A 40,470-nucleotide genomic window follows, 5' to 3' on the forward strand; every position below is an offset into this window, starting at 1 on the left:
GTGCGCTGCGTATGGCTTTGCAAACACGCGAGCAACACATCAAGCGCGACAAGGCCACATCCAATATTTGCACAGCGCAAGTATTATTAGCTGTAATGGCTGGAATGTATGCTGTCTATCACGGTCCTAAAGGTCTCGAGTTTATTGCTAATAAAGTGACTAATTCTGCAGCTACACTAGCTGAGGCCCTAGAAAGTTTAGGTATCCCACAAATAAATACCCATTACTTTGATACCCTTCAATTAAAGGCAAATGCCGCAAATGTGCGCTCAGTTGCAGAAGCCCACAAGATAAATTTTTACTATCCAGATGCTGAGACAGTAACTATTTCCTTAAATGAGACTACTTCCATTTCAGATTTAAATGATATCATCTCCATTTTTGAAGAGGTTACAGGAAAAACAACCGATAAAATCACATCGCTTTTAAATGAGAACACCATTCCTGGAGCTTTAAAACGCCAAACAGACTTCTTAACGTTTGATGTTTTTAATTCCTACCATTCCGAAACGGAATTAATGCGATATATCAAGCGACTAGAGCGAAAAGATTTAGCCCTGAATCATTCAATGATTTCCTTAGGCTCATGTACAATGAAATTAAATGCCGCTTCTGAAATGTTGCCACTAAGCTGGAATAGCTGGGGCAATATGCATCCATTTGTACCCATTGCGCAAGCAAAAGGTTATACAACCATGCTAAAGGCATTAGAAAAACAGTTAACGGAAATTACAGGATTTGCTGGTACTTCGCTGCAGCCTAACTCTGGCGCACAAGGCGAATTTGCCGGATTGATGGTTATTAGAGCCTATCATCATTCTAGAGGTGATGACCATAGAAATATTTGTTTGATCCCCTCCTCTGCACATGGCACTAACCCAGCAAGTGCGGTAATGGCTGGTATGAAAGTCGTAGTTACTAAAGCCTCAGAAGACGGCAATATTGATGTTGACGATTTGCGAGCTAAAGCAGAATTGCACAAGGACAACTTAGCTGCTTTAATGATTACTTATCCGTCTACACATGGCGTTTATGAATCAGCAATTAAAGAGATTACGCAAATCATCCATGACAATGGCGGACAAGTTTACATGGATGGTGCAAATATGAACGCACAAGTAGGTTTAACAAACCCAGGAAATATTGGTGCAGACGTTTGCCATCTTAATTTACATAAAACATTTGCAATACCTCATGGTGGTGGTGGCCCAGGCGTAGGTCCAATTTGCGTTGCCAAACAATTGGTCCCCTTCCTACCAGGAAACCCTATTATAGAAACCGGTGGCAATCAAGCTATAACGTCGATATCAGCAGCACCCTTTGGTTCTTCTTTAGCATGTATTATTTCGTACGGTTACATAAAGATGTTGGGTGCTAAAGGCTTAAAGCAAGCAACTGAAGTAGCCATATTAAATGCCAATTATATTAAAGAACGTCTAGAAGGTCACTACAAAACGCTATATACTGGAGAACACGGTAGAGCTGCACATGAGATGATCATAGACTGTCGCTCATTTAAGTCACACGGTATTGAAGTGGTTGATATAGCAAAGCGCCTAATGGACTATGGGTTTCATGCACCAACCGTATCATTCCCTGTGGCTGGCACCATGATGATAGAACCAACAGAAAGCGAAAGCAAAGCTGAAATGGATCGTTTTTGTGATGCTATGATTGCTATCCGTCAAGAAATTGATGCAGTTTCTGCGGACGACCCTAATAGTACTCTGAAAAATGCACCACATACGTTGGATATGTTGACCTCAGACGAATGGTTATTCCCTTATTCAAGGGAAAAGGCTGCATTCCCATTAGACTATGTTAGAGACAACAAATTTTGGCCCACCGTAAGACGGGTTGACGAAGCCTACGGGGACAGAAATCTTATTTGTAGTTGTGCGCCAATTGAAGATTATATTGAAGCATAGCCAAATAATTTTAAATAAAAAAAGCGTTCAAATAGAACGCTTTTTTTACAATATTGATAGCTTTTTTAGAGTATTCTAAGAATTTTTTAAAAATCTGATTTTTATGCAGTCAAAAAACATAAAAAATCAGATTATTAGTTAGTTTAGTAAATCAAATTTAACAAAATAAGGTATGGCCATTCGAATTACAGGAACGGGAAGTTATATCCCAAAGTCTATCGAGAAGAATGAAGATTTTTACCAACACGAATTTTTAAATGCTGATGGTTCGTCAATAAACAATCCCAATGAAGTTATTGTAGAAAAATTCGAATCCATTACGGGCATATTTGAACGCCGTTACGCAGACAAGCAATTGGTATCTTCTGATTTGGGATTTCTCGCCGCTCAAAAAGCCATTGACGATGCTAAAATTGACCCAGAAAGTATTGACTACATCATCTGTGCCCATAATTTTGGTGATGTTAGATACAACACTGTTCAAAGTGATATTTTGCCTTGTTTAGCTTCTCGAATAAAACATCGATTACGTATAAAAAACCCTAAATGTGTGGCTTATGATATACTATTTGGATGTCCTGGTTGGATTGAGGGTGTTATTCAGGCGCAAGCATTTATTAAAGCCGGAATGGCCAAACGTTGTCTTGTGATTGGAACAGAAACCTTATCACGCGTCGTGGACAAACACGATAGAGATTCCATGATTTATTCTGATGGTGCTGGTGCTAGCATTATTGAGCTTAGTGATGAAGAAGGTGGCATTCTTGCTCATGAGTCGGCTTCTTTCACTTATGATGAAGCTTACTATCTGTACTTTGGAAGCTCAAACAATAAGGATTTATCTCCGGATACGCGTTATATAAAAATGCACGGACGTAAAATTTATGAGTTTGCCCTAACGAATGTAGCACAAGCCATGAAGGATTGCCTAGAGGAAAGTGGTATAGATATATCTGAAGTTAAAAAAGTGCTTATTCACCAAGCAAACGAAAAAATGGATGAAGCCATTGTAAAACGTTTTTATAAATTATTCAATGCGGAAGCACCTAAAGATGTTATGCCTATGAGCATCCATAAATTAGGGAATAGCTCAGTGGCAACCGTACCAACCTTATTTGATCTCATTAGAAATGGCAAACTAGGAGATCAGAAAATTAACAAAGGAGATGCTATCATTTTTGCTTCAGTAGGTGCGGGCATGCATATTAATGCCATAGTTTATAAATACTAAAAATGAATGGTAAAATAGCAATAATCGGCGGGGGCAATCTAGGTCAAGCTATAGCCTCGGGACTATTGTCAGACGGCCATAAACCAGAAAATCTTACCATTACGCGTCATCATACTCACCTCCTTTCAAGTTTTGAATCACAAGGAGTTGGCATTACCGCTGATAATAAAAAAGCTGTTACATCCGCAGATATTATCATTATAGCTGTAAAACCTTACAAGATGGAAAGTGTCTTGAAAGATATTGCTTCAGAAATCACCAATAATCACTTAGTAATTTCTGTGGTAAGTGATTTCAAGATTGAGGCTATTTTGTCGCAATTAACAAATAAACCGGCGGTTTTTCGAGCTATGCCTAACACCGCGGCATCCGTAAATGAATCAATGACTTGCATAGCTTCATCTAATGCTTCAGAAAAAGATACCAAATCAGTAGTTGAAATTTTTGATGCCCTTGGTAAAACAATCTCAATAGATGAGCAACTCATGGACGCTGCAACTGTGCTCGGAGCTTGTGGAATTGCCTTTGTCCTAAGGTTTATTCGGGGTATGATTCAAGGTGGTATTGAAATTGGTTTTGATGCCAAAACAGCAACGGCTATAGCAACCCAAACCGTAAGAGGCGCTAGTGAATTACTCATAGAACACAAAAATCATCCAGAGGCAGAAATTGATAAGGTAACAACACCAAAAGGTTGTACTATTGCTGGCCTAAATGAAATGGAGCATTGTGGTTTTTCTTCAGCCTTAATAAAGGGAATTAAAACATCCTATAACAACATTGAGGCTTAATCTATGTACGAGAAAAGCTATCCAAATAAACGATTCAAACATACGCTGGATTTTCTAAAATCTCATGTTGATCTTTCTGAAACCATTTTAGATTTGGGTGTAGAAAATCCATTTTCAGAGATTATGGAATCGGAAGGTTTTACGGTAGAGAATACCAAAGGTGAAGACCTTGATTTAGATACATCAAGTATTGGGAAGTCTTCTGCTAATGTCGTTACAGCCTTCGAAATATTTGAACATCTATTATCGCCATTTACCGTTTTACAGGCGATACAGGCTAACAAACTTGTTGCCAGCGTACCTCTTAAATTATGGTTTGCACCAGCTTATAGAAGCAAAACCGATAAATGGGACAGACACTACCATGAGTTTGAAGATTGGCAATTTGATTGGCTGCTTGACAAAGCAGGATGGTCTATTAAGGCACGAAAGAAATGGACAAACCCAGTGAATAAAATTGGACTTAGACCATTCTTAAGATTGTTTACCAATCGTTATTATATTGTTTACGCCGAAAGAAAATCCAATTCCTAAATTCCAAAATCCCATAGTGTTTCCGTAGCTTTGGGTTTTACGTTTAAATTTGAAATTTTACATTGTCATACCAGCTCATAATGAAGAGGACTCTATAGCACTGACTCTAGACTCTTTGGTAAAGCAAACATTACAACCAAAACAGGTCGTTGTCGTCAACGATAATTCCAGCGATGCTACTCCGGACATTGTAAGGTCATTTTGCGATAAATATTCGTGGTTGTCCCTCGTTAATACGAGCTCATCAGACGAGCATCTTCCGGGATCTAAAATCATTAATGCGTTTTATAAGGGTTATGATACATTGGACGACAACTATGACGTGATCTGTAAGTTTGATGCAGACCTTATTTTTCCGGAGCACTATTTAGAACAATTAGCAGTTCACTTTAAGGCTTCTACCACTGTTGGCATTTCCTCTGGTTTTTGCTATATCAATAAGAACGACCACTGGATACTCGAAGATTTAACCCGAAAAGACCATGTTAGGGGTGCCTTAAAAGCGTATAGAAAACAATGCTTTCTCGATATAGGTAAACTAAAGCCGAGTATGGGCTGGGATACTGTTGACGAACTATTGGCCAGATATCATGGGTGGCAAATAAAAACTGATGAATCCTTACATGTCAAACACTTAAAGCCTACCGGGCAATCTTACAATAAAGCGTCTAAATATCTGCAAGGCGAATCCATGTATAAAATGCGTTATGGTTTTTTGTTAACCTTATTGTCAGCCTTAAAACTTTCTTATAAAAAAAGAAGTTTCAGTCTGTTTCAAGACTATATTTCCGGGTATTTTAAGGCTAAATCAAATAAGGCAGACTATTTAGTCAGCATAGATGAAGGCCAATTCATACGGCAGTTCAGATGGAAAGGAATATTCAACATCCTTGGTTAATCCAATACTATTCCCAATGGCTGCCCAATAGCGCCGTTAGGAAAACTAATACCTAATAAAGCTGATATGGTAGGTGCAATATCAGTAATTTCAGTTTTCCGTAACGTTTCTCCCTGCTTAATACCTTTTCCAAAAAATAATAACGGTACATGTGTATCATAGTTTGAACCACTACCATGTGTTGACCCTGTTCTACTATAGGCTATATGGGCCACATCATTAACAATAATGACATCTCCGGAACGTTTCTGGTTAAATCCGCTCTGTAATAAAGCCTCTATACCAGTCGTAAAATTGGTACTGTTCATTGCAGTGGCCGTATAGACCTTAGCTATATTGGGATATGAAATTTGCTCATCAACAATAGCTTGTTCTACCTCGTGCAAGTTTAGACCAAGTTCTTTTAATTTTACCTTATTCAAAAACACTTGATCGTTACTAACATTTTCTACAATCTCCGTAGTCCCATAACTTTCCGTTAGAAAGGATTGAAACTTTTGCTTTCTAGTATTGTAGTCCAAATAACCTGCTGGAATTTTTACCGAACTTAAATAGGAAGGTACATTAACTGCACCATGGTCTGCCGTTAAAAAAACAGTATATTCATCCTTACCAACGCTTTTATCGAGAAACAGAAAAAACCGCTCAAGATCTTTATCTAGCCTAATATAGGTGTCTTCAACCTCTTTAGAATTCACTCCAAAATTATGACCCACATAATCCGTTGAAGAAAAACTGAGCGCAAGTACATCGGTTTCGTTATCTTGTCCTAGGACTTCTCCTTTAACCGCAGCTATCGCAAAATCTACAGTTAAACTATTTCCATAAGCAGTAGCCTTTAAAATATCAAAATCACCATTTTCAGATTTCAAAGCTTCTAAATCGTATGGAAATGTTGCAGTTTCTTTTCCTTTAAAACCACGTTCAAAATCATTTAAGTCATTGCCACTCTCAGTATAAGATTGTATGGGTTTATAGGTATCCCAAACTTTAAAATAAGACTCTGCTGCATCAGACGTATTAAAATCTTTAACCCATTGTGGTAAATCATTTTTATAAAATGTACTGCTGATCCAAACACCTTCATCCTTTCCGTGAAACCAATAGGCTGCGTTTGCGGTATGACCCGCAGGTAGAATTGCCCCTCTATCCTTTATGGCAATACCTATAGTCTTTCCTCTCATTTGAGTGAACAATCTATTCTCATCAGCAAAACTCGTTGTTAGCATCCTATGTGGCGACATTTGTCCCACAGAACTCGATGTACCTACTGACTGTACTGAATTATCTTCCGCGCAATACACTGTTTGTTTAACTTCTTTATCGTACCAATTGTTTGAGATAATACCGTGATATTTGGGTGTAGTTCCAGTATAAACCGAAGCATGACCAGGACCGGTATAGGTTGGCACATAATTGAAGTGATTGTTTTTACAATTAAATCCCTCATTAATCATACGCTTAAATCCGCCATCACCAAATTTGGTATAGAAACGTGTTAAATAATCATACCGCATTTGGTCTACAACGATACCCACAACCAATTTGGGTTTAAATACTTGCTTATCCTTAGCCTCAGATTTATAGGTGTTTTCAGCATTATTTTGTGAAAAGGACACCAAAATCACAAAAAAACAGGTAACTGTTAAAAACGATTTTTTCATTCCAATCTTGAATTTTAATCTTCTTCAAAAATAAGACTTTTGGGATATCTTAAATTAAATTAATATTAATAAACTCATCATTTTTCATACTTTAGCAGTATTAAAGTCTTCTATGAAATACCTTCATAATATTGGCACTTATTTTATTATGATTAAGAATATGTTTCGCAAACCTACCAAATGGTCTGTGATGAAAATCTTAATTTTAAAGGATATCGATGATCTCATCATTGGGTCATTAGGTATTGTAGCCTTTATTTCCTTTTTTGTTGGAGGGGTTGTCGCCATTCAAACGTCTTTGAATATTAGTAACCCTCTAATCCCGAAATATCTAGTAGGATTTGCAACTCGGCAATCTATTATTTTAGAGTTTGCACCCACATTTATCTCCATTATTATGGCTGGTAAGGTTGGGTCTTTCATAACCTCAAGTATTGGTACCATGCGGGTTACAGAGCAGATAGATGCTTTGGAAGTTATGGGAATAAATGCGATTAACTATTTGGTGTTTCCCAAGTTTATAGCATTGACTCTCTATCCTTTTATTATATCCATAGCCATGTTTTTGGGAATTTTAGGCGGTTTAGCAGCTTGTGTCTACGGTGGTTATGGCACTTATGAAGATTATATTGAGGGTGTTCAAGTAGATTTTATACCATTTCATATGGCCTATGCTTTTATAAAAACGATGGCATTTGCTTTTCTTTTGGCTACCATTCCATCCTATTATGGATACTTTATGAAAGGAGGCGCACTCGAAGTTGGGAAGGCTAGTACAACATCATTTGTATGGACTAGTGTCATTATAATTTTGGTAAATTACTTATTAACGAGTTTATTGTTAGGCTAATGATAGAGGTGAAAGACTTACACAAATCATTTGGTGATGCTCATATTCTAAAAGGCATTAGCACCTCTTTTGATACGGGAAAAACGAACCTAATTATAGGTCAAAGTGGCTCTGGTAAAACGGTATTTTTAAAATGTCTGTTAGGCCTTTACGATTTTGAGCAAGGTGAAATCACCTATGATGGGAAAGTTTTGAGTAAAATGAGCGTGGATGAAAAGCGCTTATTGAGGGCTGAAATAGGAATGGTTTTTCAAGGTAGTGCTTTATTCGATTCTATGACCATAGCGGAGAATATTATGTTCCCTTTGCAAATGTTCACTAAACAAAGTAAAAGTGAGATGGAAGACCGGGTAAATATTGTTTTGAACCGTGTTAACCTAACGGATGCCCATAATAAAATGCCAAGTGAAGCTTCTGGAGGTATGCAAAAGCGCGTTGCTATTGCACGAGCCATAGTGAATAATCCAAGGTACTTATTCTGTGATGAGCCAAACTCAGGTTTAGATCCCAAAACAGCTATTGTCATTGATAACCTCATCCGAGAAATTACAGAAGAATTTCAAATTACTACGGTCATAAATTCCCACGACATGAACTCGGTCATGGAAATTGGTGAAAAAATTGTGTTCCTGAAAGACGGCTTTAAAGAATGGGAAGGTTCAAAGGATACAATTTTTAAGACAGACAACGAAGCGGTGACCAATTTTGTGTACTCTTCAGAATTATTTAAAAAGGTCCGACGTATGTATATTGAGGAAAATGAATAAATTTCAATAGCCTTTTACTTTTGTTTAACGACTAATTTATTCCGATTCAATTTCACCTTGAGCCATTCTTCTAATTTTTTTGAATCTTTCGCAATAGATGCTGGTGTTGACAAGGAATCTATCCATTTAATCGTGAAAACCGCCGTGGTATCAATCTTACTAAAGTTAGAGGTTATTTCTTGAGCAAAAGTTATACTTTCAAGATTTTCATAATTGATTTTAGCTTCTTCAATAATATTTTTAAACGGAATTTGGTTACGCTCTAACCCAGACAATGTCCTCAATTTATTTTCAAGGTAGGTTATCTTTTGCCCTTGGGATAACAAATCTAAGGAATCACGGGTTCGCAGTTCTTCCATATATTCCAAATTATTTATCGCACGGTTTCGTATCTGATTTATCGATAGTTTTGTGCCTCTTAAGGCGGCATAAGCGGGATCATTAAACCTAGCTTCAAGCAACTTACGAGTATCTTCTGAAATCTCATCAGTTCCAAAGGGAATTAATTCTATTATAGAATTACCTTCTGGATCATAAATAGGATTCGCATTCTTTTTTATATAATTTTTATTTGGTAAGGTTTCTAATTCAGTATTTATAAAATCCCTTGCCGCAATTTCAAATCGACTCTTTTTTAATACATCAACAAATGTGAATACGGCTGGCACCATAACGATAATGGCTAATAGGGACGCTATTCTTGCTATACGCTTGCGCTTTTTAGAGTTTGCGTATTTAAGCATAGGAAAGCGCAAGACTTTTATAACCAAAAACGTTGCCAATGCAATAAATATGGCATTAATAGTGAAGAGGTACATAGCACCACCAAAGTAACTCCAATTGGCTTTGGCCAGACCATAGCCCGCTGTACAAAGCGGCGGCATTAAAGCCGTTGCAATGGCCACACCAAAAATTACTGACGCAATAGTACCTTTCTTTGTACGTGCAATAATCAATGCAGACCCACCAAAAAAAGCTATTAACACGTCTCTGATATCGGGTTTAACCCGCCCAAGTAGTTCTGAGGTATCCTCGCTCAATGGAAAAAACCAGAAGAACAAAAAGGCAGTCAGTAAACTCAACACAATCATTGTTGCCAAATTGATAAGTGATTTTCTTAACGTATCTATATCATTGATAGCAATGGACATTCCAATACCCAATATGGGTCCCATTAAAGGCGAGATCAACATGGCTCCAATAACCACCGCTGTACTATTGGCATTAAGACCTATGGATGCTACAAAAATTGAACACACCAAAATCCACGCTGTAGCCCCTTTGAATGAGATGTCACCTTGTATGGCTTTAATTGTTTCGTCCCTGTCCGTGTCTTCCCTAAAATCCAAGAGTTCCGTCAAAAAGGTTTTTATACTGGTAAATAACCCTTTGGCATCCTTTCTAACAGCTTCTTTTTTTTCTTCTACAGCTTTATCCTTATCGATGTTTTTTTGTTCATCTTCGGAAAAATTGAACTTACTTTCTTCGCTCATCTTTAACCATATTTTTCTCCAAATTTGGCCTTAACATTTTGGAGTACATTTTTAATATCTTGTTCCTTTGCCTTAGGAAAGATAAGTAACACTTCTTCTTTATCTACAACAATATAATCCTTAATACCGTCAATAACAACGATTTTATCCTTATTTGATCGTATCATATTACCTGAAGCATCTTCCAACAAAACCTTAGAATTAACGATGGCATTGGCATTGTTATCTTTATCTAACTTATCGTATAAGCTTCCCCAAGTCCCTAGGTCATTCCAGTCAAAATCAGCAGGAATAACATAAACGTTTGAACTTTTTTCCATAATAGCATAATCCACAGAAATATTCTCTGCCTTTGGATAGTTCTCTTGTATAAACTTATCTTCTGAATCTGAATTATACGAGTCATAACCACTTTTGAAGAGTTGATACAATCCTGGTTGATTGGTCTTAAAGGCTTTAAGCACAGATTTAACGCTCCACATAAAAATTCCTGCATTCCAAAGAAAATTACCCTGATCTAAAAAGGTCTTTGCGGTTTCATAATCTGGTTTTTCCCTGAATTGCTCAACAGTCTTAATCTGGCTTGTTGAGGATTTATCGTACTCAATATAGCCATAACCAGTATTCGGGAAACTGGGTACAATACCTAAGGTCACTAGTGCATCATTCGCCGAACAATAGTCAAATGCTGTTTGAATATTATTAGAAAAAGCTTGCTCATCTTCAATCCAATGGTCGCTTGGAGCGACTATCATAAGGGCATTTTCATTTTCCTTATGAATTTTTAGTGCTGCATATAAAATACAAGGGGCTGTATTTCTCATCGCAGGCTCCAAAACAACTTGTCTTTTGGTAACTGTTGGTAATTGTTCATGGACCAAATCATTGTAACGCTCGTTAGTAAGAATAAATATATTCTCTTCTGGAATAAGCTTTGAAAGTCTATTGAATGTCTTTTGAATCAGGGTTTCACCAGTACCAAGCATATCGTGAAATTGCTTAGGGAAATTCTGGGTGCTTATTGGCCAAAATCTTGAACCGACACCTCCTGCCATAAGAATGGCGTAGTAATCTTTATTTTTCATTCGTCTATGAGTTCTACTTCAGCGTTTGGATTAAACAAATATAATCTACCTGAATTAAGTTCCATACACTCAATGCGTTTTCTTCGTTTAATACCTTTTTTGAAAATTCTCCCATTGTATAATTTAAACGAAGCACCTAATGGCAGTTCAAACACATAGGTTTTATCCTGATTCTTATCAAATTGTTTTAAAGCCAATGCTAAATGTATGTCTGTATCACTCGACGCTTTTGGGTTTTTAAAATGGTTCGCTAATAATGGCAAAATACTCGAGGGAAAAACATCTGGTCGTAAAAAGGGCAATATTAAATGCTGAAACGTAGATTTCCATTCAGCACCATGTGGCTTAATTGTATAGCCGTATTTTTTATAGGCTTCAAAATGTGCAATCTCATGCAGCAGTGTTACTAGAAATCGGTAGCTATTTAAATTAGCATTTACTGTAATTTGGTGTTTTCCATTTGGTAGTGACTTGTAGTCTCCATGCTTGGTTTTACGTTCTTTTTTGATTTTCACAACCAAGTTGTCCTGAGTCATAAGAGCTTTAATTTGAGGTTGTGCGGCGAGCGGAATATATTCAAAAAGACTTATTTTCATATGAGCTATACCAAAAAAATAGATTTAAAGTTTGATTAATTTTTTACGATAACTTTCTTAGTATTTCCATTGATATTTAGCAAATATAAGCCAGAAGTTATATCTATTAATTGTATGGTTGTTGTATTAGTCTGGTCGTCAAAGTTTCTGCCATTAATTGTAATGCGACGGCCACCAATATCATACATTTCTATGTTATCTGAACTGTTGGTCGCCGTAATATTTAGTTCTCCATTAGTGGCTGGATTAGGAAATACCAATTGTTCTGCCAATGGGTCACCTATATTAATGTCGCCTCCAAAGAAATAGGGAACGGCAAACGCAAATGCCTCTTCTGCAACTGCTTGACCAATAAAACGCCCTGGTATATCATCCGCAGGAGGGTGTATACCACCCCAAATACGACTTAAACTTGTTTGGTCTGACGCATCCCTATAGGTGGCCCATTGAAGCACCACATCAACAGAAGGCCCACGTTCAAAGACGAGGAACTCATTCTGTTTGGCCACGAACTCGCCTAATCCACCTGGAAAATATTCACTACCCGTCATCATGGTAAGCAGTTCTGCTGCTGCACGAGAATATGTGGAGTGACCTGAAACATAGCCTGCAAATGGCGGTGTTACAAACGTTGGCCTTTGATAAGGATACCAACCTGACGCCCTTATCCATCCTACGCCTGCCTGATCTGTCTCGGGATCATTAATGAAATCGTGCCCTTTCCAGGTATACAGTTTTATATCCCCAACATATTGATTCGCAAACCCTGCCAAAGGATCACCCTCTTGAATAACCTCAACATAACCATCAATTAACGGTATGCCTGAAACATCATAATTGTCTAAATCGGGATTTGAACTTTGTCCTCGTTCTGCCATAGACCTAATAGCAGAAATAGGTCTGATATAATCATACCAACCTTTAACGCTCCATGCTGCGACAGCAGCGTCATGCATTCCACCGCCTAAAATAAAGTAAGCCTTAACATCCCATTCCAAAGGAATTAATATATCGCCTTCTCCTCGAAATCGTTTTTCAAATTGTGGATGATCGCTTACATAATTCAAAATTGTAAACCAATGGCCTGGCGGTGTTTCAGAATCTGGTCCATCAGCCCAAAACTCTGCCAAAACCCTAGCATAGTCACCTCTCGGCACCATATTTACTTCATAAGGGCTACCTGTTACTGGATTCAAAGAATGGCCTTCACCAATACTGCCACCATTAAAAAAGTCATAAAAATCGGGATAATTAGAAAAATCTGAAGGAAAGGTATCGATGTCCACATTACCAATTGAATTTGGCGATATATCCCACATGACCCCATCTGCAGGATCTAAGTGCGATTGCCAAACAGATACCATTGAAAATCCCCACTTATACTGGTCACTGGAGCTATTCGATTCTGTTAAACTTATATACGGAGGGTCGGAGGGGTCATGGAAAACATGATATTGATTCCCATTGCGCTCATAGGTTACTTTATCTTCTTCCGTTAAGGAAAAAGAATATACATTGCCCCATTCTGGACTCAAAAATGCTGGGACCTCCCCGTCTACTAAATTTCCACCTTGATCAATAAAAATATCGAGTGCTAAAGGTTGCCAACGGTTGGGGTCAACTATCGGTTCATTGTCGGCAATATCTAAGGCATAGGGTGGATTTACAGGTTCGTAGTAGGCATTGTCGTAGCCTGTTGCTTCACGCGACCCATCCTGTAAACCATAGTCAATGATGGTTTGGGCCACATAATTTCCTAGGGCAGCTGCATTGCCAAATGCGTAATTTAACGACGTGATATTAATATCATATCCTAATTTCTCCATTAATAAATCAAATCTTGCCCGCGATTCCTCGGCACCAGGTGAATTTTGAAATCTATGGGATAGTAACCTATACATAGCATAACTTATAGCCCGTTTCAACGATGCTTCTTTACTTTCAATTAAAACAAAGTCTTCCAAATCACTACTAAAGCCATTCACCATATTACCCATAAGATAAGGTCTTGCCTCGTCATCATAAATAGCCCAGATATCATACATGGCAATACTGGTATGAAATAAATTTCTTGCATGTATGGTAGGTCTGGCAAAATCATCCCTTATGGCTTCTAATAGTGCTTCATTCCACAATCTGGCAACTGAGATACTCTCGGGTAAACTTTCAGTTCCTAAAGCAACATTTAGCGTTACCGGTAAACTAGAACACTGACTATCTGTTTCAATCACCGAAATACGTCCTGATTCTTCAATATGCCACTTCACCAAGATAGAACTTGTTCCTTGACCACTTAAAATTTCGCCACCACTAACTTGCCACTGTGCTGTTGAACCAACTGATAATGCATAATTATAGCTATCAACACTTAAGAATGCACTATTGTTATTTCCAACTATAGCCTGAGATTCCAAATAGGTGCAAGACCCATCATCTAGGGTAGCTTCAGGGTTATAGGAACAGGACACAGGGTCTGTACAACCATATATTTTTTGACTTGGTGGAAGGTCTAAAACTACGAACCCTTGACCTTCTGTTGCTCTAATTGTCGTATTAGAGGATAAATTCGTATAATTTTCAACCAAACCTGAGGGCCATTTTATTTCTACGCTTTGAATGTCCGAGGTATTGCCTAAACCAAAATGGACAGCTTGTAAACTCTGACTTAAAAAACCAACACCGGAGTAATAACGCTTATAAGCACCAGTACTTGTGGTTAAAGAAATTGTGGTGCCGATGGCGTCTCTATTGGATACTGTTCCTTGAAGTTGGATTTTAAACCAATTGTGGACGGTATCCGTATCATCAAAATTTAACATCTTATTTTCATACAAAAAGGAAGGTCCATCACTGTTGGAGACGAACAAATCAATATCGCCATCATTATCATAATCAAAATCCACGGCTTCAACACTAATTGTAAGTTCATTCAAACCTAATTCCTGGGAAGCATCTTCAAAGGTGGGCTGTCCCTGCGCCGTAAGATTCCTAAAATAAAAATTGGGTTCCGTACTCCTATCCTCAAAAATATAACCATTAGTTACAAACAAATCTTCATCGCCGTCTAAATCAAAATCTGAAAATCGAGTTCCCCAAGACCAGAGCGTATTCCCCACATTTAAGTTGTCTGCAACGTCGCTAAAAGTATTATCTCCATTATTCTCCAAAAGAAAATTATTATCTATTGCAGTAATGAAAATATCAAAATCTCCATCGTTATTATAGTCGCCAAAAGTAATACCCATGTCATCACCCATGGTATCTACACCAAAGGCTTGGGCCTGCTCTGTGAAAGACGTCCCATTATTATTTATATATAGATAATTTGCCTCGTCAAAGTCGTTAGATACATACAAATCCATAAAACCGTCCTCGTTAAAATCGAACGGAAATGCCACGTAACTAGCTAGATTACTAATTTCCTGTATATTAGTACTTAAAGTAACGTCTGTGAAGGTATTATTACCATTATTTCGGTAAAGTTGGTTGGAACCGCACTCATCCCAGTCATTCACATAAATATCCAACAAACCATCATTATTATAATCAAACCACGTCGCACCTGTATTTAGGCATTGATTGATACTCTCAAATCCTGCAATGGATGTAATATTCACAAAGGAGCCATTACCAAGATTTCTCCAAAGCTGTACTTTCAATGCATAGGTTAAGAATAAATCTGGAAACCCATCATTGTTATAATCTCCCCAAAAGGCCCCGCCTTTAAAACCGTCGAAGGCAAAATGATCATCTCCACCTTCATCGATAGTCAATAAACCTTCGAAACCTGCAGCGTCAGTTACGTCAGTAAATGACCCGTCATTATTATTCCTAAAAAGTCGGCTTAGTGTTTTAGGACTATCTATATTATCCTTTGCTTTGGCTACGACAAAAATATCCAAGTCATTATCACCGTCGTAATCTGCTATCGCAACACCATTATTCTCCTCTAATACGTCAAGTCCAACAATATCCTCTACTCTATCAAATACCTGGCTTTGCAACACACCATTATAAACAAAGCATAATACAATGGTAATTAGAATACGTTTTAATCTCGGCGGTGTTTTAACCATCTCTAATCTTTTTAATAACAATAAAATTAAAAAAACTATAGCAGTTTCTGTAATTCTAACATACTATCAAATGTCTTTGTTGCTCTAGGGGCCAATTCACTTTTATAATCATGGGCAGTAAACCCAAATACATCAAAACCTCCATTAATTGCCGCATCAATGCCTATGGGGCTGTCTTCGATAACAAGGCATTCATTAGGGTTATATCCCATAGCTTGGGCAGCCCAAAGAAAAACAGCTGGGTCTGGCTTCCATTTTTGGACCTTGTAGCAACTAAATATTCTATTTTTAAAATAAGGCAATAAGCCTGTAAGTTCTAAATTTAATCTTATTTTATTTTCCGGACCACTTGAAGCAACACAAAAAGGAACTTTAAGCGTCTTAATTAGCGCTTCAACACCTTCAACTGGCTGAATTTCCTTTTTAAACCTTTCAAATGTTCGGGCTCTGTAATCGGTTTCAAAATGAGTTGGCAAATCGCTTGGTATTAGTGACTCTACTTTAGACATACAATGGTATAGGGAGTTCCCTTTAAAATATTGATAGGCATAATCTAAACTGATGTTAGCACCAAGTTCATTCGCCATGTCTACCATTACTTGGTTACCAATGGGTTCGCTATCCACAAGAACTCCATCACAATCAAAAATGATACAATTGTATTTCTTATTCGTTCTGCCCATTGTTTTTAAGATTTCTCAACAATAATGTGATATCTAACTTTTGATTATACCTTTAGAAAGAGATGACAAGAATCATTGTTCTTAAATTAGAAAACTATTAAATTCGTCCTATTAAGATTCAAACATAAGCAATTTTAGTTTTTTCGAGGATGGCCTTTATTGATTATTACAAGATACTTGGAGTTAGCAAAAATGCAACTGATGCAGATATTAAAAAGGCCTACAGAAAATTGGCAAGAAAATATCATCCCGATCTAAATCCCAACGACAAGGAAGCTGAAAAAAAATTCAAGCAACTCAATGAGGCCAATGAAGTATTAAGCAATCCTGAATTCCGAAAAAAATATGATAAATATGGAGAACATTGGAAAGAGGGCGATTCTTATGAAGAAGCTAGACGCCAACAACAGCGCCAAAGGCAAGATACCCGCTATTCAAAGGATTTTGAATCACAGCAGTATTCTGACTTTTTTGAGTCCATGTTTGGCGATGCATTCTCCGGTGGGCGCCAAGGATCTCAAATAAAATATCGTGGTCAAGACTTTAATGCTAGACTGCAATTGAATTTAAAAGATGTCTATACTACCCAAACCCAAATAGTAACGGTAAATGGAAAGAACATCAGGTTTAAAATCCCTGCTGGAGTACGTAATGGACAAATCATTAAAATTAAGGGTAAAGGAGGCAAAGGTATCAATGGTGGACCAAATGGTGACTTATTTATAGAATTCGATATTATCAATAACACATCGTTTAAACGCGATGGAGACAATCTATATACTTCTGTTGACCTAGGCTTATACAAAGCTGTTTTAGGTGGAGAAGTAACCATTGAAACGTTTGACGGAAAAGTTAAAATGAACATCAAACCTCTAACCCAAAATGGCTATCAGGTTAAGTTAAAGGGTAAAGGATTTCCAAAGTATAAGAAAGAAGGTGAATATGGAGATCTTTTCGTGACGTTTAATGTAAAACTACCTGAAAAGTTAAGCTCTGAAGAAAAGCAACTTTTTGAAAAATTAGCGAAATTGAAATGACATGACAAATGACTATTTAATACCACTTCCCGATCTATGTACTCAATATGAAATGGAAATGTCGTTTTTCATAAATCTTGAGGAATACGGTCTAATAGAATTTATTTCAGTGGAAGAAACCTACTTTATTCACAAAGACCATATTGTGAATCTTGAAAAAATCCTACGACTACACCAAGAACTAAATCTTAATTTAGAAGGCATAGATACTGTCTTCAACCTTTTGCATAAAATTGATATTTTAAAGACTGAATTAAACGATGTAAAAAATCGCTTACGCCGTTACGAAAACGAATAAGATTTAGGGGGTTGAATTCGAAACCTGTAAAACTTTCCCATTGAAATATTTATTCCCTGTGAGGGAGAAGTCCAAGATATATTCTGCCATTTCTAAAGCAGAGGTTGGAGCTTCATAACCAGGAAATGCCTCTTCCAACATTTCGGTTTGTACCGCCCCTAAAGCCAGGACGTTAAATTGTGGTCCCGTAGCCTTATATTCTTCGGCCAATAATTCTGAGAGGGTAATGACGGCACCCTTACTTGAGCTATATGCAGCCAGCCCTGGGAATTTCATACTGCCCTGTATACCTCCCATAGAACTAATAGTAACCACGTGCCCCTGTTTCTTCATAAATGGTAAGACCACTCGTGTTAATTCGGCCACTCCATAAACGTTAGTTTCGTAAACTTTCGCAAAATCTTTTAAAGTGGTTTCTGAAAATGGCTTGTTGAGAAGCAGTCCCGCATTATTGATTAAAATATCAACACTGTTCCAGTTTTCTTCAACAAAGCGTTCAACATTTCTATAATCGTCTACATTACACAAATCAAAAGAAAATGAGCTAACGTTTTTAATCCCTAAATCTTCGATAGGTTTAGCATTTCTCGACAAGGCTAGGACATTATGACCTAATTCGCTAAATAATTTTACCAGCTCAAATCCAATACCTCTGCTCGTTCCTGTTATAATTACGTTTTTACTACTCATCATTTAAGGTTACTTCTTTTGTTGCAGCGTTCATCATTCCTTCTAGTGCTGGCAGCATCTTATTAATGAATTTAGCCATGTGTCCATAGTCCATTTTATCGGCTTCGTCATCCACATGATGATAATAATCATAATTAGTAAAATCAAATGTTGAAATAGCGTGGGCCGGTATATTCAGCTCTTTAAAAAAAGGATAATTATCGGATCTAAAGAATAACTTAAATTCTTTAGCCTTCGGAAAAAATCCAATAACCTCATCATCTGCATACCTGTTCAGTGTAGGTGCAAAATTTGAGCGCTCATAACCACTCATATAAGCCATAGCTAGTCCTTCAGCACGGGGGACACCTATCATTTCAAAATTTATCATTGTATAAGCATCCAAACCAATGGATTTTAAGCGTTCAGCCAAATGACCAGAGCCTCGTAATCCCATTTCCTCGGCAGAATAGAGCGTTATTAAAATACTTCTTTTGTTGGATTTTGAATTTGAAAAATAGCGCCCTATTTCCATAGCCGCTATAGTACCTGATGCATCATCATTTGCACCATTTGCTATAATATCTCCATTAACCTCAGTACCCTGACCAATGTGATCATAATGCCCTCCTAAAATGATATACTCATCTTTTAAATTAGCATCGTTACCTTCAATAAGGCCAACAATATTATAACCAGTTATAGAGTTGAAATTAAACGAGTCCCTATAGGTTTCAAAATATGGTTTTATATTATGTTCCTTAAAGTAATTCTCTATATACTGAGCTGCCTTTTCAATGCCCTCAGTACCTGTTGCCCTTCCCGCCAATTCATCCGATGCTAGGTACTCCATACTTTTCTTAATGGACTCTGCATCAATTGTTACTGATTTCTTGTTGGTTGATGTGCTTTTCTTGCCTGAAGAACAAGACAATGCTACTAAACTCAGCAGAAGCAGCAATACTATTTTTTTCATTTCAAGTGTATTAGTGTTTAAAGATAAAAAAACCTATTTCTTTAAATGAAATAGGTTTCAAATATTAAGATAATTTAGGATTTACTTAAACCAACATGGTTACAGGGTTTTCAATATAGCCCTTCAACGTTTGCAAGAAAAGTGCACCTGTTGCTCCATCAACAGTTCTGTGGTCGCAAGCCATAGATAACTTCATGGTATGACCTACGACAAGCTTACCGTCCTTAACTACTGGCTTTTCTACAATAGCCCCAACTGATAATATCGCTGAATTAGGCTGATTAATGATTGATGTAAAACTCTCAATACCAAACATTCCCAAATTGGAGACCGTAAAGGTACTGCCCTCCATTTCATCTAGACTTAATTTTTTATTCCGAGCTCTTGATGCATAATCCTTAACCGCCGCACCAATTTGTGGTAAACTCTGTTCATTGGCAAATCTCACAACAGGCACTACCAGACCATCTGGAACAGCAACCGCAACACCAATATGCACATGATTATTTAAACGCATCTTGTCATCAAACCACTGTGAATTTACCTGTGGATGTTGTCTTAAGGCCAAGGCACAGGCCTTCACAATCATATCATTAAATGAAATTTTAGTGTCTGGCAAGGAATTGTATTGTGCTCTAAACGCCATGGCATTTTCCATATCAAATTCCACATTAAGGTAGTAATGCGGTGCTGTGAATTTAGATTTAGCTAAATTCTTGGCAATGGCCTTGCGCATATTGGAGTTGGCAACCTCATCATAATCCTCTTGCCCGCTTGGTACAAACTTAGCCACTGGAGCAGAAGAGGCCGAAGCCGCTTGTTGTGGTGTGAAGTTTTCAATATCCCTTTTTACAATCCTGCCATTTTCACCACTTCCCGAAACTTGAGAAAGACTAATTCCCTTTTCTTCAGCCATTTTCTTAGCTAAGGGTGAGGCAAAGATTCTTCCATCAGTAGCCTTATTTTCTGAACTATCCTGACTTGGCGATGGAGGCGTTTCTTCTTTTTTAGATTCTGGTTTTGGCTCTTCTTTCGCAGGTTCCTCTTTCTTATCATTACTTTCGGACGAGGACCCTTCAGGCTTAAAGTTTTTGGCTATGGCCGATACGTCAGTTCCCTCGGGACCTAAAATAGCTAGAAGTGCATCAACTTTTGCTGACTCTCCCTCCTTCAAGCCAATATAAAGTAAAGTACCTGACTGAAAGGATTCAAACTCCATGGTTGCTTTATCCGTTTCAATTTCAGCTAAAATATCTCCTTCTTCGACTTCATCACCTACTTTTTTCAACCAACTCGCTACTGTACCTTCCTCCATCGTATCGCTTAATCTTGGCATAGTAACCACAGTAACCCCTTCTGGTATATCTGCAGTTTCAGTATCTCCCGAATCATGATCTGAAGTTGTAGATTCATCTTCAGAGGCTGGTTTTTCGGTATCATCTGGAGTCGTATCAGAACCATTAAGCAATCCTGATATGTCTTCACCCTCTTCACCTATTATAGCCAACAATTGGTCTACCTTTGTAGTTTCGCCTTCTTGAACACCAATATGGAGCAAGGTTCCTTCATAAAAGGACTCAAATTCCATGGTGGCCTTGTCAGTCTCAATTTCAGCTAATATATCTCCTTCTTCAACTTTATCTCCTACTTTCTTTAGCCATGTAGCAACGGTACCCTCTTCCATGGTATCGCTGAGTCTTGGCATATTTATTACTTCTGCCATAAATTATAATTTATGTGGTATGAATGGATAATCTTCTTGTTCGTAAACAGCATCATACATTACGTTCTTCTCTGGAAATGGCGACTCATCCGCAAATTTTTCACACTCAGAAACCCTTGCTTTTACACGCTTATCTATTTCCTTGATTTCCTTTTCAGTAGCGTATTTCTTTTCGAGAATAATATCTTTTATCTGTGTGATTGGATCTATCTTTTTATACTCCTCAACTTCTTCCTTGGTTCTATAATGTTGCGCATCAGACATTGAATGACCCCTGTAGCGATAGGTTTTAACTTCTAGGAACGACGGGCCTCCTTCAGTTCTTGCCCGTTCAATAGCTTCATCGAAAGCTTCAGCAACCTTTATGGGGTTCATCCCATCAACAGGACCAGAAGGCATTTCATAACCAAGGCCTAGTTTCCATATGTCCGTGTGACTGGCAGTTCTCGCAACTGATGTTCCCATCGCATAGCCATTGTTCTCACAAACAAAAACAACAGGAAGATTCCATAGCATTGCCATATTAAATGTCTCGTGTAATGAGCCCTGCCTTGCGGCTCCATCACCGAAGAAACATAAGGTCACTGCATCCCTATCATGATACTTATCTCCAAATGCCATACCAGCACCTAAAGGAATTTGACCTCCAACGATGCCATGGCCTCCGTAAAATCTGTGTTCTTTTGAAAATATATGCATGGATCCGCCCAAACCCTGTGACGTCCCGGTTGCCTTCCCATACAATTCTGCCATAACCCGTTTTGGGTCCTCTCCCATTCCTATAGGTTGCACATGATTACGATAGGCTGTAATCATTCTATCCTTGGTTAAATCCATGGCATGTAAAGCGCCTGCCAGCACCGCTTCTTGACCATTGTACAGGTGGAGAAAGCCTCTAACTTTCTGTTGGATGTAAACTGCAGCGAGTTTATCTTCAAACTTACGCCAGAAATACATCTCCTCATACCAGTTTAGGTAAACTTCTTTGGTTATTTTTCGCATGTCTTTATAAAATCATTAAAAACGAATAACAAAAATAACACTTTAGAGACGAATGTAGAAACAGTATATCTTAAAATAATTGACCCTGATTAATATAGTATCCACGAAATCGTTATAGAACTGAGTTTTCAAAAAGGAGTGGCAACAAATTTGCCAAAGAGCCTGATTTAACGACCTTACCTTTGGCACCCATAAAATAAATTTCAATAGGTTTCTGTTGTTTTATCTCGTATTCTGCAATAGCCTGTCTACAAGCACCGCAAGGCGCTATAGGTTTATCCGTAACCTTATTCCTTGATGAAGCTGTTAATGCCATCATTCTCATGTTTACATTCGGAAACTTAGCATTCGCATAATAAATGGCGGTACGCTCGGCGCATAAGCCTGAAGGGTAGGAGGCATTTTCTTGATTACTACCCACTATAATTTCATCATTTTCAAGAAGTATTGCTGCTCCAACATTAAATTTTGAATAAGGCGCATAGGCTGCTTCCCTAACCTCAACTGCTTTTTTCATTAAGGATTGCACCTGAACAGGTAGCTCAGAAATATCTTCATAAACTTCTAACCTTGTCTCTATTTTTACTTCTTTCATGTTGCTTCTTCTTTTAGACAAAAAAACTATTGCCTTTTTCAAAACAATAGTTTTTTTTATAACTAAAATGCTTTAAAACCTAATATTCATTGTACTCACCAGCCCCAAAATTAAATGTCAATGAAAAACGTAAGGTATTTTCTAATGGACTCTGTACTTGAGATGCTGAAAACAGATAAGACAGGTCTATATTTATGGTTGTATACTTAAACCCAGCTCCCAATGTAAAAAACTTTCGGGCTCCTTTATCGTCTGCTTCATTGAAGTAACCTGCCCTAAACGCAAACGAATCTTGATAGGTGTATTCTGCACCCAATGCCCATGTAAACTCTCTTAGTTCTTCACTGAAACCTCCAGGAGCATCTCCGAACGATTGGAAAACACCTGTTAAAAATCCAACATCATTGTCTTGGCCATCAATAATATATGTATTGTTGGTTATAGAGGCTTCCTCTTGTTCAGGGGTTTGAAAATCACCGTCATCTGGATTAAAAACGCCATCTCCGTTTTCATCTGTAAATACAATCCTATTACCCCTTAAAGGTGGGGTTGGTACAAGATATTTTGTAACTTCACCTGTAACGGCGAGTTGGTTATATTCATCAAATATGAAATCAAACCCACCTCCAAGTCTTAGTATGGTTGGTTGAAAAACTTCACTTGCGCCATCGTCATAACTAAATTTAGGTCCTAAATTCTGTATGGCAAATCCTGCTCTCCAGCGTCCATTAAAATCATTGTAAGCCTGTTCTTCACTTTGATAATATCCCGTTATATCCGCCCCAAAAGTACTACCTGGGTTTGCGTTGGGATCTACTGTATCAATACGCAATGCCGACCTCATGTAGCGCAAGGCTACAGCCATGGCAAATTGGTCACTTAAGCGCAAAGAGTAAGCTAAATCAATAGCGTATTCGTTTGGTTTTACGGCAATACCCGGATCGTTAGCATCTTGGGTTAACACAATTTCACCTAGCGAGAAAAACTTTACACTCCCAGAAAATGCACTAAACTCATTAATTCTGTTATAATACGTTGCGTAGCTCAAGGAGATGTCATTAACAAGTCTAGTAAGATATGGAGTATAACTAAGACCTAAGCCAGATTTAGACTCTGAAAAGGCGTATTTCGCTGCGTTCCATTGTTGTGAAAATCCATCAACGGAGGTTGCGACACCAATATCTCCCATACCAGATGACCTAGCATCGGGAGCGACCAGCATAAAAGGCATACCAGTTGTTATAACTCTACTGTCATTAGGGTTTGGAATTAATTGGACTGTATTTTGTGCAAATGAGAGATTAAGCGCAGTTAAAGTAATTAGGGTAAATACGTATTTCTTCATCGTTGTCTTTGTTATTAATGCATACGTGCAGGCATTAATTTGGTTAGCAAATATAATTGATTATTATAGTATTACAAGTTTTTGTATTTTTTCAACTTGTTTATTTAAACGGTTAGATTTCACTTTTAGTTTATAGACATACACACCTTTTCCAATTTTGTCACCAAAATCATCTCTACCGTCCCATACAATGTCCTTTGATAGTGAACTGACAGTTTTACCACCTCCTGTTGTTTGTCCATTTAAAGTTCTTACTAGCTTTCCTGAAATTGTGAAAATCTGAACTGAAATATCCAACGGCTCTGAACTATTATGATTGAACCAAAACTCAGTGTAATTGACAAATGGATTTGGGTAATTCAATACATTGTTAATTACGAGCTCTTCATCCTTATCAAAAACAGTGAACTGTATTTCAGCCGTTGACGAGTTATTGTAAACATCCCAGGCTTTTAAGGTGAGGGTATGTGGGCCAGGTTCTAAATCCCTAAACAGATAACTAACCTTTCCGTTAGTGTAATCGTCTACGTTAGCTTGGTAATAATCATTTAAAATTATAGGATTGGTTTCATCCCCATCAATAATTGCAGTGATGTCATGTCCTATACCGCTAGCTGTATTAATACCATTTTCATCTTGAAGATTTGCCAAAAACGTTGGCGATTCATTGGTAATACCGCCAGAGACAAAGTTTTCGTCATTCATAAATAAATTGATTACCGGGCCTATATTATCCTCTGGCGCATTTTCATTGATACCTCCAATAGGTATATTTAAATTAGCACCAGTCTCATCGGATAGTGGATTATTCGTCTGGGCATAAAAGCTTATCTTTCCATTACCTACGGGTATTGCAATATCTCTAGGCACAACAAAATCAAACTCGAATTGACCATTTTCAATAGTAGCTTGTCCCTTAAATAAGATTTCTCCAAGTGTAGTATAATTTAAAATTATTGTCCCCGTATTATCGGTTATGCCGTCATTAGCAAGAGTTTGACGTTGTATGGGTTTATCAAAAACCGTTGCGGTTAAAACACCGTTGTAATTAGATAATAGGTTTCCATTTTCATCAGTCACCTCACCAGCTAATTTTGTATAACTTAATGCTTTTAGCGTATCTATAGATTGGGTGATTTCTACATCATTCACTTTAGTTAGCCTAATATCTGGCTTCGGAATTGCTAATTTCATGGCTGGGTCACCAATGAGATATACCAGTCGCTTTTGGCTTATACCAGCAATATTATTATCTACCTTGGTTAATCTAAGCGCTTCTCCTATGGAAGGATAATCATTTGAACCGAAAGCAAATAGATAATCATCCAGCACTTCATTATAAGAAACTCCCACCGTTACAAAAATTTGGCGGGTCGTTGTTATTAATGCTATTGCCCCTCCTCTGGTGTTCCAGAAGGTAAATTCTCCTGCAGTTGTTCTATTAGGGTCATCAAACTTAGTATACTCGCAAGTTACGGTTACGAATAAATTGTATTTACAAATATTGTTAACTTCTTGAGCATCAAACTTATCAAAAATACGCTCCTTTGCCAGACCATCCTCACCGCCATGACCAAAATAATTGACGACCAACGCACCAACTTCAATAGCATCCTTTATGGCTTTATTCACTTCTGGATATCGATTGCCCGCCGCAGAGGATTCCTGTTCAAACGCATCAGAATGAATTTTAATGACATTCATGAAAGATTTTTCCTCTTCAAGCGTAGTTCCCAAACCATCTGTTGTTTCTTGAAGAATTCTTTCCCATTGTATATCAACATCATCCGAAATCAATATTACATTATTTCTCCAATTTCCATAGGATTCTGGCTCATAATAAGATTCAATCTTATCTACCATTTCCTTAGCACGTTGCAGATTTTCTGCCAAGATTCTCCCAACAGCAATATCGAGCCTATCGGCACTAGTCATGGTACCCTCATTGATGTCTAGCATTCCATAAAAATCGTCTGACACAAAAGAATTGGTAAGGCTAAAGCTATTTGCAGAGTACCAAGCTGGCACAATATTGGTGTTGTTTCTTATTCTATTCTTATAATCGTATGAGCCATCACCAAACAAACATAGATATTTAAGCCTTCTATCTGGTGAACTTGCATTATCATAAACATATTTGACAAAATTTCTTATTGCGGCGATATCTTGGCTACCCGTACTGAATTCATTATAGATTTGACTCAGCTCAACCACCTTAACGTTCAAGCTATACTGGTTTCTATTGATTTGGGCCAATCGTTCCGCCTGAGATAAAAATTGATTTGGTGCAAGTATTATGTAATCAACATCCTGAAATTGGCCTTGTGCATTATTGAAAATTGTGCCTTTCAAATTTTGATTGGCAACAGTTGTTCTTGAATCACTCAATGGTTGAAAAGCATCAGAAACTGAAAACGCCAAATAAACACGCTCTTCACCTGATGGTGCTTTAAACGCTAACTCACCTTCGGAGCCAGCATTGATTCGAGAGGTGACATTAAACCGATCTGTAATATCCCAAACCTCGTTAACTAAAGACGCATTGGACAAATTATACTCTACAATCCCAGGTGTTGTATTAACAAGTCCGTTTTTAAAAATGAGCTGATCACCCTCGTAGCGCAAACCTCGTGTTGCTTCTACATTAATATAATCTAAATAACCTATTGCAGAAGGATTACCGTTATTATTGTAACTTAATGTAATAGTTAGGCCGTCAGAAGATAGATTTATAGGCTGGTTATAAATAGCAGAACTCCCCAATACAGAACTCGATGTTATGGCATTTAAGGATAGGTTGGCTACTGAACTCCCATTCACATTAATTGCCATACTTGTAGAAAGTTCTGCAACCGCTCCAACAACAATTCTTAAGTTTACTGGTTCACTCGTGTCTAAATTAGGGAACTCAAACTCATAGGTGCGCTCACTTTCGATATCAAATTTATCTCCAAACCAACGCCTTCCTAACTTAGCGAGGTTATACTCGTCTACCTCATAAAACTGATAATCCTGGAATGTATTAACAGTAAAATCGGCAGGTGTATTTATAGTTGGCATTGGCTGTATGCGCTTTCCATTGCCTGAACTCACGTTCACATAATAATAAGTTTTATCAGAATACAAGTTGACATTAGTATCACTTTCCGTATTATAGGTATCAGGTCCTTCTCCATAGAACAATATATAATCACCATTATCGAAACGCCCGTCCTCTTCACCTACAAATTTTACAGCATTCTCAACTGGGTCTATAGGATAATTGGCAGAATTCGCATAAGGCAACATTCTGCCACCGTTGCCATATATCTTTATACTTCTTGGGTCTACGGCATTGGTATTAATACCTAAGTTATTAAGAAAACTCTTGCTTAAACGGAATAAACCGGTTCTTTCTATATAAAATCGATACCACTGTCCTGAGCTTAAAACTGAATTAACTACAGCGCTTTGATTTGAGTTAAACACGGCATTTCTGCCAAGCGCTGCGTTGTATTCCAAAGTAAAGGAAGTTATTTTTTTAAAAACGCCTTTATCATTTACAATTGGACTTAACTCCATATAATACGATTGTTTCCCTCTTGCATTAGTATTGTAAACTTTAAGTTTGGGACTATTGGGAATCAAGTTTGGATTCAAATTTTTTAAATCAGCACTTGAAATAGTCTCATAAGTCACATTGGAGAGTCGCGCAGAGTTTTCGTCGATATTACCACCAATAGCTTCCCACTGATTAAAATAAACCAAGCCATTAATATGGTCGTAGTTAAAATGCTTTGCTTCAAATGCCGGCACTTCAATTTTTCCGAATTCGTTTTCAAGTTTCTTGTGGCCCGTCCATTTTATTTCAAATTGTTTTTGTTGGGCATAACCCGACATAAAAATGAACATTATAAGGAGCACCAAGCAATTTCTCATCACATCATCAATTTTTATTTTAGCGCACATCTAAGTTTAACGACGCACAAAAACATGAAATCCCAATAAATTAACGTCGATAAATAATGGTTATTATGAGCTAGCAATTTTAAATTCAAAAGTACAACAATAATTTAATTTTGGATTCGTTTAATAAGGGTGAATTACACCGATAAAAACGGCAAAAATCCGTTGTTGTGTTCAAAAAAAAGGATGAAATGCACATTTTTTTGCATTTTGACCCAAAAAAAAGTTGTTAGTTTACCTTTAATTGTTATATTGCGACTCTAAAATTTAACGAGCTTACTTAAACTTATGGATATGAAAAATGTCTCAAACCTCAAATTACTATGTATACTGATGCTCTGTTCGGCATTTGTTGGCTGTAAAAGATCATCTGGTTCTGGTAACGTTGATAGCGCTACTGGATGGAAAATCAATGATAAGCAAGGTGGTTTTCAATACAACACCAATTTTAAAGAACAGGAAACCCCACCTGGAACGGCTTTCATTGAAGGCGGAACCTTTACAATGGGTAAAGTACAAGACGACCCTATGCACGATTGGAATAACACTCCAACTCAGCAGCACATCCAATCGTTTTATATGGATGAAACCGAGGTGACCAACTTAAATTATCTATTTTACTTAGATTATTTAAAAAGCGTGTATCCTCCAGACGACCCCAACTATGCTTTAATATATAAGGGCGCTTTACCAGATACCCTGGTTTGGAGAAATAGATTAGGTTATAACGAAATGATGACCGAAAATTATTTGCGCCATCCCGGTTACGCCAATTACCCTGTAGTAGGTGTGAGTTGGATTCAAGCTGTGGAATACGCCAATTGGAGAACGGATCGTGTAGCTGAATTAGCCTTACAAGAAGCAGGATACCTTAAACGTGACGCACAATATACTGATGTCAACGCAGAAAGTACCTTTAGTACTGATACCTACATTAATGCACCTTCCCAAACCTATGGTGGAAATGACGAGGTACTTCAAGGCGGAAAACGCAAGCCTCAAACTGATGCTGATGGTAACCCTATAAATGTATACGCTAAAAGAGAGTCAGGAATTATCCCCGTAAAATTTAGATTACCAACGGAAGCAGAATGGGAATATGCGGCACTTGGTTTAAGCGAACTTAGAGAATACAATGTCTATAGAGGACGTAAAAAATATCCATGGGATGGACAATATACAAGGTCAGGAAAACGTGTAAACCGCGGTGACCAGCTCGCTAATTTCAAGCAAGGCAAAGGTGATTATGGTGGTATTGCAGGATGGTCCGACGATGGTGCCGATATAACTGCTGAAGTAAAATCTTATGAGCCTAACGATTACGGGTTATATGATATGGCCGGTAATGTTGCCGAATGGGTTGCCGATGTCTACAGACCCATTGTAGATGATGAATTTAATGACTTCAATTATTATAGAGGGAATGTGTATACTAAAAATGCATTGAATGATGATGGTACCGTTAAAATTGTAAGTACATCAGAAATTGTTTATGATACCTTAAGTAATGGTAGAATTATTGCTCGTGATCTTCCTGGAGAAATTGCAAAAATTCCAATTGATGACGAAGAAACCTATCTAAGATCCAACTTTGATAAAAGTGATAACAGAAACTTTAGGGATGGAGACAAAAGGTCTTCAAGATATTACAGAGAGAGTTTTGATGAAGGTGTTGCTAGTAACGAGAACTCAACACGTAAAATGTACAACTCTCCGAAACATATGGTTCAAGTAGATTCTGTAGATGGAAAACTCGTAAGACAGTACGATGAGTCTAATAACAGAACATCCTTAATCAATGATGAGGTAAGAGTTTACAAAGGTGGTTCTTGGAGAGACAGGGCCTATTGGATTGACCCCGCTCAACGACGCTACTTCCCGCAAGATATGGCGACAGACTATATCGGATTTAGATGTGCTGTTTCTAGGGTAGGCTCAAAATCACAAAGCCGCAGTAAAAAACGTAATTAATTATATTGAAAATTTATTAAAAAAAGTCCTGATGAAATCATCAGGACTTTTTTATTTTAGGGCTCATGAAAATAAAGGCGCTTTATAACAAGTTTAAGTTGTGTTCTGGCATTTCAACTGACACGAGAAAAATATCTCCTAACAGCATGTTTTTTGCTTTAAAAGGAGATAATTTTGATGGCAACACTTTCGTTACCAAAGCCTTCGAAAATGGCGCAAAATACTGCGTAGTAGATGACGAAAAAGCAGTTCTTAATGCACAATGTCTCTTAGTTAGTGACACGCTTAAGGCACTTCAGGAAATGGCTGCGTTACACCGAAACAGTATTGGAATTCCAATTATAGCTCTAACTGGAAGTAACGGTAAAACAACAACCAAAGAGTTAATTCAAGGGGTTCTATCGACAACCTACAAGGTGAAATCTACCATAGGAAACCTAAATAACCATATAGGCGTACCACTTACTCTATTAAACTTTGATAAAACCCTTGATTTTGGAATAGTTGAAATGGGAGCCAACCATCAAAAAGAAATAGAGTTCCTTAGCAACATTGCGCAACCTGATTTTGGTTTAATTACCAATTTTGGCAAAGCCCATCTAGAAGGTTTTGGCGGAACAGAAGGCGTTATAAAAGGCAAATCTGAGTTATACGACTATATAAAATCGAACAACAAAACCATCTTTATTAATACAGATGATAAGGAACAGGTAAAACAAGTAAAGGGCTATACCAAGGTTCTAACCTTTGGGTCAAACCCGAATAACGATTTCAATATTGAATTTATTAGCGCTAATCCCTATGTAAAAGTTAAATTCAACAATACGGTTATTACAAGTCAACTAATCGGTGACTATAATTTTGGGAATATTGCCATCGCTATTGCAATCGGACAATTCTTTAAAATATCTGAGGCCAATATTAAAAGGGCTATTGAATCTTATCAACCGACCAACAATAGATCTCAAGTTCTCAAAATAGGCAGCAATAGAATTATTCTCGATGCTTACAATGCCAATCCAACTAGTATGTTGGCCGCATTAAAGAATTTTAAACAGTTAGAATCTGAGCATAAATATCTATTCTTGGGCGATATGTTTGAACTGGGTGAATTTGCTTTAAAAGAGCACCAAGCTATTGTAAATTTCGTACAAGAGAATTTTCAGGAAAATATTTTTATCATAGGAGAGCATTTTTATCAAACCCTTAGTCCTAATTCCATTAAAAAATTCAGAAGATTTGAAGATTTATGCGATTATCTTAAGCATCATAAAATCATAAACGCTTCTGTTTTCATCAAGGGCTCTCGCGGTATGGCTTTAGAACGATTATTGCAGATCATCTGAAATTAATCCCCAAATTAAAAATCCAATGCGCTTGCATTGGATTTATTCTTAATGTGGGTCATACTGGATTCGAACCAGTGACTTCTACCCTGTCAAGGTAACACTCTAAACCAACTGAGTTAATGACCCATTAAATTTCAAAAATAAGACTTTTAGTCTAAAATAAATCTTCTAAAAGCGATTAAATATCACTTAACGAAACCGCTACTGCAACTACAATCCCATGTACCTTGGTACATTATGGAATATTTTAGTTTTATGACATTACTTCAGCTTCTATTAGTAGTTTAAAACTAAAAAATTCCGACTTGAAAAATCAAACCGGAATTGTAATTGATGTGGGCGCGAAGGGATTCGAACCCCTGACCCCTTGGGTGTAAACCAAGTGCTCTGAACCAACTGAGCTACGCGCCCGATAATCGGATTGCAAATATAGACTAGTTTTTAAAATCTCAAAAGGTTTTTTAAAAAAATTAAATTATTTCAGCCACCACAAATGTGCTACCGCCCAAGTAAATCAAATCCTCCTTTTTGGCGTTTTGCTTTGCTTCAGATAATGCTTGCTCGACACTTTCAAAAACGGAACCTTGAAAGCCATTTTTTTCAAAAATATCACGCAGTAGTTTAGCATCTAAACCACGTTCTACATTTGGCTTACAAAAATAGTAGATAGCCTTTCTGGGCATAATTTTAAGAATATCCTTTAGGTCCTTGTCACTAACTACTCCGAAAACAATGTGTAATTCACTGAAAGTTTCATCCTTTAACTGTGTTGTGGTATAGCTCAAACCTTCTGTATTATGAGCTGTATCGCAAATGATTTTTGGGTTCATCCCAAGGATTTGCCAACGGCCTTTAAAATTAGTATTAGTCATTACCTTTAAAAGACCATTTTTTAAATGAGAATCCGACACCTTATACCCCAAGGACTTCAAAACTTCAATAGATTGTATAACAGTTTTAATATTATGTTTTTGGTACATCCCTTTTAAATCGGAGTCGTATGTAACATCAACTAATTGATCGGCAAAATAAATTTGTGACGACCTTGCTTCTGAAGTTTTTCGAAAAACAGACGCTGTTTCCAAATGGGTTTCACCAATCACTACCGGAATATTATTTTTTATGATACCTGCTTTCTCAGATGCAATTTTTTCCCTGGTGTCACCAAGGTATTGTGTGTGGTCAAAACCGATATTAGTGATGACGGACAAAATAGGAGTAATTATGTTTGTGGAATCAAGCCGGCCACCCATACCAACTTCTATTATCGCAATGTCTACATGCTTCCTGGAAAAATAATCAAAAGCCATTCCAACAGTCATTTCAAAAAACGACAAGTTATGGGATTCTATAAACGACTTATTGCGTTTTATAAAACCTATTACAAACTGCTTACTTACCTCTTTGCCATTTATTCGAATGCGTTCCCTAAAGTCTTTGAGGTGTGGAGAGGTATATAGCCCTACCTTATAACCTGCCTCTTGTAGGATGGACGCAAGCATATGACTTGTTGAGCCCTTGCCGTTTGTGCCTGCGACATGGATAGATTTAAAATTTTTATGAGGATGATGAAGGTGCTTGGAAAGTTCAACTGTATTACTTAGGTCTTTTCTAAAAGCAGATTTGCCCTTATTTTGATACATGGGTAATTGCAAGAACATCCAACTTACCGTATCCTTGTAATTCATGTATTACTGACTTACATCAAAATTTATACTCACAAAACCAATTTGCGTCGTAGGTGCATCAGGATCAGCTGGCCATTTATGGGAAAGTGCAATTTTCTTTGCTGGTTCTAGAAGACATGGGTGTGTATTCGTAGTACCGCGAATACCTGGTTGAGCCTTTATCACTTCACCATTCCTATTAACCTCTATCCTAACAACGACCAATCCGTATTCGTTGCAGTCTTGCTTAAATATTTTACGCGATGGCCTACCTCGACCTCCTAAACCATAGCCTACGCCGCCCTTACCTGGTCCTGAGCCTCCGAAATAACTCGGCGCATAAGGATCACCATCTAACTGACCTTTATTACCTCCTTTGTTATCCGGTCCTTCACCTCCATCGGTCTCACCTTTTGAATTTTTTACGCCACCTATTAGATTATCAAGCTGCCTGCGTTTTTCTTCTTCTTCTCGTTGTTTCTTTTCTTCAGCTTCACGACGCTCCAGCTCTATTCGTTCTGCCTCCACCTTGGCTTTTGCTTCAGCCGCTTTTTGCTTTTTTATGGCGATAGTTTCGGCATTTTCTTCTGTTAATACCTCTTCCGACTTAGTTTCTGCCTTCTGTGGTTCTGATTGAGTATCCAAGGGTTTTACCTCTTCAACCTCTTTTTCAACAGGGGATTTTCTCGGTTCACTTAGTGGTTTATTGCCTTGACCGAAATCAGAAGTTCCAAAATTAACGGCCACACCATACTCTTCAGGAGGGTCCATGTATTGAGGACCCACCACAAATAATAACAGCAATACTATTACTGATATCAAAAATGTAATTCTCGCGGAATTACGCTCGTGTTTGGTCTCAAAGTATTTCAATCTTGAAGTTTTTAAAATTCAGTTTCAAAAAGCTAGAATTTTATTTAGGTTTAACAGCTAAAATAACTTTAAACTTATTTCTATTGGCTATATCCATAACCTTCACCACATTCTCTACGGGCACAGACCTCTCTGCACGTAGCACTATTGTTGGCTTTTCCTGGGTTGATAATATGGAAACCAATTCACTTTCCAAGACGCTCTCCCCGACCCGTTTTTGATCGATGTAATAGGTCAAGTCCTTTTTGATACTAACAGCTGTAGATTTTTTATTTTCTGTTTTACCGCTTGCCTTCGGCAGAATAATATCTATCGCATTAGTAGTGACAAGTGTAGAGGCTATCATAAAAAATATCAATAGCAAAAACACAATATCCGTCATTGACGCCATATTAAACTCGGGCGTAACCTTATTTCGTCCTCTTATATTCATTAGATCGGTTCGTTTAAATGGTCTAAGAACTCTACTGAATTCGCTTCCATTTGATAAACCACTTTATTCGTCTTTACCACAATATGGTTGTAAGCCACATAGGCAATTATCCCAACTATTAAGCCCCCTACTGTTGTTGTCATAGCAGTATATAGCCCACTAGCTAATACATCCATTTGAATAGTTCCGCCAGCGTTGGCTAATTCAAATATGGATAAAATCATTCCTACCACGGTTCCCAAAAACCCAATCATTGGAGCGACACCAGATATAGTCGCTAAAACACTGACATTCTTTTCTAGATCATATATTTCAAGCCTGCCTGCATTCTCAATTGCCGTATTTATATCTTCTAAAGGTTTTCCTATTCTAGTAATTCCCTTAGCAATCAATCTAGACACGGGCGAATTTTGTTGGGCACATAACACTTGTGCAGATTCTACCTTGCCATTACTGACATGGTCTTTTATTTGGTTCATAAAATTTGAATCTACTTTTGACGCTGCCTTGATAGCAAAAATGCGTTCAAAATAAATGTATGTTGCAACAATCAATAATAGGAATAGAATAAGAATAATTACCATCCCAGAGGTTCCGCCACTGGTAATCAGTTCAATTATTGATAGGGTCTTCTCCACTGATTCGCTATCCGTAACAATCTCAGAGTTATCCTGAATATTACTTAGTAATATCATATAAAAAGTATTAGATTTTAATATTTGCTGTAAGTTATAACGCTAAGTTTCAAGCTAAAGTATATTAAAATAAGGTTCTTGTTACCATAAAAGCTAAAGCACCGGCCGCAAAACCAACAAGGGCCAACCAAGAAATCTTTCTTAGATACCAGAAAAAGTCAATTTTTTCCATACCCATGGCAACTACACCGGCCGCTGAGCCAATGATAAGCATACTTCCTCCGGTTCCTGCAGAATACGCAATGAAATGCCATAATTCATTGTCCAAAGGTTCTGAAAACATCCCCAAACTTGCTGCAACTAAAGGTACATTATCAATAACTGCCGATCCCACACCTAACAGTAGAACCACCAAATCCGAAACGCCTTCACCATGTAGCTCAGTACCCAACATAGGCATAGTCGTCTGCAGCGATTCTGCAAAACCGAAAAGTACACCTAAGGACTCTAGTGCCGCTACAGCCATCAATATCCCAAGAAAGAACAAAATACTTGGCATTTCAATTCTTGATAAAGAACGGTGCACAGGACTATGGTGATCTTGTGTATATGCTTCTCCTACTTCAACCTGTGACATTGAAAATTTAGAATTGGTATAAATCTCAGCAAAAATTGCTACTACTCCCAAAGATAACATCATACCAACATATGGAGGAAGATGAGTTATTACTTTAAAAAACGGGACAAAAACTATAGCACCCAGCCCAAGAAATAACATTGTTGAGCTATATCTATTCTTAGGTTTATCATCATCGCCGATTAATTCTAAGTCTCCTTTAAAGGGCTTCATTAATGACGCTATAAATGTAGGCACTACCATACACAACAACGATGGAACAAAAAGGTATACAAATAATTTTCCTGTGGAAACCTTATCACCTATCCACAGCATTGTAGTGGTTACATCGCCTATTGGAGACCAAGCACCGCCTGCGTTTGCAGCAATTATTATTAGACCTGCATACCAAATTCTTATATCCCTATCCTTAACAATTTTTTGGAGAATGGAAATTAAGACTATGGTTGCCGTAAGGTTATCTATTATTGCAGAAAGAATAAATGCTAGAATTGAAAACATCCATAAGAGCTTCTTTCTACTATTGAAGTTAACTGCTGACTTAATTGTAGAAAAACCATCGAAATAATCAATTATCTCAACTATAGTCATGGCTCCTAATAAAAACACTAATATTTCTGATGTTTTACCTAAATGATGCAATAAGGTCTCCTCCATTAAATGCATCTTTTCTTCATGTCCCAATAGTCCGAAATTCTCCATTAGATTATGATTGGCGGTATCAAACCATTGTGAAAAATCATCAATACCAAGAGCGATTAAAGCCCAACTTATAGCCATCATTACCAAAGCCGGAATTAGCTTATCTATCTTAATATTGTGTTCTAACGTAATGGCTAAATAACCAAAAACAAAAACGAGAATTATAACGGTTTCCATATTAGTGGTAAATTTAAATTAGTTGTCTTAGTGCTATTTCAAAGGCAGTCTCACTTATCCCTACCTTATTGGGATTATTTTTTTTAACTTCTTTCAACGCTTTTCTAATAACTCTAGAGGTATCTTTGAATATAGCGTCATCCGTCATTTGAACGCGACGCTCCATAAAGTAAGCAAAAACTCTTGCCATACCGCAATTTGAAATGAAATCTGGTATCAGACTTACTTTTTTATCCGTATGCTCCATTATGGGCCCAAAAAATATTTCTTTATCGGCAAAAGGAACATTAGCACCGCAAGTAATAACTTCAAGACCTGTTTCTATCATTTGGTCAATTTGCGATTGAGTAATCAGTCGGGAGGCCGCACATGGTGCAAAAATCTCCGTTTTTAGTGACCATATTAATCTGTTTATTTCATCGAAGGGAATTAAGTTTTCAGCCACTAAAGTGTTACCATTCTTATTTAAATAGAGCTCTGTTATCTCTTGCAAAGTAAAACCCTCTGTGCAGATTAAACCACCTGCTATATCTATTATCCCAACCACCTTAGCTCCCATTTGAGCAAAATAAAAAGCAGCTGAAGAACCCACATTTCCAAACCCCTGAACAATAACGCGCTTTCCCTTGATGGAATCACCATTAATGTCATAAAAGTGTTTTGCAGCAACGGCAACACCATATCCCGTAATCATATCCGCAACAGTATACTTTCTCGCCACCTCGGGCGAATATTTAGGGTTTTCTATAACTTTTATAACCCCTTGGCGCAGTTGTCCAATTCTGTTGATTTTATCTGCTTGAGTTGGTTTAAAGTGGCCTTCAAAAACACCTTCTTGTGGATGCCAAACGCCACTTTCCTCTGTAATGGGAATAACCTCATGGATTTCATCTACATTTAGGTCACCACCTGTTCCATAATAACTCTTTAATAACGGGGAAACTGCTGCATACCACCGCTCCAATACCCCTTTTTTTCTTGGATCATGTGGGTCAAAGTTTATTCCAGATTTAGCGCCGCCAATCGCGGGTCCCGAAACCGTGAACTTAACCTCCATAGTCTTGGCTAAAGATAATACCTCATTCATATCAAGGCCTTTTCTCATACGCGTACCACCCCCCGCTGCACCACCTCTAAGCGAATTTATAACAACCCAACCCTCTGCTGTAGTTAGTGGATCGTTCCAGTGAAAGACTATTTCTGGTGGTTTGGTTTCGTACTTGTGGAGTAACTCCTTGATCAATCCGTGGTAGTTTAGTTAATGTTAGCAAATATAAAAAACTCTCATGCCTATAAAGTGAATAAAAGATTAATTTTAATCTCCAGGAGATAAAATCTTTCCAGAAGAGTGGTCCCTTTTTGCGCCAGTTACACTTTTTAAACAATTGACCTCATGCCGTTTTCTCAACACGCCTAAAAGACCAAATATTAAAGCTTCCTTATACTCAATAATTTCAGGCTCTGGAATAACAATATTTGCATCCGAAAGATTTTTGATTCTATGCATTAGAAAATCATTATAAGCTCCACCACCAGTCACCAAAACGTTCACCTCGTTATTTGAGATAGCTTTTGAAATCTGAATGGCCACATGCTCTACAAACGTTCTTAAAATGATATTTACATCCAACCCAAAGGAGTTAACCAATGGAAATATATTCGTCTTTACCCACTCCAAGGCTAGCGATTTAGGTGGTTCTGTCTTGTAATACGACAAAGCGTTTAATTGGTTCAAAAGTTCTAAATTAATAGACCCTTTCGAGGCGATAAGGCCTTTATTATCGAATGGTTTATTCAATTTTGAAACATAATGATTTAAAACAATATTTACAGGGCAAATATCAAAAGCCAAGCGTTCGTCAACGTTTTCAAAAGATATATTAGCAAAGCCTCCCAGGTTAAGGCAATACGCATAATCCTGAAATAATAATCTATCCCCTGTAGGTACCAAAGGAGCGCCTTGACCACCCAGTTCCACATCGTTAACCCGAAAGTCGCAAACTACTTCCCTTTGACAGGTATCCGCCAATATCTGCATATTACCAATTTGATACGTAATACCTTTATCAGGTTCGTGCAGTGCGGTATGACCGTGAGATGCAATAAAATCAACGTTCTCAATATTATTCTTACTTATAAAATCATTAACCAAGTCACCTAGGTATTTTGAATACTGTACATCAATTTGTTTCAATTCATCCTTTGTTTTATCAACCAGACCAAGTAAATTGCTTGTCCATCTTTTAGAGTAAGGACTGGTTTCATAGGCTATGATTTCAAATTGCCATTGGTCCAATTTTTTAAATGTCGCATACAAGATGTCAACACCATCAAGAGATGTTCCAGACATAAGGGCAATAACATTGTATTCGGATTTTATCATATTAGTAAAAATAATATTCCATATTGAAAATACCACAATAAAGAATTATCTTTGCACGGAAAATTTAACGAATCAATAATTATTGAACTATATGGACTTTAGCCTAACAGAAGAGCACTTAATGATAAGAGATGCTGCTCGCGATTTTGCAAAAACTGAATTATTGCCTGGTGTTATTGAGAGAGATGAAAAACAATCTTTCCCAAATGAACTCGTCAGAAAAATGGGAGATTTAGGATTTATGGGAATTATGGTAGATCCGAAATATGGCGGAAGCGGCATGGATACTATTTCGTATGTTTTAATCATGGAAGAGCTTTCTAAGATAGATGCATCTGCTTCAGTAATTGTCTCAGTCAACAACTCTCTAGTTTGCTACGGTATAGAAAAATACGGTTCAGAAGAACAAAAGCAAAAATATCTAACCAAACTAGCTACTGGAGAATTTGTCGGTGCATTTTGTCTAAGTGAACCAGAAGCTGGAAGTGATGCGACATCACAAAAAACTACGGCTATTGAGCATGATGACCATTACGTTATTAATGGTACTAAAAACTGGATTACCAATGGTGGAAGGGCTGACGTGTATTTGGTAATTGCCCAAACCGATAGAGAAAAAGGACATAGAGGTATCAATTGCTTTATTGTTGAAAAAGGAACAGAAGGTTTTGACATTGGACCAAAGGAGGACAAATTAGGCATCCGTGGAAGTGATACACATACCCTTCAATTTAATGACGTTAAGGTGCCTAAGGAAAACAGAATAGGTGAAGACGGTTTCGGTTTTAAATTTGCTATGAAGACTCTATCAGGTGGACGCATCGGTATAGCCTCGCAAGCTTTAGGAATTGCATCAGGCGCCTATGAATTAGCTCTAGAATACTCGAAAGTAAGAAAGGCCTTTGGCACGGAAATATGCAACCATCAAGCTATTGCATTTAAATTAGCTGATATGTATACGGAAATTGAGGCAGCTCGTCATTTGGTAATGAAAGCTGCTTGGGAAAAAGACCAAGGTCTAAACCATGATATGTCAAGTGCTATGGCAAAACTGTACGCGTCAAAAGTTGCCATGGAACAAACAGTTGAAGCCGTTCAAATTCATGGTGGAAATGGATTTGTAAAGGAATATCATGTAGAACGCCTAATGCGTGATGCCAAGATTACACAAATTTACGAAGGCACATCGGAGATTCAAAAAATTGTAATTTCCAGAGGCGTGATTAAAGGGTAAAACAAGTTTATTAGCATCTATTATAACAAAAAGAGCCGGTGTATACTGGCTTTTTTTATTGATAGATGGTATATCAATACTACTAAAACTGTTCAGGTTAAAACAAAAAAGGGCCCCTGCTTTATCAGCAAGGGCCCTTATCAAAGAAAGGCGGCGACCTACTCTCCCACGAGTGCAGTACCATCGGCGCTAACGGGCTTAACTACTCTGTTCGGAATGGTAA

General features: G+C 37.5%; 32 protein-coding genes, 2 tRNA genes and 1 rRNA gene (1 of these 35 cut by a window edge). 12 read left to right on the forward strand and 23 right to left on the reverse strand.

What is annotated here, in order from left to right; genetic code table 11:
* The 5 genes from gcvP to CA834_RS13765 all read left to right on the forward strand — a co-directional run.
* Nucleotides 1–1,928: the 3' portion of an aminomethyl-transferring glycine dehydrogenase gene (gcvP, locus tag CA834_RS13745; protein WP_094969295.1), read on the forward strand. The gene continues 922 nt to the left of window position 1, outside the view; 1,928 of the gene's 2,850 nt are visible here — the last part of the coding sequence; the start codon falls outside the window, past its left edge; its stop codon occupies nt 1,926–1,928.
* A gap of 172 nt (nt 1,929–2,100) precedes the next feature.
* Nucleotides 2,101–3,159 (forward strand): 3-oxoacyl-ACP synthase III family protein, encoded by a 1,059-nt coding sequence (locus tag CA834_RS13750; RefSeq protein WP_094969296.1) that lies wholly within the window; start codon nt 2,101–2,103, stop codon nt 3,157–3,159.
* A gap of 2 nt (nt 3,160–3,161) precedes the next feature.
* Entirely contained in the window at nt 3,162–3,950 is a 789-nt protein-coding gene (gene proC / locus CA834_RS13755) for a pyrroline-5-carboxylate reductase (RefSeq protein WP_094969297.1), read from the forward strand.
* Between the two features lie 3 nt (nt 3,951–3,953).
* Entirely contained in the window at nt 3,954–4,484 is a 531-nt protein-coding gene (locus CA834_RS13760) for a methyltransferase (protein WP_094969298.1), read from the forward strand.
* A 49-nt stretch (nt 4,485–4,533) separates the two neighbouring features.
* Nucleotides 4,534–5,382: a glycosyltransferase family 2 protein gene (locus CA834_RS13765; RefSeq protein ID WP_094969299.1), complete on the forward strand. Its 849-nt coding sequence runs from the start codon at nt 4,534–4,536 to the stop codon at nt 5,380–5,382.
* Here the strand turns inward: CA834_RS13765 and pafA are convergent.
* Nucleotides 5,379–7,046 (reverse strand): alkaline phosphatase PafA, encoded by a 1,668-nt coding sequence (gene pafA, locus CA834_RS13770; RefSeq protein ID WP_094969300.1) that lies wholly within the window; start codon nt 7,044–7,046, stop codon nt 5,379–5,381. The two genes, CA834_RS13765 and pafA, sit on opposite strands and share 4 nt — an antisense overlap.
* Before the next feature lie 112 nt (nt 7,047–7,158).
* Here pafA and CA834_RS13775 point away from each other — a divergent pair, with 112 nt between their 5' ends.
* Both CA834_RS13775 and CA834_RS13780 read left to right on the forward strand, forming a co-directional pair.
* Nucleotides 7,159–7,896: an MlaE family ABC transporter permease gene (locus tag CA834_RS13775; RefSeq protein WP_094969301.1), complete on the forward strand. Its 738-nt coding sequence runs from the start codon at nt 7,159–7,161 to the stop codon at nt 7,894–7,896.
* A complete protein-coding gene (locus CA834_RS13780) occupies nt 7,896–8,663 on the forward strand; it encodes an ABC transporter ATP-binding protein (RefSeq protein ID WP_094969302.1) in 768 nt (255 codons plus the stop codon). The genes CA834_RS13775 and CA834_RS13780 overlap by 1 nt, the downstream gene beginning before the upstream one ends.
* 14 nt (nt 8,664–8,677) lie before the next feature.
* Here the strand turns inward: CA834_RS13780 and CA834_RS13785 are convergent, their stop codons facing one another.
* Genes CA834_RS13785 through CA834_RS13805 form a run of 5 tightly spaced genes read right to left on the reverse strand, consistent with a single transcriptional unit; the run spans nt 8,678 to nt 16,596 of the window.
* On the reverse strand, nt 8,678–10,156 hold the full coding sequence (locus CA834_RS13785; RefSeq protein WP_094969303.1) for a DUF389 domain-containing protein: 1,479 nt from the start codon (nt 10,154–10,156) through the stop codon (nt 8,678–8,680).
* Nucleotides 10,157–10,158: 2 nt separating this feature from the next.
* Nucleotides 10,159–11,241: a mannose-1-phosphate guanylyltransferase gene (locus CA834_RS13790; protein WP_094969304.1), complete on the reverse strand. Its 1,083-nt coding sequence runs from the start codon at nt 11,239–11,241 to the stop codon at nt 10,159–10,161.
* Nucleotides 11,238–11,837 carry a SprT-like domain-containing protein gene (locus tag CA834_RS13795; protein WP_094969305.1) on the reverse strand — a complete coding sequence of 200 codons (600 nt, stop codon included), beginning with the start codon at nt 11,835–11,837 and terminating at the stop codon, nt 11,238–11,240. The genes CA834_RS13790 and CA834_RS13795 overlap by 4 nt, the downstream gene beginning before the upstream one ends.
* Before the next feature lie 35 nt (nt 11,838–11,872).
* A complete protein-coding gene (locus CA834_RS13800) occupies nt 11,873–15,934 on the reverse strand; it encodes an FG-GAP-like repeat-containing protein (protein ID WP_240507618.1) in 4,062 nt (1,353 codons plus the stop codon).
* Nucleotides 15,935–15,948: 14 nt separating this feature from the next.
* On the reverse strand, nt 15,949–16,596 hold the full coding sequence (locus tag CA834_RS13805) for an HAD family hydrolase (RefSeq protein ID WP_094969307.1): 648 nt from the start codon (nt 16,594–16,596) through the stop codon (nt 15,949–15,951).
* Between the two features lie 149 nt (nt 16,597–16,745).
* Between CA834_RS13805 and CA834_RS13810 the strand changes: the two genes are divergently transcribed.
* Both CA834_RS13810 and CA834_RS13815 read left to right on the forward strand, forming a co-directional pair.
* Nucleotides 16,746–17,633, forward strand: coding sequence for a DnaJ C-terminal domain-containing protein (locus CA834_RS13810; protein ID WP_094969308.1), 888 nt, complete (start codon nt 16,746–16,748; stop codon nt 17,631–17,633).
* 1 nt (nt 17,634) lies between these two features.
* Nucleotides 17,635–17,931 (forward strand): chaperone modulator CbpM, encoded by a 297-nt coding sequence (locus CA834_RS13815; RefSeq protein WP_094969309.1) that lies wholly within the window; start codon nt 17,635–17,637, stop codon nt 17,929–17,931.
* A 3-nt stretch (nt 17,932–17,934) separates the two neighbouring features.
* Here the strand turns inward: CA834_RS13815 and CA834_RS13820 are convergent, their stop codons facing one another.
* From CA834_RS13820 to porU, 7 genes are all read right to left on the reverse strand, one after another.
* The gene (locus tag CA834_RS13820; RefSeq protein ID WP_094969310.1) at nt 17,935–18,621 is read right to left on the reverse strand and encodes an SDR family NAD(P)-dependent oxidoreductase; all 687 of its coding nucleotides are present in this window, start codon (nt 18,619–18,621) and stop codon (nt 17,935–17,937) included.
* Nucleotides 18,614–19,576: a M20/M25/M40 family metallo-hydrolase gene (locus CA834_RS13825; protein ID WP_094969311.1), complete on the reverse strand. Its 963-nt coding sequence runs from the start codon at nt 19,574–19,576 to the stop codon at nt 18,614–18,616. The genes CA834_RS13820 and CA834_RS13825 overlap by 8 nt, the downstream gene beginning before the upstream one ends.
* A gap of 85 nt (nt 19,577–19,661) precedes the next feature.
* A complete protein-coding gene (locus CA834_RS13830) occupies nt 19,662–21,299 on the reverse strand; it encodes a pyruvate dehydrogenase complex dihydrolipoamide acetyltransferase (protein WP_094969312.1) in 1,638 nt (545 codons plus the stop codon).
* Between the two features lie 3 nt (nt 21,300–21,302).
* The gene (gene pdhA, locus CA834_RS13835) at nt 21,303–22,301 is read right to left on the reverse strand and encodes a pyruvate dehydrogenase (acetyl-transferring) E1 component subunit alpha (protein WP_094969313.1); all 999 of its coding nucleotides are present in this window, start codon (nt 22,299–22,301) and stop codon (nt 21,303–21,305) included.
* 112 nt (nt 22,302–22,413) lie between these two features.
* A complete protein-coding gene (gene cdd, locus CA834_RS13840) occupies nt 22,414–22,896 on the reverse strand; it encodes a cytidine deaminase (protein ID WP_094969314.1) in 483 nt (160 codons plus the stop codon).
* Between the two features lie 79 nt (nt 22,897–22,975).
* On the reverse strand, nt 22,976–24,241 hold the full coding sequence (gene porV / locus CA834_RS13845; RefSeq protein ID WP_094969315.1) for a type IX secretion system outer membrane channel protein PorV: 1,266 nt from the start codon (nt 24,239–24,241) through the stop codon (nt 22,976–22,978).
* Nucleotides 24,242–24,304: 63 nt separating this feature from the next.
* Nucleotides 24,305–28,189 (reverse strand): type IX secretion system sortase PorU, encoded by a 3,885-nt coding sequence (gene porU, locus CA834_RS13850; protein WP_317042088.1) that lies wholly within the window; start codon nt 28,187–28,189, stop codon nt 24,305–24,307.
* 285 nt (nt 28,190–28,474) lie between these two features.
* On the opposite strand from porU, the gene gldJ reads away from it, so the two are divergent.
* Together gldJ and CA834_RS13860 are read left to right on the forward strand one after the other, a co-directional pair.
* Nucleotides 28,475–30,157 (forward strand): gliding motility lipoprotein GldJ, encoded by a 1,683-nt coding sequence (gldJ, locus tag CA834_RS13855; RefSeq protein WP_094969316.1) that lies wholly within the window; start codon nt 28,475–28,477, stop codon nt 30,155–30,157.
* Nucleotides 30,158–30,222: 65 nt separating this feature from the next.
* Nucleotides 30,223–31,503, forward strand: a complete 1,281-nt coding sequence (locus CA834_RS13860) for a UDP-N-acetylmuramoyl-tripeptide--D-alanyl-D-alanine ligase (RefSeq protein WP_094969317.1) — start codon at nt 30,223–30,225, stop codon at nt 31,501–31,503.
* A 54-nt stretch (nt 31,504–31,557) separates the two neighbouring features.
* Here CA834_RS13860 and CA834_RS13865 read toward each other — a convergent pair.
* The 9 genes from CA834_RS13865 to CA834_RS13905 form a co-directional block, all read right to left on the reverse strand.
* Nucleotides 31,558–31,632, reverse strand: a tRNA-Val gene (locus CA834_RS13865).
* A 210-nt stretch (nt 31,633–31,842) separates the two neighbouring features.
* A tRNA-Val gene (locus tag CA834_RS13870) sits at nt 31,843–31,917 on the reverse strand.
* A gap of 59 nt (nt 31,918–31,976) precedes the next feature.
* On the reverse strand, nt 31,977–33,194 hold the full coding sequence (locus CA834_RS13875) for a bifunctional folylpolyglutamate synthase/dihydrofolate synthase (RefSeq protein ID WP_094969318.1): 1,218 nt from the start codon (nt 33,192–33,194) through the stop codon (nt 31,977–31,979).
* Between the two features lie 3 nt (nt 33,195–33,197).
* A complete protein-coding gene (locus CA834_RS13880; RefSeq protein ID WP_094969319.1) occupies nt 33,198–34,046 on the reverse strand; it encodes an energy transducer TonB in 849 nt (282 codons plus the stop codon).
* Between the two features lie 40 nt (nt 34,047–34,086).
* Nucleotides 34,087–34,479: an ExbD/TolR family protein gene (locus CA834_RS13885; RefSeq protein WP_094969320.1), complete on the reverse strand. Its 393-nt coding sequence runs from the start codon at nt 34,477–34,479 to the stop codon at nt 34,087–34,089.
* The gene (locus tag CA834_RS13890) at nt 34,479–35,174 is read right to left on the reverse strand and encodes a MotA/TolQ/ExbB proton channel family protein (RefSeq protein WP_094969321.1); all 696 of its coding nucleotides are present in this window, start codon (nt 35,172–35,174) and stop codon (nt 34,479–34,481) included. Before CA834_RS13890 ends, CA834_RS13885 begins: the two co-directional genes overlap by 1 nt.
* Before the next feature lie 64 nt (nt 35,175–35,238).
* Nucleotides 35,239–36,630 carry a sodium:proton antiporter NhaD gene (gene nhaD, locus CA834_RS13895; RefSeq protein WP_094969322.1) on the reverse strand — a complete coding sequence of 464 codons (1,392 nt, stop codon included), beginning with the start codon at nt 36,628–36,630 and terminating at the stop codon, nt 35,239–35,241.
* Between the two features lie 13 nt (nt 36,631–36,643).
* A complete protein-coding gene (locus tag CA834_RS13900; protein ID WP_094969331.1) occupies nt 36,644–37,870 on the reverse strand; it encodes a Glu/Leu/Phe/Val dehydrogenase dimerization domain-containing protein in 1,227 nt (408 codons plus the stop codon).
* Between the two features lie 75 nt (nt 37,871–37,945).
* Nucleotides 37,946–39,013, reverse strand: a complete 1,068-nt coding sequence (locus CA834_RS13905; RefSeq protein ID WP_094969323.1) for an anhydro-N-acetylmuramic acid kinase — start codon at nt 39,011–39,013, stop codon at nt 37,946–37,948.
* A 91-nt stretch (nt 39,014–39,104) separates the two neighbouring features.
* Between CA834_RS13905 and CA834_RS13910 the strand changes: the two genes are divergently transcribed.
* Complete coding sequence (locus tag CA834_RS13910; RefSeq protein WP_094969324.1) at nt 39,105–40,247, forward strand: acyl-CoA dehydrogenase; 1,143 nt, start codon at nt 39,105–39,107, stop codon at nt 40,245–40,247.
* Between the two features lie 145 nt (nt 40,248–40,392).
* On the opposite strand, the gene rrf is transcribed toward CA834_RS13910, so the two are convergent.
* Nucleotides 40,393–40,470, reverse strand: a 5S ribosomal RNA gene (gene rrf, locus CA834_RS14830); the annotation flags it as partial.

Origin of the sequence: Winogradskyella aurantia (assembly GCF_002266855.1) — a bacterium.
Classification (GTDB): Bacteria; Bacteroidota; Bacteroidia; order Flavobacteriales; family Flavobacteriaceae; genus Winogradskyella; species Winogradskyella aurantia.

Excerpts from the sequence above, each read along its gene's own strand:
- CA834_RS13750 (WP_094969296.1), top strand. The coding sequence starts at position 2,101 with ATGGCCATTCGAATTACAGGAACGGGAAGTTATATCCCAAAGTCTATC.
- proC (WP_094969297.1), top strand. The coding sequence starts at position 3,162 with ATGAATGGTAAAATAGCAATAATCGGCGGGGGCAATCTAGGTCAAGCT.
- CA834_RS13760 (WP_094969298.1), top strand. The coding sequence starts at position 3,954 with ATGTACGAGAAAAGCTATCCAAATAAACGATTCAAACATACGCTGGAT.
- pafA (WP_094969300.1), bottom strand. The coding sequence starts at position 7,046 with ATGAAAAAATCGTTTTTAACAGTTACCTGTTTTTTTGTGATTTTGGTG.
- CA834_RS13775 (WP_094969301.1), top strand. The coding sequence starts at position 7,159 with ATGAAATACCTTCATAATATTGGCACTTATTTTATTATGATTAAGAAT.
- CA834_RS13780 (WP_094969302.1), top strand. The coding sequence starts at position 7,896 with ATGATAGAGGTGAAAGACTTACACAAATCATTTGGTGATGCTCATATT.
- CA834_RS13785 (WP_094969303.1), bottom strand. The coding sequence starts at position 10,156 with ATGAGCGAAGAAAGTAAGTTCAATTTTTCCGAAGATGAACAAAAAAAC.
- CA834_RS13790 (WP_094969304.1), bottom strand. The coding sequence starts at position 11,241 with ATGAAAAATAAAGATTACTACGCCATTCTTATGGCAGGAGGTGTCGGT.
- CA834_RS13795 (WP_094969305.1), bottom strand. The coding sequence starts at position 11,837 with ATGAAAATAAGTCTTTTTGAATATATTCCGCTCGCCGCACAACCTCAA.
- CA834_RS13805 (WP_094969307.1), bottom strand. The coding sequence starts at position 16,596 with ATGGGCAGAACGAATAAGAAATACAATTGTATCATTTTTGATTGTGAT.
- CA834_RS13810 (WP_094969308.1), top strand. The coding sequence starts at position 16,746 with ATGGCCTTTATTGATTATTACAAGATACTTGGAGTTAGCAAAAATGCA.
- CA834_RS13815 (WP_094969309.1), top strand. The coding sequence starts at position 17,635 with ATGACAAATGACTATTTAATACCACTTCCCGATCTATGTACTCAATAT.
- CA834_RS13820 (WP_094969310.1), bottom strand. The coding sequence starts at position 18,621 with ATGAGTAGTAAAAACGTAATTATAACAGGAACGAGCAGAGGTATTGGA.
- CA834_RS13825 (WP_094969311.1), bottom strand. The coding sequence starts at position 19,576 with ATGAAAAAAATAGTATTGCTGCTTCTGCTGAGTTTAGTAGCATTGTCT.
- CA834_RS13830 (WP_094969312.1), bottom strand. The coding sequence starts at position 21,299 with ATGGCAGAAGTAATAAATATGCCAAGACTCAGCGATACCATGGAAGAG.
- pdhA (WP_094969313.1), bottom strand. The coding sequence starts at position 22,301 with ATGCGAAAAATAACCAAAGAAGTTTACCTAAACTGGTATGAGGAGATG.
- cdd (WP_094969314.1), bottom strand. The coding sequence starts at position 22,896 with ATGAAAGAAGTAAAAATAGAGACAAGGTTAGAAGTTTATGAAGATATT.
- porV (WP_094969315.1), bottom strand. The coding sequence starts at position 24,241 with ATGAAGAAATACGTATTTACCCTAATTACTTTAACTGCGCTTAATCTC.
- porU (WP_317042088.1), bottom strand. The coding sequence starts at position 28,189 with ATGTGCGCTAAAATAAAAATTGATGATGTGATGAGAAATTGCTTGGTG.
- gldJ (WP_094969316.1), top strand. The coding sequence starts at position 28,475 with ATGGATATGAAAAATGTCTCAAACCTCAAATTACTATGTATACTGATG.
- CA834_RS13860 (WP_094969317.1), top strand. The coding sequence starts at position 30,223 with ATGAAAATAAAGGCGCTTTATAACAAGTTTAAGTTGTGTTCTGGCATT.
- CA834_RS13875 (WP_094969318.1), bottom strand. The coding sequence starts at position 33,194 with ATGAATTACAAGGATACGGTAAGTTGGATGTTCTTGCAATTACCCATG.
- CA834_RS13885 (WP_094969320.1), bottom strand. The coding sequence starts at position 34,479 with ATGAATATAAGAGGACGAAATAAGGTTACGCCCGAGTTTAATATGGCG.
- CA834_RS13890 (WP_094969321.1), bottom strand. The coding sequence starts at position 35,174 with ATGATATTACTAAGTAATATTCAGGATAACTCTGAGATTGTTACGGAT.
- nhaD (WP_094969322.1), bottom strand. The coding sequence starts at position 36,630 with ATGGAAACCGTTATAATTCTCGTTTTTGTTTTTGGTTATTTAGCCATT.
- CA834_RS13905 (WP_094969323.1), bottom strand. The coding sequence starts at position 39,013 with ATGATAAAATCCGAATACAATGTTATTGCCCTTATGTCTGGAACATCT.
- CA834_RS13910 (WP_094969324.1), top strand. The coding sequence starts at position 39,105 with ATGGACTTTAGCCTAACAGAAGAGCACTTAATGATAAGAGATGCTGCT.